This window comes from Cronbergia sp. UHCC 0137, assembly GCF_034932285.1.
Classification (GTDB): Bacteria; Cyanobacteriota; Cyanobacteriia; order Cyanobacteriales; family Nostocaceae; genus Cronbergia.
The window spans coordinates 63,850-105,171 of sequence record NZ_JAYGHC010000019.1; the positions used below are offsets into that span (position 1 = coordinate 63,850).

General features: G+C 38.0%; 42 protein-coding genes and 1 pseudogene. 19 read left to right on the forward strand and 24 right to left on the reverse strand.

All coding sequences use genetic code 11. The annotated features are described in order from the left end of the window. Positions 1-340 precede the first annotated feature (340 nt). Both menD and VB711_RS11835 read left to right on the forward strand, forming a co-directional pair. Positions 341-2,071, forward strand: coding sequence for a 2-succinyl-5-enolpyruvyl-6-hydroxy-3-cyclohexene-1-carboxylic-acid synthase (gene menD, locus VB711_RS11830; protein ID WP_323286213.1), 1,731 nt, complete (start codon positions 341-343; stop codon positions 2,069-2,071). A 54-nt stretch (positions 2,072-2,125) separates the two neighbouring features. Next, positions 2,126-2,602: a DUF1499 domain-containing protein gene (locus VB711_RS11835; RefSeq protein ID WP_323286214.1), complete on the forward strand. Its 477-nt coding sequence runs from the start codon at positions 2,126-2,128 to the stop codon at positions 2,600-2,602. A 31-nt stretch (positions 2,603-2,633) separates the two neighbouring features. Here VB711_RS11835 and VB711_RS11840 read toward each other — a convergent pair whose 3' ends face one another. Further along, positions 2,634-3,089: a hypothetical protein gene (locus VB711_RS11840; RefSeq protein WP_323286215.1), complete on the reverse strand. Its 456-nt coding sequence runs from the start codon at positions 3,087-3,089 to the stop codon at positions 2,634-2,636. A gap of 31 nt (positions 3,090-3,120) precedes the next feature. Between VB711_RS11840 and VB711_RS11845 the strand changes: the two genes are divergently transcribed. The 3 genes from VB711_RS11845 (at position 3,121) to VB711_RS11855 (ending at position 7,922) form a co-directional block, all read left to right on the forward strand. Further along, positions 3,121-3,321 (forward strand): hypothetical protein, encoded by a 201-nt coding sequence (locus VB711_RS11845; protein WP_323286216.1) that lies wholly within the window; start codon positions 3,121-3,123, stop codon positions 3,319-3,321. Between the two features lie 126 nt (positions 3,322-3,447). Further along, the gene (gene gcvP, locus VB711_RS11850; protein ID WP_323286217.1) at positions 3,448-6,342 is read left to right on the forward strand and encodes an aminomethyl-transferring glycine dehydrogenase; all 2,895 of its coding nucleotides are present in this window, start codon (positions 3,448-3,450) and stop codon (positions 6,340-6,342) included. A gap of 140 nt (positions 6,343-6,482) precedes the next feature. Further along, positions 6,483-7,922 carry a hypothetical protein gene (locus tag VB711_RS11855; RefSeq protein WP_323286218.1) on the forward strand — a complete coding sequence of 480 codons (1,440 nt, stop codon included), beginning with the start codon at positions 6,483-6,485 and terminating at the stop codon, positions 7,920-7,922. Between the two features lie 298 nt (positions 7,923-8,220). Here the strand turns inward: VB711_RS11855 and VB711_RS11860 are convergent, their stop codons facing one another. From VB711_RS11860 to VB711_RS11875, 4 genes are all read right to left on the reverse strand, one after another. Further along, positions 8,221-8,688, reverse strand: coding sequence for a type II toxin-antitoxin system YhaV family toxin (locus VB711_RS11860; protein WP_323286220.1), 468 nt, complete (start codon positions 8,686-8,688; stop codon positions 8,221-8,223). Beyond that, a complete protein-coding gene (locus VB711_RS11865; protein ID WP_323286222.1) occupies positions 8,681-9,001 on the reverse strand; it encodes a hypothetical protein in 321 nt (106 codons plus the stop codon). The genes VB711_RS11860 and VB711_RS11865 overlap by 8 nt, the downstream gene beginning before the upstream one ends. Before the next feature lie 226 nt (positions 9,002-9,227). Next, positions 9,228-9,926 carry a hypothetical protein gene (locus VB711_RS11870; RefSeq protein ID WP_323286223.1) on the reverse strand — a complete coding sequence of 233 codons (699 nt, stop codon included), beginning with the start codon at positions 9,924-9,926 and terminating at the stop codon, positions 9,228-9,230. A gap of 596 nt (positions 9,927-10,522) precedes the next feature. Beyond that, positions 10,523-10,924, reverse strand: a complete 402-nt coding sequence (locus VB711_RS11875; RefSeq protein ID WP_323286225.1) for a GxxExxY protein — start codon at positions 10,922-10,924, stop codon at positions 10,523-10,525. A 489-nt stretch (positions 10,925-11,413) separates the two neighbouring features. Between VB711_RS11875 and secD the strand changes: the two genes are divergently transcribed. From secD to VB711_RS11890, 3 genes are all read left to right on the forward strand, one after another. Continuing rightward, a complete protein-coding gene (gene secD / locus VB711_RS11880) occupies positions 11,414-12,826 on the forward strand; it encodes a protein translocase subunit SecD (protein ID WP_323286274.1) in 1,413 nt (470 codons plus the stop codon). Further along, positions 12,823-13,800, forward strand: a complete 978-nt coding sequence (gene secF / locus VB711_RS11885; RefSeq protein ID WP_323286227.1) for a protein translocase subunit SecF — start codon at positions 12,823-12,825, stop codon at positions 13,798-13,800. The genes secD and secF overlap by 4 nt, the downstream gene beginning before the upstream one ends. Positions 13,801-14,106: 306 nt before the next feature. Continuing rightward, positions 14,107-14,481 carry a hypothetical protein gene (locus VB711_RS11890; RefSeq protein WP_323286228.1) on the forward strand — a complete coding sequence of 125 codons (375 nt, stop codon included), beginning with the start codon at positions 14,107-14,109 and terminating at the stop codon, positions 14,479-14,481. Between the two features lie 36 nt (positions 14,482-14,517). On the opposite strand, the gene VB711_RS11895 is transcribed toward VB711_RS11890, so the two are convergent. From VB711_RS11895 to bchB, 13 genes are all read right to left on the reverse strand, one after another. Beyond that, positions 14,518-15,021, reverse strand: a complete 504-nt coding sequence (locus tag VB711_RS11895; RefSeq protein ID WP_323286229.1) for a DUF2085 domain-containing protein — start codon at positions 15,019-15,021, stop codon at positions 14,518-14,520. A 125-nt stretch (positions 15,022-15,146) separates the two neighbouring features. After that, positions 15,147-15,611: a hypothetical protein gene (locus tag VB711_RS11900; protein WP_323286230.1), complete on the reverse strand. Its 465-nt coding sequence runs from the start codon at positions 15,609-15,611 to the stop codon at positions 15,147-15,149. 229 nt (positions 15,612-15,840) lie between these two features. Next, complete coding sequence (locus VB711_RS11905) at positions 15,841-16,206, reverse strand: hypothetical protein (protein ID WP_323286231.1); 366 nt, start codon at positions 16,204-16,206, stop codon at positions 15,841-15,843. Further along, positions 16,196-16,459: a Fis family transcriptional regulator gene (locus tag VB711_RS11910; protein ID WP_323286233.1), complete on the reverse strand. Its 264-nt coding sequence runs from the start codon at positions 16,457-16,459 to the stop codon at positions 16,196-16,198. The genes VB711_RS11905 and VB711_RS11910 overlap by 11 nt, the downstream gene beginning before the upstream one ends. Before the next feature lie 22 nt (positions 16,460-16,481). Then, positions 16,482-17,198, reverse strand: coding sequence for a PIN domain-containing protein (locus VB711_RS11915; RefSeq protein ID WP_323286234.1), 717 nt, complete (start codon positions 17,196-17,198; stop codon positions 16,482-16,484). Between the two features lie 3 nt (positions 17,199-17,201). Next, the gene (locus VB711_RS11920; protein ID WP_323286236.1) at positions 17,202-17,837 is read right to left on the reverse strand and encodes a hypothetical protein; all 636 of its coding nucleotides are present in this window, start codon (positions 17,835-17,837) and stop codon (positions 17,202-17,204) included. Between the two features lie 150 nt (positions 17,838-17,987). Further along, complete coding sequence (locus VB711_RS11925) at positions 17,988-18,185, reverse strand: type II toxin-antitoxin system Phd/YefM family antitoxin (protein ID WP_323286238.1); 198 nt, start codon at positions 18,183-18,185, stop codon at positions 17,988-17,990. A 133-nt stretch (positions 18,186-18,318) separates the two neighbouring features. Further along, entirely contained in the window at positions 18,319-18,684 is a 366-nt protein-coding gene (locus VB711_RS11930; protein WP_323286239.1) for a hypothetical protein, read from the reverse strand. Then, entirely contained in the window at positions 18,674-18,967 is a 294-nt protein-coding gene (locus VB711_RS11935) for a helix-turn-helix transcriptional regulator (RefSeq protein WP_323286240.1), read from the reverse strand. The genes VB711_RS11930 and VB711_RS11935 overlap by 11 nt, the downstream gene beginning before the upstream one ends. A gap of 2 nt (positions 18,968-18,969) precedes the next feature. Then, on the reverse strand, positions 18,970-19,314 hold the full coding sequence (locus tag VB711_RS11940; protein WP_323286241.1) for a type II toxin-antitoxin system RelE/ParE family toxin: 345 nt from the start codon (positions 19,312-19,314) through the stop codon (positions 18,970-18,972). Between the two features lie 128 nt (positions 19,315-19,442). Next, positions 19,443-19,724, reverse strand: a complete 282-nt coding sequence (locus VB711_RS11945; protein WP_323286242.1) for a type II toxin-antitoxin system prevent-host-death family antitoxin — start codon at positions 19,722-19,724, stop codon at positions 19,443-19,445. 126 nt (positions 19,725-19,850) lie between these two features. After that, complete coding sequence (locus tag VB711_RS11950) at positions 19,851-20,102, reverse strand: DUF4926 domain-containing protein (protein ID WP_323286243.1); 252 nt, start codon at positions 20,100-20,102, stop codon at positions 19,851-19,853. Positions 20,103-20,723: 621 nt separating this feature from the next. After that, on the reverse strand, positions 20,724-22,250 hold the full coding sequence (gene bchB, locus VB711_RS11955; RefSeq protein ID WP_323286244.1) for a ferredoxin:protochlorophyllide reductase (ATP-dependent) subunit B: 1,527 nt from the start codon (positions 22,248-22,250) through the stop codon (positions 20,724-20,726). Positions 22,251-22,633: 383 nt separating this feature from the next. Between bchB and VB711_RS11960 the strand changes: the two genes are divergently transcribed. Beyond that, a complete protein-coding gene (locus VB711_RS11960; protein ID WP_323286245.1) occupies positions 22,634-23,941 on the forward strand; it encodes an aminopeptidase P N-terminal domain-containing protein in 1,308 nt (435 codons plus the stop codon). A gap of 401 nt (positions 23,942-24,342) precedes the next feature. Here VB711_RS11960 and VB711_RS11965 read toward each other — a convergent pair whose 3' ends face one another. Together VB711_RS11965 and VB711_RS11970 are read right to left on the reverse strand one after the other, a co-directional pair. Continuing rightward, the gene (locus VB711_RS11965) at positions 24,343-25,260 is read right to left on the reverse strand and encodes a 1-aminocyclopropane-1-carboxylate deaminase/D-cysteine desulfhydrase (RefSeq protein WP_323286246.1); all 918 of its coding nucleotides are present in this window, start codon (positions 25,258-25,260) and stop codon (positions 24,343-24,345) included. Between the two features lie 140 nt (positions 25,261-25,400). After that, positions 25,401-28,028 (reverse strand): DNA polymerase III subunit alpha, encoded by a 2,628-nt coding sequence (locus VB711_RS11970; protein ID WP_323286248.1) that lies wholly within the window; start codon positions 28,026-28,028, stop codon positions 25,401-25,403. 1,121 nt (positions 28,029-29,149) lie between these two features. Here VB711_RS11970 and VB711_RS11975 point away from each other — a divergent pair. The 6 genes and pseudogenes from VB711_RS11975 (at position 29,150) to VB711_RS12000 (ending at position 35,543) form a co-directional block, all read left to right on the forward strand. After that, positions 29,150-32,542, forward strand: a complete 3,393-nt coding sequence (locus VB711_RS11975; protein ID WP_323286250.1) for a phycobilisome rod-core linker polypeptide — start codon at positions 29,150-29,152, stop codon at positions 32,540-32,542. 347 nt (positions 32,543-32,889) lie between these two features. Beyond that, on the forward strand, positions 32,890-33,375 hold the full coding sequence (gene apcA / locus VB711_RS11980) for an allophycocyanin subunit alpha (protein ID WP_323286252.1): 486 nt from the start codon (positions 32,890-32,892) through the stop codon (positions 33,373-33,375). A gap of 51 nt (positions 33,376-33,426) precedes the next feature. Next, positions 33,427-33,912: an allophycocyanin subunit beta gene (gene apcB, locus VB711_RS11985; protein ID WP_323286253.1), complete on the forward strand. Its 486-nt coding sequence runs from the start codon at positions 33,427-33,429 to the stop codon at positions 33,910-33,912. Between the two features lie 211 nt (positions 33,913-34,123). Next, positions 34,124-34,330: a phycobilisome linker polypeptide gene (locus VB711_RS11990; protein WP_323286254.1), complete on the forward strand. Its 207-nt coding sequence runs from the start codon at positions 34,124-34,126 to the stop codon at positions 34,328-34,330. A 107-nt stretch (positions 34,331-34,437) separates the two neighbouring features. After that, a pseudogene (locus tag VB711_RS11995) lies at positions 34,438-34,569 on the forward strand (Uma2 family endonuclease); the annotation flags it as partial. A 392-nt stretch (positions 34,570-34,961) separates the two neighbouring features. Then, the gene (locus tag VB711_RS12000; protein ID WP_323286255.1) at positions 34,962-35,543 is read left to right on the forward strand and encodes a Uma2 family endonuclease; all 582 of its coding nucleotides are present in this window, start codon (positions 34,962-34,964) and stop codon (positions 35,541-35,543) included. A gap of 241 nt (positions 35,544-35,784) precedes the next feature. Here VB711_RS12000 and VB711_RS12005 read toward each other — a convergent pair whose 3' ends face one another. Together VB711_RS12005 and VB711_RS12010 are read right to left on the reverse strand one after the other, a co-directional pair. Further along, positions 35,785-36,099 carry a HigA family addiction module antitoxin gene (locus tag VB711_RS12005; protein ID WP_323286257.1) on the reverse strand — a complete coding sequence of 105 codons (315 nt, stop codon included), beginning with the start codon at positions 36,097-36,099 and terminating at the stop codon, positions 35,785-35,787. A gap of 14 nt (positions 36,100-36,113) precedes the next feature. Continuing rightward, entirely contained in the window at positions 36,114-36,398 is a 285-nt protein-coding gene (locus VB711_RS12010) for a type II toxin-antitoxin system RelE/ParE family toxin (protein ID WP_323286276.1), read from the reverse strand. A 752-nt stretch (positions 36,399-37,150) separates the two neighbouring features. Here VB711_RS12010 and VB711_RS12015 point away from each other — a divergent pair. Both VB711_RS12015 and VB711_RS12020 read left to right on the forward strand, forming a co-directional pair. Continuing rightward, positions 37,151-37,504, forward strand: coding sequence for a DUF433 domain-containing protein (locus VB711_RS12015; RefSeq protein ID WP_323286278.1), 354 nt, complete (start codon positions 37,151-37,153; stop codon positions 37,502-37,504). Continuing rightward, the gene (locus tag VB711_RS12020; RefSeq protein WP_323286258.1) at positions 37,479-37,841 is read left to right on the forward strand and encodes a DUF5615 family PIN-like protein; all 363 of its coding nucleotides are present in this window, start codon (positions 37,479-37,481) and stop codon (positions 37,839-37,841) included. The genes VB711_RS12015 and VB711_RS12020 overlap by 26 nt, the downstream gene beginning before the upstream one ends. 105 nt (positions 37,842-37,946) lie before the next feature. Here VB711_RS12020 and VB711_RS12025 read toward each other — a convergent pair whose 3' ends face one another. Continuing rightward, complete coding sequence (locus VB711_RS12025; RefSeq protein WP_323286259.1) at positions 37,947-38,204, reverse strand: hypothetical protein; 258 nt, start codon at positions 38,202-38,204, stop codon at positions 37,947-37,949. Continuing rightward, positions 38,197-38,346, reverse strand: coding sequence for a hypothetical protein (locus VB711_RS12030; RefSeq protein WP_323286260.1), 150 nt, complete (start codon positions 38,344-38,346; stop codon positions 38,197-38,199). The genes VB711_RS12025 and VB711_RS12030 overlap by 8 nt, the downstream gene beginning before the upstream one ends. Before the next feature lie 1,015 nt (positions 38,347-39,361). Between VB711_RS12030 and VB711_RS12035 the strand changes: the two genes are divergently transcribed. Together VB711_RS12035 and VB711_RS12040 are read left to right on the forward strand one after the other, a co-directional pair. Continuing rightward, complete coding sequence (locus tag VB711_RS12035; RefSeq protein ID WP_323286261.1) at positions 39,362-40,357, forward strand: PDDEXK nuclease domain-containing protein; 996 nt, start codon at positions 39,362-39,364, stop codon at positions 40,355-40,357. A gap of 374 nt (positions 40,358-40,731) precedes the next feature. Then, positions 40,732-40,953, forward strand: a complete 222-nt coding sequence (locus VB711_RS12040; protein ID WP_323286262.1) for a DUF433 domain-containing protein — start codon at positions 40,732-40,734, stop codon at positions 40,951-40,953. The last annotated feature ends 369 nt before the right edge of the window (positions 40,954-41,322 follow it).

Below are 41,322 nucleotides of genomic sequence, written 5' to 3' on the forward strand. Positions count from 1 at the left end.
TTTCAACCCTTATTCCTTGCACCTGATTCACCTTTTCAACCTTCAAACTCTTGATATATCTCAGTTTTAGGTTTATTAAGCAAGCCCTAACTATGATCACGGTTTTAAAGGATTAAGAGGATTAATTTAGGACTTTCTACGGTGCGTCAGACCCAATAATTTCACCATCATTAGCCATATTTTTCCATCTGACGCACCCTACTAATTATGATCATGGATTTAGAGGATTAATTCACGACTTACGCAAAATATCTCTCAAAACCTCATTTCTCTGTGAACTCTGTGCCTCTGTGGTTCGTTTTTGACTCCTAATTTCTGTAATATTACAAATATTCTATAAATGCAAGTTAATTTTAATAATCTTAATCAACTTTGGTCTTATGTGTTAACCGAAACCCTCAAGCGTCTGGGTTTAAAGACTGCTGTTATTTGTCCCGGTTCTCGTTCTACTCCTCTGACCCTGGCTTTTGTCCAGCAAGCACCGGATATTGAAGCGATTCCTATTTTAGATGAACGTTCGGCCGCTTTTTTTGCTTTGGGACAAGGGAAAGCGACGGGACGGCCTGCGGTGTTGGTCTGTACTTCTGGGACAGCAGGAGCAAATTTTTATCCAGCAGTAATCGAAGCTAAGGAAAGTCGAGTTCCTTTGTTAATTTTAACTAGCGATAGACCAGCAGAAATGCGCGAGTGTCATTCTGGACAAACAATCGACCAGATAAAACTCTACGGTAATTATCCTAACTGGCAGTCAGAGCTAGCTTTACCATCGGCAGACATAGGTATGCTATCTTATCTCAGACAAATCATAATCCATAGTTGGGAAAGTTGTCAATATCCTACAGGAGGAATAGTACATTTAAATGTTCCTTTTCGTGATCCTTTGACACCTATTGATGATGGCACAGATTTGATATTAGATGTTGAAGATTTTTTCGCGGGAATAGATTACACCCAATCACCAACTACATATTTTCCATTACCTAAAATATGGGAATCATGTCAACGCGGTTTGATTATTGCAGGTGTAGCCCAACCTAAACAACCTGAAGAATATTGTAGAGCGATCGCGCTTCTTTCTCAATCTCTCCAATGGCCTGTTTTAGCTGAGGGACTTTCCCCTGTGAGGAATTATTCAGACTTAAATCCCTATTTAATTTCTACCTACGATATCATTTTACGCAATCACCAATTAGCTAAAGAGTTAACTCCAGAGATGGTAATTCAAATTGGTGAAATGCCTACCAGTAAAGAATTGCGTAATTGGTTAATTAGTACAAAATCTCAAAGATGGATAATTGATCATTCTGGGCGAAATCTAGATCCTTTACATGGGAAAACCATACATTTTAGGACATCTATAGAAAATTTGATTTATGGGGAAGAAAAACAATTTTGTTCTAGAAATAAAATAACATCTGAATATTTGAAAAACTGGTGTAATGCGGAAAATACAATCAGAAAAAAAATTGATGGGAATTTTGAAGAATTAGATGAATTAATTGAAAGTAAAGCGGCTTGGTTAATTTCTCAAACTCTACCACCAGGGACACCATTATTTATTTCTAATAGTATGCCGGTGCGGGATGTGGAATTTTTCTGGAAACCAAATTATTTAGGAATAAAATCTTATTTTAACCGTGGCGCAAATGGAATTGATGGAACTTTATCGACTGCTTTAGGAATAGCACATCATCAACAAAGTGCAGTTTTATTAACAGGTGATTTGGCTCTTTTGCATGATACGAATGGGTTTTTAATTAGAAATAAATTTATTGGACATTTAACAATTATTTTAATAAATAACAACGGTGGAGGAATTTTTGAGATGTTACCTATTGCCAAATTTGATCCACCTTTTGAAGAATTTTTTGCCACACCTCAAGATATTGATTTTGGTCAGCTATGTGCTACTTATAGTGTACAGCATGAATTGATTAGTTCTTGGAAAGAATTATCAGAAAAATTGAATATTTTACCAAATACAGGAATTAGGGTTTTAGAAATCAGAACAAATCGCAAATTTGATGCTAGGTGGAGAAAGGAAAACTTAGAGAAATTTAGCCAAATATAATGCTGTTTAATGGTAGAATGTTTCTAGCGATCGCACTACCTACTCAAACACATTATGTATCTTCTAGCAACAGCATTTTTAGCTCGGTTTCGGGTTATTATTTTAGCATTGTTTCTAACAGTGTCCGTTAATCTAACATTTCCCGCTTCTACTTGGGCTTTGGGACTTGAATCAGGAAATCTTGCACCTTGTCCAGCTTCCCCTAACTGTGTTGTTAGTCAAAATGCTGATTCTGAACACGCTATTGAGCCAATTTTTTATCATTTAGACCGTGATACAGTACGGAAAACTTTACTAAAAGTTCTCACTGTTGTTCCCCGCACAGAAGTGATAGTACAAACAGATAATTACATTCATGCTATTTCTAAAAGCCGCATCTTTAAATTTATAGATGATGTTGAATTTTATCTCCCTGCTGATAAATCAGTAATCCATATTCGTTCTGCTTCTCGCGTTGGAGATTCAGATTTTGGTGTTAATCGTAGACGGTTAGAACAAATTCGTCTGGCTCTAAGCGAATTAAATATATGATATGAATTAGATTCACCCAGAGGTTAACATCTTATTCAGAAATATCTTGATTAGCTTTGGGTATGGGAAAGGTGAGAGTCCAATTCTGTTTATCATTGAGACGAGAATATAACCCTTGGAGAATTAGCTGGATAGCACTTCGACTTTTGACGTAATATCTCACCAAATGGGTTCCCGGTTCAGCAAAAACATCATCATAATTTTCGCTGTAACCAAATGGAGTAGAACAGTATTGGCGATTACCTGGAACTGAAAGTACAAAAAAAGGAGTTTGTTTATAAACATCGGGAATCATGAAAATTCCATATACATGATGTTCACCTAGCCACGGTTTAACAACAACCTCAGTTGCTTGTACTTGAAAATTTTTATTTTTTACTTTCACCAACTGGACAAGACTACAATTAGAATCATTTACAGGCCACCAAATAGTTATAATTAGCAAAGAAAGTAACAAAATTGAACCATAAGTTAATCGACGACGCATATTAAAAAATGTGGGTGGTTTGGGACAATGTATGGCAGAAATGTACGCAGCTAGGTTATTTAATGAACGGGAAGGAAACAGAATTACAGAAATTTATGGAGTGGTGACTACGGGAGAAATTTGGAAATTTTTAAAGTTATCTGGTGAAAGAGTGCAGGTTGATTTGGTAGAGTATTTTTTAAATAATGTAGACAAGATTCTGGGAATATTGGCAAGTGGCGTAAGTATTTAAACTTGCAATTTTACACAAACCTGTACTTAAATAGTAGCGATCGCTAATTTAGATCCTAGAAAAAACCGTAAAATATTAAAGTAGTCATTACAATATATTAATCTAGTAACCTTTGGAGAACAATTTGTGGTAGCTAATCTATCCCGCACAGAACCTAGTGATAACAAAATTGTGGCTAACAATAGTCAGAAATTGAGTAACTTTACACAAAGGCACATCGGTGTTAACGTTGATGATCTTCAGCAAATGCTTGATGTTTTAGGATTTTCTAGCCTAGATGCCTTAATTGATCAAACAGTACCACAGACAATTCGCTTTAACCAAGAGCTAAAATTACCAGCAGCACAAAGCGAATATACAGCACTGGCAAAATTAAAACAAATAGCCAACAAAAATCAAGTTTATCGCTCATTTATTGGCATGGGCTATTATGATTGTATTACCCCGGCAGTCATTCAACGCAACATCTTAGAAAATCCTGGTTGGTACACAGCATATACCCCTTATCAGCCAGAAATTGCTCAAGGACGTTTGGAAGCATTGCTAAATTTCCAAACCATGATCATTGATTTAACGGGTTTAGAAATTGCTAACGCTTCTTTGTTAGACGAAGCAACAGCAGCAGCAGAAGCCATGAGTATGAGTTATGGAGTCTGCAAAAATAAAGCCAACAGCTATTTTGTATCCCGTGAATGTCATCCCCAAACCATTGATGTATTGCAAACTAGAGCTAAACCTCTGGGAATAAATATCATTATCGGTGATCATCAAACTTATGATTTTGCAGAACCGATTTTTGGTGCAATTCTCCAATATCCTGCCAGTGATGGTACAATTTACGACTACCGTAATGTAATAGAAAAGTCTCATGCTCAGGGTGCATTGGTGACTGTAGCCGCAGATCCTCTCAGTTTAACATTACTTACACCCCCCGGTGAATTTGGGGCTGATATTGCCGTAGGCAGCACCCAACGCTTCGGTATTCCCTTGGGCTTTGGGGGACCACACGCTGCTTATTTTGCCACGAAGGAAGAGTATAAACGGCTAGTTCCAGGGCGAATTGTTGGTGTATCAAAAGACGTGAATGGCAAACCTGCATTACGTCTAGCTTTGCAGACCCGTGAACAGCATATCCGCAGAGATAAAGCTACGAGTAATATTTGTACAGCGCAGGTATTATTGGCCGTGATGGCTAGTATGTACGCAGTGTATCATGGACCGGATGGACTGAGAGCGATCGCTCAAAATATCCACCAGTTAACCGCAACTTTAGCCGCAGGATTGAAAAAGCTAGGATACAAAATTAGTTCTGAAAACTTCTTTGATACATTGCGGGTAGAATTAGGAAATATCAGATTAGATGCAATTCTTGACGCTGCAAACGAGAGAAATATTAACTTACGCGTCTTTGATAATTCAAATGTTGGTATTTCTTTAGATGAAACTACCACACCAGAAGATTTAATTGACATTTGGCAGATTTTCGCTTTTACAGATAATCTACCTTTCACTGGAGAAGAATTAAATACTCTTCCCAATTATCAATTATTACGTGAAAGCAAATATCTTACACACCCAGTTTTCAACCGTTATCATTCAGAAACCGAGTTATTACGTTATCTACATCAGCTAGAAACTAAGGATTTATCATTAACTACATCAATGATTCCCTTGGGTTCCTGCACAATGAAGTTAAATGCAACTTCGGAAATGATCCCTGTAACATGGGCAGAATTTGGTAAAATACATCCTTTTGCACCAATTTCGCAAACAAGAGGTTATCAAATTCTTTTCCAGCAATTAGAAGCATGGTTAGGAGAAATTACTGGTTTTGCCGGAATTTCGCTTCAACCAAATGCAGGTTCTCAAGGTGAATATAGCGGACTTTTGGTAATTCATGAATATCATCAAAGTCGTGGAGAAGGACACCGGAATGTTTGTTTAATTCCTCAGTCTGCACACGGAACAAATCCGGCAAGTGCGGTAATGTGTGGAATGAAAGTTGTAGGAATTGCTTGTGATGATCAAGGTAATATTGACATTGAAGATTTAAAGGCCAAAGCAGAAAAATACAGTCATGAACTTGCGGCTTTAATGGTGACATATCCTTCAACTCATGGTGTATTTGAAGAAGCAATTCAAGATATCTGTGCTATTGTTCATGATCACGGTGGACAGGTTTACATGGACGGGGCTAATATGAATGCCCAAGTGGGAATTTGTCGTCCTGGTGATATTGGTGCAGATGTCTGTCACTTGAATTTACACAAAACCTTCTGTATTCCTCATGGTGGTGGTGGTCCCGGTATGGGTCCCATTGGTGTCGCTTCCCATCTTGTACCGTTTTTACCTGGACATTCTGTGGTAAAAATGGGTGGTAAATTGGGTGCTATTTCTGCTGCACCTTGGGGTAGTGCGAGTATTTTGGTTATTTCTTGGATGTATATTATCATGATGGGTGCAGATGGGTTGACACAAGCAACCAAAATCGCCATTCTTAATGCTAATTACATCGCTAAGAGATTAGAGTCATATTATCCTGTTTTGTATCAGGGAAAAAATGGTTTGGTGGCACATGAATGTATTTTAGATTTGCGAAGTTTGAAGAAATCAGCGCATATCGAAATTGATGATGTTGCGAAGCGTTTAATGGATTATGGTTTCCATGCACCGACTGTTTCCTGGCCTGTAGCTGGGACGATTATGGTTGAACCAACGGAAAGTGAATCTAAACAAGAATTAGATCGTTTTTGTGATGCTTTGATTGCGATTCGTGAGGAAGTTGCGGCAATTGAATCTGGTAAAATGGATATTCAAGATAATGTCTTGAAGAATGCACCTCACACTGCGGAAAGTTTGATTATTGGTGAATGGAATCATTGCTATTCGCGTGAACAAGCTGCTTATCCTGCAAGTTGGACTAAGGAATATAAGTTCTGGCCAAGTGTGGGGAGAATAGATGCTGCTTTTGGGGATAGGAATTTTGTTTGTTCTTGTTTACCTATGGAGGCTTATAGTTAATTAATTGTAGGGTGCGTTAATGAAATGTAACGCACCGTTTTGATTGTGAATAAGGTGCGTTATGCTGACGCTAACGCACTCTAATTTTCTGTATGATGTAAAAATAAAGTTTAATTTATTTAATTAAACAGGAGTTTTATATGGTTAGATATGCTTTAAATAAGGATGATATTCTCATTGATGCTCAATTCGGATCATATAAAAAAAGTGATATTTTTAAATGTATATTCTGTAACTGTCAACTTTTCTATAAAAAAGCACATCATAAAACACGCAAAGAAAAACCATTCTGGGTTTCTGCACATTTTTCTCATAATGCCAATATAGAAGACAATAAAGAAAATGAAATAGATTGTATAAGCAATAAATTTGTTAGCAGTAAAGGTGAAAGTTCAACCCATAGAGAAGCCAAAAATGAAGCAACACTTCTACTTAAATCAACTACTCAAATATACTTTAAACAAGATAAATTCCAACCTATTCAAGAATATCAATACCCAGGAAGAAGGGCAGATATTGCGGTAGTTAATAAAAATGGGATAGGTTTTCTTAATTACGAAATACAGACTTCACCTACAGGATTTGACTCTATCAAACAAAGAATAGATAAGGATAGAAGTAATTATGTAGGACAAACAATTTATGCAATTGGAGAAATAGACAGAAAAGGAGACTGGGGCAAAGGTGTTGGCGGTTTAGGTGCTACTCAAAGTACACTTTTAGATTCATGTATACGTCAATATGGAATAGCCCAAGATATTCAAACAGTTGTCACTCAGATTGAGCGCATAACTTTTCTAGACAAGAGAACTGGATTTACTTATACAGACGACAAAAATTTAGAACAATACATTCAATTTAATCAATACAATGAAAAACATGGACATAAGAAAATTAGTAATGTTACTACAGATACAACCGCAGAAGTTATACACGAATCAATTCTAGAACATGAAAAACTTATGAAAAATCCCATAATAATTGATATGGGTTCAACAAATAACTCTTCTGTTTTTCCTATAGATGATATATCTGATGAATTTAATGATGATGACGACGATACAGATAAATATGAAACACCTATATCAGAATTAAGTTCCAAATCACTTAGTAATCTCAAGCTAGTCTGTAAAACAAATCAAGGACATATAGGTGCGGCAATAGAATTTAATATTCACATCCAAAAAGCAAAAACTGTCTTGTTAGGAGAAAGAGTAGATTCTTATCAGTGGATAGATTTTGAATATTTGTATATATCAAAAGCAGATTTTACTTCAACTACAAACTCATATCAAAAAACTGACTTAGAAGAACAACAAGAAAATTCTTCATATTTAGAAATTATTAACAGAGAAATAATTACTATTGATAAACTCAACGCAATCAAAGATTTTAATCAGGAAATTGCAAGTAAAGTACAGAGAGTTAAAATTGGTGACAGATGCACTTGTATTAATGCACCTAATTGGTTTAATCCTCATGGAGAGAGAATAAAGGATATTAAAGATGGAAAAGTCGTTTTTGACTATTATAAATCTATTCCTATAGAGGAAGTGATTCGCATTGAATCTGTGGAATAGAATAAAGGCTTATCTTCTAGTGCGATCGCTCATTTTGTAGGTTGGGTTGAGGAACGAAACCCAACATTTTCACCTAAATATGATGATCAATTTGTTGGGTTTCACTGCGTTCTACCCAACCTACAGTTTGTAAGGTGGGTTGGTAATTTGTAGGTTATTGGTGGGATGCTAGTGTGTTAATTTTGTATGCTTTGGAGCGATAGCTACGCTCGCCGCAGGCATCGCCTCGAAAATTATTGATGTTACCGTAGTTAATTAATTGTAGGGTGCGTTACATTTCATTAACGCACCCTACGGACTACTCCGAGTTGTCCATATTTACCTCACAATCTCCTAATAACTCATCCAAACTATCTGGAAAAGTCCCTCTTGTTACCATTTTAGTAAACACCTGATAACAGTCATCCTTAGCACCCTCTTTACGCAGAAACCCCAACCACAAAATCACAATTGCTTTTAATTCTGGGGTATCAAACACCCGAAAAAATAGCCGATACCGTTCTGGTAAACCCATTTTTTTGACTCGACTATAGCGTTTTAATGCAGCCGTTAATGCAAAATGACTAGCAAAAGGATCAGCAGGAATTTTAGTTTCAATTGCTATCGTAATTGCTGCAAAAAGTTTTACAGTTGCATGAGTTTTAAACTCAGCTTCTGGTAATTGTTCACGCAAATTAGCAACGCGATTTGATAATGCTTGATATTGAGTACCAAATAGTTGAGGATGGAAATAAATCTCCCAATTGTTACTAACAAATTTACTCATCCTCTAATTGCACACCTTCAATTAGTTTATGAGCAGTTTCAGACATTTCTGTTGTATAAGGTTGCAGTGTATTATTTTTCAAGGCTTCTGTGGTAGCAAAATCAAGAAACAGCCGCATTAATAGAGAGTCTTCTGCATCTTCATCATCATGCAATTGAGGAACAATTCGCACAATTGCTGTATCGGGTGATAAAACTTCAATCCAACCATCTGCATTAGCAAATTGGGGATGTTCACGATAAAAATCAGCAGGAAGTCTAAACCCTGCACTGTTACCAATCTTGGTGCTACGAATATTGTAAGAGTTGCTCATTTGTTGTGTATGTACATGATGTAATTACATTATAACAATACTCACATCTTGCACGAATAAATCCTTGATGTATTTTGCTTACACAGTTATGAATTAGCTAGTAGGTTGGGTTGACGCAAGGAAACCCAACATAATGAAAATATCTGATTCATATTTTTTGTCAGAATCAGGATACCCAGGATTTGAGGATTTTCAGGATTGTTATATGATTATTTATGTATCTTAATTAAAGAGGATTATTATTCATAAATCTTCGTACTTCTACAAGTAAATTTTTCTTAACCTGACGCTTCATTTCTACCACTTTTGATTCAGCACTTTCTACTGCTTGTTCAACATTTTTTTCGTTTTTATTCAGGGAAATCATTTCAATAATACTGGCAATTATAAACACAACTATACCAAGAATAATACCCACAACAGCATATTGTCCCATACTTGCTGTACCAAACAAAGCAAATATTAAAAATAGGCAACCAAAACCACCACATCCAGTATATGCCTTATTTTCAGCTTCTTTTTTTGCTTTTGTAACTAGTTCCTCACCTTTCTTATCTGTCTCTCCAACTATCTCTAAATAAGGAACTATAGTGGATACAAAATTATTCATATATAAACGATCACGTTGTCTAGCTAAATTAAGTTTTGCACCTGTATATTTCTCAATAACTTGCAAAATATTATATAAATCTTGAGCTTTCCAAGATGTTCCACAGTCTAAACAAGCATTAACGTTTCTATCTTCACCTGTAACAGCACCAACTGCACCACCAACAATACCGAATAGAGCATACCCAGCAATCGCACGTCCCCAACTTACATCAGTTTCTTGTTTAATTTGGATGTGACTAGAACCACAGTTAGGACAGTTAGCCATATTTACCTCATTTATACTGCTTAATATGCTTACAGTATTATTACTCATTGCGTTAATTTTTGCAACTTTTGATGATGACAAATTTTTTGAGTTTCACTGCGTTCTACCCAACCTACAGTTTTTATGGTGGGTTAGTAATTTGTAAGTTATTGGTGGGATGCTAAAATTTTAATTGTCTGAATCAGGATGTCCAGGATTTTAGGATTTACAGGATTGTGATTTGTAGGTTGTTGGTGGGATGCTGAAATTTTGATTGTCTGAATCAGGATGTCCAGGATTTTAGGATTTACAGGATTGTGATTTGTAAGTTGTAGGTGAGATGCTGAAATTTTAATTGTCTGAATCAGGATGTCCAGGATTTTAGGATTTACAGGATTGTTATTGATGAATTATCTGTGAAGATTGGAATACTATAAAATACAGTTACAGCAATAGTCAAGAAGTAACAGCAAACAATTTAACAAATAATTTATCAATCATCCTAAAATCTATATTTTTCACAGACAATCAAACAATCACATCCTGAAAATCCTCTAATCCTGGTTATCCTGATTCAGACAAAAAAAATGCTCAAAAGTCCCTACTTAAAATCAACGATCACATCCTGAAAATCCTAAAATCCTGAAAATCCTGATTCAGACAAATTAAACCTGATATCTAGGATTAAAAACCTTCTTATATTCCAACTTTAACGCACCAAAATTAATCAATAAACCCACAGGAAAATCATAAGCTAACAAATAGTTTTTCGCTTGTGCTAAATGAACATCATCTAAAGAAATAATCGCTTTCAACTCTACTACAACCTGATCTTCAACTATAAAATCTGCTCTTCGTGTTCCTACTTCAATTCCCTCATAATAAATTGCTTGTTCTACCTCTCTTCCAAAACTTAAACCTGATTTTCTGAGTTCGATTTCCATACATCTTTGATAAATAACTTCCTGAAAACCATTTCCTAAAGTTCGATGTATTTTCATTGCACAGCCATTAATTATATATGTAATTTCGTCTAATTTTAGATTTTGAGTATTAGATGTTTTCATGAATTTTCAGAATGATGATTTGTAAGTTGTTGGTGGGATGCTGAAATTGTAATTGTCTGAATCAGGATGTCCAGGATTTTAGGATTTTCAGGATTATTATTTGTAAGGTGTTGGTGAGTTGCTGAAATTGTAATTGTCTGAATCAGGATATCCAGGATTTTAGGATTTTCAGGATTGTGATTTGTAAGTTGTTGGTGGGATGCTGGAATTTTAATTGTCTGAATCAGGATGTCCAGGATTTTAGGATTTACAGGATTGTTATTGATGAATTATCTGTGAAGATTGGAATACTATAAAATACAGTTACAGTAATAGTCAATAAGTAACATCGAACAAAAAAATCAAACTCATGGCTGATGGCAGATACTGATAAAGTTGGTAACATCGATCCAGCAAGATTGCTCCTGAGCCAAGAAACCATTAAGCAGAAGGACAAGAATTTACCCTGCAAGACTGCTATCATAAGCTTTGTCAGAGATGAGTTATGGTATGCAAAAACAGCGATCGCTATTAGCGTTGATTGTAGTATTGGTTATTGCCGCCATTGCGGTAATTGCCACGATCCCCGTACCACTGGGACTAGACTTGCGGGGGGGTTCACAATTAACAATTCAGGTGAAACCGACAGCAGAAATTAAGGAAATCACCGAACGAGAATTAGAAGCAGTTAAAAAAGTCGTAGAAGGACGGATTAATGGTTTAGGGGTTTCTGAACCGGTGATCCAAACCGTGGGTACAGATAAAATCCTCGTCCAACTACCAGGGGTAAATGACCCAGAACAAGCAGAACGGGTATTAGGTGGTGTAGCGCAGTTAGAATTTCGTCTCCAAAAACCGAATACAGAAACTCAATTATTTGCAATTCGAGTCTCCCAAAGAGAACTAGAAAACAAACAGCAAGAATTGAGAATTAGCAAAGATGAAGCCGCAATTGCTAAAAATCAGGAAGATTTGCTCAAAAATAATCAAGAGATCATTAACTTATTTGAAAGTACAGATCCACCACTCACAGGTAAATACCTGAAAAATGCTCAAGGACAACCAACCCAAGGTAACAACTGGGATGTTCTGATCGAGTTTGATGTCAAAGGTGGTGAATTATTTGCCGAAATCACCAAAAAACTAGCCGGAACTGGACGTAGCATCGGCATTTTTCTAGATAATGAATTGATTAGTTCCCCCACAGTGGGTCCAGAATTTGCCGCTACGGGGATTACTGGTGGTAATGCCGTAATTACAGGGCGATTTCAGGCAGAAGAAGCGAACGATTTAGGTGTACAATTACGTGGGGGTGCATTACCCGTACCAGTAGAAATTGCAGAGAGACGAACAGTAGGGGCAACTTTGGGTAAAGATAGTATTAAAAGCAGTATTTATGCTGGAATTGGTGGTCTAATTTTAGTATTGATATTTATGATATTTTACTATCGACTACCAGGAGCGATCGCCGATGTTTCACTCTTAATTTACTCCTTGTTCACCTGGGCTGCCTTTGCGCTGTTAGGTGTCACCCTAACTTTACCAGGAATTGCCGGTTTTATTCTTAGTATTGGTATGGCCGTTGATGCCAACGTGCTAATTTTTGAACGGACAAGGGAAGAAATACAAGCTGGTAAATCTTTGTATCGTTCCGTCGAATCTGGTTTTTACCGCGCCTTTTCTAGTATTTTAGATAGTAACGTTACAACCTGGATTGCTTGTGCAGCCTTATTTTGGCTGGGTTCTGGGTTAGTAAAAGGATTTGCTTTGACCTTGGCTTTAGGGGTGGCCATGAGTATGTTTACCGCAGTTACCTGTAGTCGGACATTAATGTTTTTGGCTATTTCCATTCCTGCTTGGCGGAAAATGGAGCTTTACACTCCTAACGCACCAACAGCAAAGAAAGCAGAGGTGGGATCATGAGACTAAGTATAAACAAATCGCGATCGCTCTGGTGGTCTATTTCCGCAGCCATCATTCTCAGTGGCCTCATCTCGATGGTGATTTCATCCCTAAATCCCAATATCAAAGCCCCCCTCCGTCCCAGTTTAGACTTTATCGGCGGGTCACGTTTACAGTTCGTTCGTGACTGTAGCAAACCCGGAAACTGCGACCAACCAATAGATATCAACATCGTCCGGGAGGTAGCAAAATCCCAAGGTTTAGGAGATAGTAGCATTCAATTAATCTCCGAAAATGGTGCAGAAAATGGGATCACCATTCGCAGCAAAACCCTGGAAACCGAACAGCGTGTCAAATTACAAAACGCGTTAAGTGAAAAAATTGGCACCTTTGACCCCCAAAAAAATCAAATTGACTCCGTAGGACCCACACTAGGAGCAGAATTATTTCGGTCTGGAGTCTTAGCACTGGTAGTTTCCTTTGTGCTGATTACCATTTACATGAGCTTCCGGTTTAAATTAGATTATGCCGTGTTTGCGATCGTTGCTCTACTTCACGATGTTTTAGTCACCGTAGGGGTGTTTTCAATATTGGGTTTGGTTGCAGGGATTGAAGTAGATAGTCTCTTTATCGTAGCCTTGTTGACCATTACAGGCTTCTCAGTTAACGATACCGTCGTAATTTACGATCGCATTCGAGAAACCCTCCAAACCGATACCCAACGTCCAATCGCTGACATTGTTGATGATGCAGTTAATCAAACTTTAACCAGGTCAATTAACACTTCATTCACTACATTGCTCACCTTATTTTCTATCTTCCTCTTTGGTGGTGAAACATTGCGGAATTTTTCTCTAGCCTTAATTGTTGGCTTTACAATGGGAGCATATTCCAGTATTTTTGTTGCTAGTACACTATTAACTTGGTGGAGAGAACGCAGTGAAGATTTATCATTAAAAACTGTTGAAACAACAGCTAGTTCTCAAGATAGTTAAATGCAAGTCAAGGAATAGGGAATGAATTTTTTTCACCTTATTCCTGTAAACCTTTACCTAATACCAAATTTATAGAAACTTGCACCCCATAAAAAGCGCGGAATCGAGATATAATAAGGTATTATTAATGATCTGAAAACCGCTATACTGTTAATATCAGGACTTACGCAAAATACCGCTCAAATCCTTATTCCTCTGTGTTCTCTGCGTCTCTGTGGTTCGTTATTCCGTAACCCTTGCGTAACTCCTAAATATAATCAGCCGATATTTTTAAAACACCATCAAACAGTAATTTGGAATAGAAAATTGGAAAATTCTGACACCACTTTTACTCAACAAGTACAAAAGTTACACCAGCTAACTGTATATGGAAGGTGGCTATTTGTTAGTTGTTTATGGCTGACTATTGGTTCTGTTTCTTTGTGGGATATACGCGAAGAAATTGCTTTGTGGAAACAATACTTTACTTGGTCAGCCTTGCGATATGGTCTTTATTTCCATCCTTTGGCTACTTTTGGGTTATCTTTTTGTATTGGTATGACTGCTTCAGTTTTGATTTGGCAAAGTCGAAACATTCTTATTGGTTTACCACCCCAAGAAAAAGAACGTTTAGAAAAACAAGTTTGTCAAATCCGTAAACAAGGAAAAACGCATCCTTTGTGGAAATGGATTTGTGAATAAATAAGACATTTAGGGCTGATTATTGATCAATAAAAATTATAATGTTTTCCGAGAATGTAGAATAGGCATAGTAAATAAACCCCAAGCCAAACCTGTAATCAAACCAAAAGGTGTAACAATATAATTATTAAAATCCCATAAATCGAAAACCTGCGCGGCTAACTCCAAAGGATAAGCCATCATTAACACAGTAGCAAATACCGCACCATTCCAACCATATTGATTTAACCAAAAAACACCTTTTCCATTAGTTAAACTATACAAAATTCGAGTAATTAACAAACCCGTCACCGTTCCATAACAGCGCATACATACCGCCATAATAAACGGTGGTGCTAACTCCAAACCCAAAGTAGGTTGGGGACATACATGATTACCCATAAAGTAAATAATGTCCGCAATACCCGGAAGCAAAAACACACCCGACGCAGCCAAAAAAGGAGCAAGAGGGGGACCGAAAACCATTCCTGCTAACAAGAAATCAGCCAAAAAACTCACCAAATTAACTTGTACATCCCTTGATAAAACTACTTTTTGCATTTTCTATTCCTTTTTGTGAAACTTTTTTTGACCATCCTTTTTCAATTAAGGACATACTTAATAAATTAGGATCTAATTTTACGTCTTTGGAATTTACAGATAATATGAAATCAAACCATTTTTTTCTACCTATCAGGATGGGAGGTAACGGTAAATTTTTTTGCATAAACAGCAAATTGATTTAATAATGCTGCTGCATCATTACCAATCAGATTTTCAATAAATTCTTGATTGTTTGTTAATTCTGTTGTTACAGGAGTATTTTCAATGGCAGGTTGTACAATTTTTTGAAAGAAATCTACTAAAATTTGATTGTATTCATCAATAGATAATTGACCTTTTTCTGTTGGTACAATATTAGATACAAACCAAGTATTTGGATTTTTCTGGAAAAGTATTAAACCAGCAGGTTCTAAACCATCTCCTGTGATGTGTTCAAAACAGTAGGCTTTTTCTTCTAAGAGAACTCCGTTTTTTTCGCGTTCGTAAGCTCTTGACCAATTGTTTGTACAATTATGGGTTAAATGTTTGATTAATTGGTCAATATCATAGCTATTGAGGTATATATATAAGTCTCGAAATTTTTTCATAGTGATTGTAATATCTAACAATTACTAAAAATAGAATAGCATAATTTTTGTTGATTTAGCTGTCTTCTTCTTTGTCAATTCCCAACTCCTGACGTAATTCGTTGATACTTTGATGATCTAACCCCTTTATTCCCAGTTTTTACAGGGCTGTTAGGAACATCTTGTTTTAGTTCTACCCATGGGAATAAGGTAGCTGTTGTCATGATTTATTTTGTTCGTTGACTATCAGTTAAGCATAGATAACACGCAAAGAGTCTAATTCATTCATGTCAGTAACAACTTTACGTAAAGTTTCACTGAAATAGAAAACTTCATAGTTAGGTGCAAGTTCTTTTTGCAGTTGCTTCCACAAACTAATACCTTCTTTTTCAAAAGCCACTTTTTCTTCTGCACTGAAACCAGGAGAATTACCAGGATCTTCCCAGTTCAATTTTGCATCATAAATATCTGCCCATTTTTCCAAACGGGTAATAGTTTCTTGACTCAGTGGTAATGTTTCTGGGTCAATATTGCCAACTTTATCAGGACTTACCCACCATAAAGGGTAACATTCATAATCAGTCATGAGTTTGATTTTTTCTATTTTAAACAGCATCTACCAATTCAAAACGAATTTTTTTACCAACAACTCTAGCAGCTTTATCAATCGTCTCTAAGGTAACAGAATGATTATCAGGAGATAAAAGTCTATCAACAGATGATCTACTTGTTTTCATTTCCTCAGCCATTGCTGTTTGAATCTGCCAAGCAATAACTCTTTTAATAGCTATTAAATTGATTTCGTCTAATGTTCCATCTTCTTCTAAAAACGCATCAAGAGAAGAACCAATATAAGGATTTTGTGTCATATTTAAGCCTCCATTTTCATAATTATACTCTACCTTCAATAATAGCCAAACCCCATTCCAATTTATTTAAGTATTTGGCATTAATACTAATAAGTTCTTGCTCAAGAGGTAATTTAGGAGCATTGGGTTTTCCATAATCTTGATAATTTGTAGTGATAAAGTAAATATTTTTCTGGAAATTTTTATTTCTCAATTGCTTACCAATGTCTAAAAAAGCCGCAAATATCTGACAGTCTTTAGCTGAATCTTTACCTCTTTGAGCAGGAGCATCACATTTATTAATTCTCTTCATTGCTTCTACATAATGAGAATCATCTATTGCTATTTTCTCACATTTATCTAGGAGACTTTTGGAAAGATTTCCCAGATGTTCAGGGAGATTTAGAGTTTTGATTATTTGTCCAAAATCATGGTTATAATTAAAGATAATATTTGCAGCATTAACCATTTTTTCTCTTTTTAGTTCTGCCCTTTTTATTTCTTCTGTAAGTTCGATTTTGACGGTTTCTATATTTTGTTTCCATTCCGTATAGACTATTTCATTTGTCACTAACCACACACTATGATTATTTAGTTGTGCTTTACTAATTAATTCTAAAGATGCTGATATTTCGTTAGTAGATATATTATCTCGAAATGGAGAACGGATAATATCTAAAATTATGCAAGTGTCTAAAAATAAAACTGGTGCAGGTGCAGAGATAATAATTTCACTTAGCTCTGTCGAACTAATAAACATTCATCATTGTCCTTTTGTATAGTTCAATAAAGCATCTGCAAATTCGTATTCTGTGACTAATTTATCTACTGCTTCTTGTGACCATCCTTTTTCAATTAAGGACATACTTAATAAATTAGAATCTAATTTTACGCCTTTAGAATTTACAGATAATATGAAATCAAACCATTTTTTTCTATCTACAGGATGTGAGGTAACGGTAAATTTATTTGCATAAACAGCAAATTGATTTAATAATGCTGCTGCATCATTACCAATAAGATTTTCAATAAATTCTTGATCGTTTGTTAATTCTGTTGTTACAGGAGTATTTTCAATGGCAGGTTGTACAATTTTTTGAAAGAAATCTACTAAAATTTGATTGTATTCATCAACAGATAATTGACCTTTTTCTGCTGGTACAATATTAGATACAAACCAAGTATTTGGATCTTTCTGGAAAAGTATTAAACCAGCAGGTTCTAAACCATCTCCTGTGATATGTTGAAAACAGTATGCTTTTTCTTCTAAGAGAACTGCGTTTTTTTCGCGTTCGTAAGCTCTTGACCAATTGTTTGTACAATTATCGGTTAAATGTTTGATTAATTGGTCAATATCATAGCTATTTAGGTATATATATAAGTCTCGAAATTTTTTCATAGTGATTGTAATATCTAACAATTACTAAAAATAGAATAGCATAATTTTTGTTGATTTAGCTGTGTTCTTCTTTGTCAATTCCCAACTCCTGATGTAGTTCGTTGATACTTTGCGGTTTTAAGGTTCTGGTTTTTGCTCTTTCTAAAGCAGTTAAAAGACGCGCTGCATTTTTAGGGAGCGCAATAAATGAGTTGTTTCTAATAAACTTTCTAATTCGTCAGCAGCAATAAGGGCGACGTTTTCACCGTCAGGTTGGGTAATAATCATTACTTCTCTATCTGCAACTACTTGAGCGCAGATGTCAGCTAGGTTATTACGAGCATCAGTTAAGTTTGTTTGGTTGGACATGGTGGGATTTTTTCTCATGCTGTAGCTGATATTTTTTAATGTTATCAGTTAGCTTTCTAAACCGTCTGGGAATTAATTTCCAGTCTAATAGCCGAAGTCCGTTAAAACGGACTCAATGATTATTAACTATCAGTTAAGCATAGATAACACGGAAAGAGTCTAATTCATTCATGTCAGTAACAACTTTACCTAATAACTCACTGAAATAAACAACTTCATAATTAGGTGCAAGTTCTTTTTGTAGTTGTTTCCATAAACTAATACCTTCTTCCTCAAAAGCTGCTTCTTCTTCTGGACTCAAATCTGGAGAGTTAGCAGGATCTTCCCAATTCAAACTTGCATTATAGCTTTCTTCCCATTTTTCTAAACGGGTAATAGTTTCTTGACTCAGTGGTAATGTTTCTGGGTCAATATTGCCAACTTTATCAGGACTTACCCACCATAATGGGTAACATCCATAATCAGCCATGAGTTTGATCTTTTCTATTTTAAACAGCATCTACCAATTCAAAACAAATTTTTTTACCAACAACTCTAGCAGCTTTATCAATCGTCTCTAAGGTAACAGAATGATTATCGGGAGATAAAAGTCTATCAACAGATGATCTACTGGTTTTCATTTTCTCAGCCATTGCTGTTTTAGTAATATTTTTCTCTGTCATTGCTGTTTGAATTTGCCAAGCAATAACTCTTTTAATAGCTATTAGATTGATTTCATCTAATGTTCCTTCTTCTTCTAAAAACGCATCAAGAGAAGAACCAATATAAGGATTTTCTGTCATTTTTACGCCTCCAATGTGTGTTTGCGTTCCAAGGCTAAATCTAATTGCTGTTTTGGAGTTTTTTGACTTTTCTTAATAAAGCCATGCAGCAATATCATTTTACCTTCATAGAAACAAAATAATACACGAGCAATTTTATTTTGTGGTAAATTTGTTCTGACTTCAAATAATCCATCACCCATTGGCCGACAGGTTGGCATTCCAATTGGCCAACCAAATTCAACTGTTTTGATATCAGCACCAATCAAAAATCTTTCCTCTTTAGATAAACTTTTTAACCAATCACGAACTGGCTCAGTGCCATTTTCATTTCTATAAAATTCAGCCGGAACTCTTTTATCTGTCATACATCAAACCTAATTAAATGTAGAAGTAGGTATTAGGTATTTTGCATCCTTTTATCTAACAACTACATACGTTTGACTTGATGTTATACTATATTGTACCTTTTTTAGTACATAAAGTCAATAACCATTTATAAGTCAATTCCCGATTCTTGACGTAATTCGTTGATACTTTGCGGTTTTAAAGTTCTGGTTTTTGCTCTTTCTAAAGCAGTTAAAAGACGCGCTGCATTTTTAGGCGATCGCAATAAATGAGTTGTTTCTAATAAACTTTCTAATTCGTCAGCAGCAATAAGGGCGACGTTTTCACCGTCAGGTTGGGTAATAATCATTACTTCTCTATCTGCAACTACTTGAGCGCAGATCTCAGCTAGGTTATTACGAGCATCAGTTAAGTTTGTTTGGTTGGACATAGTGGGATTTTTCCTCATGCTGTAGCTGATATTTTTCAATATTATCAGTTAGCTTTCTCACCCGTCTGGGAATTAATTAAGAGTCTAATAGCCGAAGTCCGTTTTAACGGACTTAATGATTACACTTTAAGTTGTCTGTTTAGTATCATTTTCAATATTTCCCCAACATTCAAGAAGAGGATTAACCCAGGAAATAGGAACATAAACGACATCTAGCGTTTCACCGTCTTCAAAGACTTCTAGAATATATCCTTCTTCTGGCTGAGTTTTGGTAGGATTGAGATGATCTAAGATAACCCCCTTATTACCAGCTTTTACAGGGCTGTTAGGAACATCTTGTTTTAGTTCTACCCATTGGAATAAGGTGGCTGTTGTCATTGTTTAATTCTCACCTGATTTATTAATTAAGGATAGTTTAAAGCCCCCTTAGTGAACTAAGGAGGCTTTGACTATATTAGGGTTTAAAAATTTTTTGTTTAAGTTTTGAGTTTTTTTGTTTAAGTTTTGAGTTTTTTTGTTTAAGTTTAAAGTTTTTTTGTTTAAGTTTTGAGTTTTTTTGTTTAAGTTTTGAGTTTTTTTGTTTTTTCCCTAATACAGTTTTTTTAGAAAAACTTTTCAGAGACTATGTGAGATTTTGACATCTCAGTCTAGATTTTTTTTGTTTTTCTTTTGTTTTTCCTGCCAATTGATAACAATGTTACCCGGACAGGGTGGCGGAATAATTTTACTTCCTTCTGGATGTTTATAATTCAGAAAAAGGCAGATTATTCCTGGTATCAAGCATACTGGTATGCTAACTTTCATAGCTTACTCCTTTCAAAACGAAGTTTACCAGCAAAAAACCCTGGTAAATAGGTTGATTTTTGAAGGAGATACTATGCTCTCAGACATACCGTACTAATATAGTATAGACTTACATAGAGTGTCAATAGCAAAAAAGCAAGTAGTGAAGAACAAATTACCCTTCACCACTCACTCTTATCATCTAACCCCGCAAACCTACGCCCCTACAGACTCCTTGGCTGCATACAAGACTTCAGCCGAGATATCTTTAAAACCGCGATCGCGAGCAAATTTTTCGGTATTTCGCTTCACTTTCCCGCGCACAAAACCAGGAATTTTATTCAATTCTGCTTGTCCATCCTTTGTCCAATTCAAACCAGATTCTGCTGAAATTCCTTTGGTAATTACTTCCTTTGTATCGTGTCCACCAAAGATTTCTAATAGGTGATCTTCCATTCCTAAAGTGAAGGAATTGTAGATTAAATCTGTGATTTGATTTGTTCCTTCATAACCCATAAATGGTTTGTAACCAATGGGAAAATTCTGAACGTGAATAGGTGCAGCTATCACACCACAGGGAGTATCCAACCGCTTACCTACGTGGCGTTCCATTTGTGTTCCAAAAATGGCAGAGGGTTCAACGCGAGCGATCGCATCCCCAATTTCACCATGATCATCTGTAATTAATACTTCATCGCAATATTCACTCACCTGTTCTCTAAACCAGTCAGCATCATATTTACAGTAAGTACCAGCCCATACTACATGAATCCCCATTTCCCTTGATAAAATCTTAGTCAAAGCCGCAGCATGAGTATTGTCACCAAATACTACAGCTTTCTTGCCAGTCAAGTTTTGACAGTCAATAGAACGGGAAAACCAAGCAGCTTGGGATACATGGAGGGTTTGTTCATTGATGTATCCTTCGTAATCAACATTAGCGCCTTGAGCGTTAAGTACCTGCTGAATCTTGCGAATACAACGAGCAGTTTCCACTACACCCATCGGCGTGATATCTATGTAAGGTGTACCAAACTGTTCTTCTAGATATTGAACAGTCATTGGTCCCAATTCCCGATAAGGAGCTAGGTTAAACCACGCGCTGGGCATTTTCTTCAATTCATGAACGGAAGCACCTTCAGGAATAATAGTATTGATTTCAATTCCCAAATCAGCCATTAACCGTTTTAGTTCGGTGCAGTCGTGGTTGTTATGGAAACCCAGAGTAGATATACCAATGATGTTAACCGAAGGCTTTTCAGTTTTACCTGTGGGTAATTCGCCCCGCTTACGGGCTTTTTCGATGTAGTATTGAACGATTTGGTGTAGAGTCCGGTCTGCGGCTTGTAGTTCGTTGTAGCGGTAGTGATTTACATCCGCCAGCATTACGTCCCCTTTTGCTTCCAACTGCGCCCGTTCGACAAAGTTGTGTAGGTCTTCTTGTAAAATACTGGAGGTGCAAGTGGGAGTTAATACAATCAAATCTGGGTGTTCTTCAGCGTCTTTGCGGGTGATGTTGTCTACCACCTTTTCTTGAGAACCACGGGCTAAAACGTTGCGGTCAACCACACTGGTTGTAACTGGGGTGAAATCACGTTCCCGCGATAGCATGGAGCGCATAACGTTAAAGTAATCATCTCCCAAGGGTGCGTGCATGATTGCATGAACGTTTTTAAATGAACTCGCAACCCGCAATGTGCCAATGTGGGCGGGTCCTGCATACATCCAGTAAGCTAATTTCATTCGGTCTTCTCCCTTTGCAACTTAAATAAAAATAAGTGCTTGATTATTAAATCGCTTTTAATTGTCTCAAAACTGGGAGCTAGGAAGAAATAGGACTTTTTGCTGATTTATTTGGTGATCAATAGCTGAAACCCTTTTAATGATTGGGGTCTAGCCTCTTACTTAAACAATATTCATGTTGTTTAATTAAATAACTCTTAATGATTCGACAAATATTTTTATTAACAGGACTTACGCAAAATACCGCTCAAATCCTTATTCCTCTGTGTCCTCTGCGTCTCTGTGGTTCGTTATAATTTTTGATTATATGTTGTTAGTTAGGGAACTTAGGCAAATATTTAGCTAAAATAATCTAAATTAGACTTTGGGTAATAAATTTAGCTATGCTTCAGGAATATCGGCAGCGTCGTGAGCAGTTAATGGCAAAAATTGGCAATGGTACAGCGATTTTCCGCAGTGCGCCAACAGCAGTGATGCACAACGATGTCGAATATGTTTATCGTCAAGATAGTGATTTCTTTTATTTAACAGGCTTTAACGAGACGCAAGCGGTAGCTGTATTAGCACCTCATCATGCAGAACATCGTTTTGTGTTGTTTGTGCAACCCAAGGATTTAGAAAAGGAAGTTTGGAGTGGTTATCGTTGTGGGGTGGATGCAGCGAAGGCAATTTATGGGGCTGATGAGGCTTATTCTATCGCTGATTTAGAGGAAAAGTTACCCCAGTATTTAGAAAAGGCTGACCGGATTTATTATCATTTCGGGCGCGATCGCTCTTTTAATGATACCATCATCCAACATTACCAATCTCTACTCAGAACCTATCCCAAGCGGGGTACGGGTCCGGTGGCTATTGAAGATACTGGGCTTGTGATGGGCAGCATGAGAATGGTAAAAAGTCAAGCTGAATTAGAATTAATGCGAAAAGCGGTAGAAATCGCTGTTGAAGCCCACGAACACGCTTTCAAAATTACCGCCCCCGGACGTTATGAGTACGAAATCCAAGCAGAGATAGAACATATTTTCCGGTTACGGGGAGGAATGGGACCAGCTTATCCTTCAATTGTGGCGGCGGGGAAAAATGCTTGTGTATTACATTACATTGAGAATAATTGCCAGATGCAAGAAAATGACCTGCTGTTAATTGATGCGGGTTGTTCCTACAATTACTATAATTCTGATATCACCAGGACTTTTCCGGTGAATGGGAAATTTACACCAGAACAAAAAACGCTGTATGAACTGGTTTTAGAAGCACAAAAACAAGCGATCGCTCAAGTACAGCCAGGTAACAATTTCAAAGATCCCCATGATAAAGCTGTGCGTATTCTCACTGAAGGGTTAGTTGAACTGGGATTACTCAAAGGTGAAATAGACAAATTAATTGAAGAAGAAAAATACAAAGCCTTTTATATGCACCGTACCAGTCATTGGTTAGGTTTGGATGTTCACGATTCAGGTATTTATCAACTTGGTGAAAATCCGCAGATTTTACAACCAGGTCAAGTATTAACCATAGAACCAGGACTTTATATAGTACCTGAAACCAAACCCGCAGAAGATCAACCAGAAATTGATCCCCGTTGGTTAGGAATTGGGATTCGTATTGAAGATGATGTGTTAGTTACCACAGATGGTCATGAAGTTTTAACTGCGGGAGTCCCCAAAGAAATAGAGAAAATGGAAAGGTGAAAACAGACAGATCTTTAAATTAGGATATATAAAGTTATTTCAAAAACAAAATATGTCCCTTTTAATTTAAAAAAAAGGTTTGGTTCACGACCAAACCTCTATAATTGCTGTGCTTAACAACGTACTAAATTAATTTAGTCCTAGTCTGCTTACAGATCATCTTCCTAGAGGATGTGTACAAATACTCATAAACATGATAAAGCATTAATTATTCATCAGATTAAATTGGCTTTTAAATAACATGATAAAAGTCAGCATGAAAAAGACTTGACTTTAAGCCAAGCCTTTGTATATACCAGGTGTTTACCATATCTAGTTAATTTAAACTCTCTTGAATTAGATATCATCTCTCTATAAGATGTGTACAAAATATCTAAAAACTGCTAGTGGTTGATGTTGATTTATTTTTGTAAACCGAGATTTCCTTGCAAGCCACCAGTGTGTATTAATAGAATTTGAGAACAGCGATCGCTATTTTGAAAAAATCCCTTTTTGATTAAATCCATCACCCCATAAAACATTTTACCCGTATAGACGTAATCTAGGGGAATATTGTATTTATCTAAGAAACTTTGGCAAAATAGCCGTAATTCTTCATTAACCTGTGCGTAACCTCCAAAGTGGTAATCACACACCAAATCCCAAGCAGCAGGAGAATCAACACTTGCGGGTAAGTCGGAAGCAAAATAATCTTGTAACAAACTATTGATATCTTTATACAAAAATTCCCCACCCTTCAAGACAGGAAAACCAATCACCCTTTGCTGTGGATGTAGTGAAAGTATCATACCTGCTAATGTAGTACCAGTTCCACAAGCTAAACAGATAGTATCAAATTGCCTCAAGCTTTGAGCTATTTCCGTACAACCCCGTATACCATTTAGATTACAACCACCTTCAGGAATAATAAAAACCTGACCGTAGCGTTGTTTCAGACTTTCCTGTAATTCTCTAGTATTTCGTTGTCGATATGTAGTACGATCTAAATATACAAGCTGCATTCCCTGTTTTCGTGCAAAATCCAAAGTCGGATTAAGAGGTAAAGTTTCTTCACCACGAATCACCCCAATAGTATTAAAGCCAAATAACTTACCTGCTGCGGCCGTAGCAAAAATGTGATTAGAAAAAGCACCTCCAAAAGTAAGAATCGTGGAAAAATCTCTCTCTTTCGCTTCTAAAAGATTATATTTCAACTTAAACCACTTATTCCCATTTACCCAAGAGTGCATCAAATCAAGACGTAAAACATATACTTCAACACCATCTTCATTGTAAATTTGCTGAATAGGTGGAGGAAAGAAGACAGAAGTTTCAATCATTGCTGTCTTTACATCCCCTTTTTGAATTGTTAAAATACCTGGGACATTCTTGGGATTTTGTTCCTTGCATTTACTGTGACATATACTCTACAATATATCCAGCATAGCAAAATTGACAACCTAATTCCAAATCAAGTATATCAGCAATAGATATCAATTTTTAATAAATCCAAGCCTTGGACAAATATTTGATCAATGGGTAACATTTCTCCTTGAGTCGTCATAAACTTATGATCTTTTGTAGCGCGGATTGTTGAACCATCATCTAAACAATATTCAAATAATTCTTGTTTTCCTCGATTATGCCATTGGGCTATCAATTGAGTATAAACATTACCATTTTCATCAACACTAAACACACTATATTCAATATTTTTCTCGACAATTTCCCCAATAGCTAAAAGCCCATATTCCACAGTTAACACTTTGGTTTCATAACTTAAACAGTACTCTGCAAACTTCAACATATCCGCAAATAGTTTTTCTGCTACTTGCGTTTTTACACCGTTTTTAGTTGCACCATCAATAAATTTCTCCTTTTGTTTCTCCATTTCTGAAACTTTCTTTTTACCCATAGCCCGACGCAATAGGTCAGCTTGTCCTAAAGAATAACCAGCCATATCTTGAGCAATTTTCATAATTTGCTCTTGATAAACCATAATTCCATAGGTTTCATTTAATATCGGTTCTAAAATCGGGGTTTCATAATCAATATTTTCTCGTCCATGCTTACGATTAATGAACTTAGGAATCAAACCCGCATCTAATGGTCCTGGTCGATAAAGTGCCAAAATAGAAGAGATATCTTCAATATTAGAAGGTTTTAAATCTCTGACTATTTGTTTCATCCCTGATGATTCTAATTGGAAAATACCTTCTAATTCACCAGATTCTAAGAGTGCATAGGCTTTAGTTACATCTTTTGGTAAGGTGTTATGTTCACCTTTCGCTAATATTTTCTGTGCTTTTCTTTCTTGACCTGTAATTTCATCAGGGTCAATTACATAGCCGTTGGTTTGTTCAATTAAATCAATGGTTTTCTGAATTAAAGTTAGGTTTCTCAAACCTAAAAAATCCATTTTTAATAACCCCATTGATTCTAAGTCTTCCATAAAATACTGGGTAATAACTGAACCATCATTATTCCTTTGTAGGGGGACAATTTCATCAAGAGGATCAGCCGAAATAACTACACCAGCAGCATGAACACCAAAGGTTTTATTAGTTCCTTCAATTCGCATGGCCATATCTAACCAATGACGCACATGAGGCTCATTATCATATTTATCTTTAAATTCTTGGGCTGGTGTTTCATTAGAAACCATAACTTTAAGTTTAGTTGGTTTTCCCCGCACGACAGGAATTAATTTTGCCATTTTATCGGCTTCACCGTAGGGAATATTTAACACTCTAGCGACATCTTTTAAAACTGCTTTGGAGGTCAAACGGTTAAAGGTAATAATTTGAGCAACTCTATCTGCACCGTATTTTTCTGTTACATATTCAATGACTTTATCCCGTTTTTCAATGCAGAAATCCGTATCAATATCAGGCATAGATTTTCGTTCTGGGTTCAAAAACCGCTCAAATAGTAAGCCATGATGCACTGGATCAATGTTGGTGATTTTCATGGCATAAGCAACTAAAGAACCTGCGGCTGAACCTCTTCCTGGTCCTACGGGAATATTATTATCTCTGGCAAATTTGATGTAGTCCCACACTACTAAAAAATATGTGCAGAAACCCATTTTTTGCAGCATTTTTAATTCATATTCTAATCTTTCTTTATAAACTTGATCTACTTCGCTGCGAGATTTACGATTTAATCTTTCTAAAAGTCCTTGCCAAGCTATCTCTTCGGTGTAAGTATCAGGAGTATGACCAGAAGGAATTGGAGGAGTAGGAATTTTCGGGTCATCCATGATATGATATGGCTCGACTTTATCAGCTACTTCTTCGGTTGTGGCTATGGATTCGTCAATTATTTCATCAGTTAAATGATCACGAAATAGCACTTTCATCTCTTCGGCAGATTTGAGATACTCTGTACCGCTATAACGCATTCTTTTATCTTCACTAATTAGTTGTCCTGTTTGAATACAGAGTAATGCGTCGTGCGCTTCTACGTCAAAACAAGATATATAATGGGAGTCATTAGTTGCAATAAATTTAATTCCTAATTCCCGGGCAATTTTAACAATTTCAACGTTGACAATTCGGTCTTCTTGTGAACCGTGATCTTGAATTTCTAAATAAAAATCTTCACCAAATACTTCTTTATACCATTTTGCAACTTTTCGGGCTGCATCTGGTCTATTACTAAGTATGGCTTGGGGTATTTCTCCTCCTAAACAAGCACTGGTGACTATTAAGCCTTCATGATATTGTTTAAGTAAATCTTTATTAATACAAGGACGGGAAAAAATGCCTTTACCTTGGACACCTTGAAGGTGAGATATTGTGGTTAGTTTAACTAGGTTTTTATAGCCTTTTGTATTTTTAGCTAATACGACTTGATGATATTTGGGACGACGTTCTTGTTTTTCTATATCACCGTTAATAATATACATTTCGTTGCCAATAATTGGCTTGACATTTTTACTACGACAGATTTTTAACAGTTCAACTGCTCCATACATGACACCATGATCGGTCAGAGCGATCGCTTTCATCCCCAATGCGATCGCTCTATCCACTAACTCCGGTAACTGACTCGCTCCATCTAGTAAACTATAATCGCTGTGTATATGCAACGGCACAAAGGACATACGCTTCTACTCCATTTTGTCAACCAACGGGATACTAGAATAGCAGCTTTTCTCGGAAATTACTCCCGGCCGTTAGCCCTCTTTTTCCTCACGCAGAGGCGCGGAGGCGCGGAGAGTTATATTGAGATATACACGGAGTTTGGTTATACTAAAATTGTCGATATTCGTTCTTATTAAATTCTTTGGTCCAACATCGTTCTAAAAGTTGCACTCTCCATATATTTGCAAAAGTTTTTGGGTTCAAGATAAATTTAGTATTACGACTAAATAAGGGCTGATTCAAATATTGCCACACAGGAAAATTAATTTTTGTGTCTTTGGGTATCATGGGAGTAAAAATATACTATAGGCTGATCGAGATTGTACCTGTCATTTTAGAGAATAAATGTCAACTACTAATACTCTTATAGTTAAATATTAAACTAGCATTTTGTCGTTGTGTTGGTGGAAATTGTAGAATGTAAGAAAATTTTACTTAAAAAAAACAGGGTAAGAACATCTCAATTAGGCTTGACATAAGGGAACAGAAGAATAAAATAGGAATTTGGCGATCGCCTAAAAATGCAGCACGTCTTTTAACTGCTTGAGAAAGAGCAAAAGCAAGAACTTTAAAACCGCAAAATATTAACGAACTACGATATTTTTGGCATACTTAGTTAATATCTAAGTAGGTGCGGGCAAATAAACATAACTATGTGAAGAAAAATTAACGAGCCTAAAACCCCCTTCCCTCCTCCTTCCCCTACCTCCCCTACCTCCCCTACCTCCCCTGCTTCCCCTGCCTCCTGCCTCCTGCCTCCTGCCTCCTGCCTCTCCTGCCTCCCCTGCCTCCTGCCTCCTAACTTTTGTTACAAAATGTAAATAGAATCAATCCTAGCAAAAATACACAAAACCGAGAGTAAGCGATTCTTCAAGCTCCTAACTTTAGATTACAGCTTCTACACACTTCTTAATAAATCAACAGCGTAAACGCAAAACGTTCTAATCTAAAAACTAACTGGGTTAATTCTCTGGCAGTTGTGGGGATGAAACTCTGAGACGCATATCTACATGGATGTGTCAACTCCGAAACAACCCAGATTTAAAAGATAAATAATTATGATGGGAGTTTTAGAAATCCGATGAGTGTAAAGGCAAGTGGAGGAAGCTCAGTTGCGCGTCCGCAGCTATATCAAACCCTACCAGTGGCAACAATTTCCCAAGCGGAACAACAAGACCGCTTTTTGGGAAACGGTGAACTAAGTGAACTGGGTAGCTATTTTGCATCTGGAGCAAAACGGTTAGAAATTGCCCAGATCCTCACAGAAAATGCCGAAATTATCGTATCTAGGGCTGCCAACCGGATCTTCGTCGGTGGTTCACCCATGGCCTTTTTAGAAAAACCCCAAGAACGGGAACTGGCTATGGTTGGTGCTGGTGCTATGGATGTCCAAGAGGGCATGAAATTAGGAACAGTCACCTACGTTGAAAGTCGTGGTGGTTTTTTAGAAAACTTGCGCTCAATCTTTAACACCTCCGCAGGTGGACCCACACCCGCAGGTTTTAGACCAATTAACGTTGCTCGTTATGGTCCGAGTAATATGGCCAAGAGTTTACGGGATTTATCCTGGTTCTTGCGTTATGCTACTTATGCGATCGTTGCTGGCGACCCCAACATCATCTCTGTGAATACCAGAGGTTTACGGGAAATTATTGAAAACGCCTGTTCTGGTGAAGCGACCTTAGTGGCTTTACAGGAAATCAAATCAGCATCCCTTTCTTATTTCCGCAAAGATGCCGTAGCCACAGAAATTGTGACTCAGTACATGGATGTGTTGCTGACAGAATTCCAAGCACCCACACCTTCAACAAAAGTTCGTCAACGTCCTTCGGGCGACCAACAAGGCTTACAACTGCCCCAAATTTATTTTAACGCGGCAGAACGTCGTCCCAAGTACGCAATGAAGCCCGGTTTGTCTTCTAGCGAAAAAACGGAAGTAATCAAAGCGGCTTATCGTCAAGTGTTTGAGCGCGACATTACCCGTGCTTACAGCTTGTCTATTTCTGACCTAGAATCGAAAGTGAAGAATGGCGACATCTCCATGAAGGAGTTTATTCGCCGTTTAGCCAAATCTCCTCTTTATCAAAAACAGTTCTACCAGCCTTTTATTAACAGTCGGGTAATCGAATTGGCTTTCCGTCACATTTTAGGACGGGGACCCAGTAGCCGTGAAGAAGTTCAAAAATACTTCTCGATTGTTTCTAAAGGGGGTTTACCAGCTTTAGTTAATGCTTTGGTAGATTCTGACGAATACGCCGATTACTTTGGCGAAGAAACAGTACCCTACATCCGGGGTCTGGGTCAAGAAGCCCAAGAATGTCGCAACTGGGGTCCACAACAAGACCTGTTTAACTACAGTGCGCCTTTCCGTAAAGTACCTCAGTTCATTACCACCTTTGCTGCTTACGAACAGCCATTACCCGACCAACATCCCTACGGTTCTGGTAATGACCCCTTGGAAATTCAGTTTGGGGCAATTTTCCCGAAAGAAACTCGCAACCCCAGCAGCAGTCCTGCACCTTTTGGTAAAGATACCCGCCGGATCTTAATTCACCAAGGTCCTGGGATTAATAACCAACTGAGTAATCCTAAAGCACGGAGTGTAGCTCCTGGTACTTTGGGCGCTAAGGTGTTCAAGTTAGACCAACTTCCTGGAACTATTGGCAAAAAAGCTGCCAAGGGTGCAAGTGTTAAGTTCTCAGAAAGTTCTACCCAAGCGGTAATTAAAGCAGCATACTTGCAAGTTTTCGGTCGTGATGTTTACGAAGGTCAACGGCTGAAGGTGGCAGAAATTAAGCTGGAAAACGGCGAAATTACTGTCCGTGAGTTTGTGCGGATGTTAGCTAAGTCGGATTTATTCCGTAAGCTGTACTGGACTTCTTTATATGTATGTAAGTCCATTGAATATATCCACCGTCGTTTGCTAGGTCGTCCTACCTACGGTCGTCAAGAGAACAATAAGTATTTTGACCTTGCAGCTAAGAAGGGCTTCTATGCTGTTGTTGATGCCATCATTGACAGTGTTGAATACAGTGAAGCTTTCAATGAAGATACTGTTCCTTACGAGCGCTATCTAACTCCTGCGGGTGTGTCTTTGCGTCAATTGCGCGTGGGTACAATTCGTGAAGATTTGGCGAATGTTGAGAAACAAGAAACACCCCGCTTTGTGGAATTGGGTGCAGTCACAGAAATGCGGACTGAACCAGATATTGAGTTCCGCATCAACCAAGGTGTTACTAAGCAGCGTGAGCAAACCAAGGTCTTTAAGCTGACAGCAGTTAGCAATGACAAGGTTGCTATTGAAACTGTGATTAGCGGTGCTTATCGTCAGATTTTCGAGCGGGATATTGCTCCTTACATTTCTAAGAATGAGTTTACAGTTCTAGAAAGTAAGTTGGTAAATGGTGAAATTAGCGTTAAGGAATTTATTCAAGGTTTGGGTTATTCTAACCTGTACTTGAAGGAGTTCTATACACCTTACCCCAATACGAAAGTAATTGAGTTGGGTACTAAGCATTTCTTAGGTCGCGCACCTATTGACCAGGCGGAAATTCGCAAATACAACCAAATTTTAGCTACTCAAGGTATTCGTGCCTTTATTAGCGAGATGGTGGATAGTGCAGAATATCGTCAAGTGTTTGGTGAAGATACTGTTCCTTATCGTCGCTTCCCCACCTTACCTGCGGCTAACTTCCCGAATACCGAGAAGCTTTACAACCAGTTAACTAAGCAGAACGATGATTTGGTTGTTCCTAGCTTTAAAACTGTGAAGCCCCGGATTAAAACCGAGAATACACCGATTTTAGCGAAGGCGATCGCAGATTTGGCAGCCAAAGCCAAGCAAATGGACAAAACTAAACCCTTGTTCCTTGAATTGGGTCGTTCTTTCAACGATGGTCGTGGTCAGTCTGTAGAAGTTGGTGTGGGTACAACTCGCCGCAAGCCAGCCCGGATTTACCGCGCTACCACTGGCACAAATTCCCCGGAAACCAACCAGGTGATTAATGCTATCTATGTCCAAGTGATGGATGTATTTAGCGGACAAGTTCCTGAGTATTTCCGTCGTTCAGATTTAGATAGCAAATTGCGTAACGGCGAAATCAGCGTTCGGGAGTTTGTCTTAACGTTGGCTAGTTCCGATGTTTATCGCAAGCGTTTCTACACTCCCTACCCCAACACCAAGGTAATTGAGTTCCTATTCCGTCACCTATTGGGTCGCGCACCAGCCACTCAAGGGGAAATCCGTCAATATAACAAGTTATTGGCTGATAGCGGTTTAAAGGCTGCTGTGGAAGCGATCGTCAATAGCCCAGAATATGCTCAATACTTTGGTGAAGATGTAGTTCCTTACAACCGTTACCCATCACTACCCGCAGGTAACTATCTGGGTAGTGTACAAGCGGCTGCGGATTTGGTGAAACAATCATGGTCTAGTCTGTCTCCCTCAGTGTTAACAGGTCGTTCTGTCCGCTAAGACTAGTAGACATATCCGATCAAGAATCTAGAGACGTTCCATGGAACGTCTCTACAAAAAGAAAAAACTTCCTATTTTACCCCCTTTTCCACTGCTCATCCGGCTTTCAGACTGCTGATAACAACGCAAATCTGAAAATAAATATTACAAAGTATTAAGAGCAGTCATAAATGCTCAACATAATGCCGGAAAATGTTTTGCGAAAGGTATTTGAGTTTAGAAGTTTGTGAACTTGGATTAATTCCAGTAAATTCACAAAAAATTAAACCCCCATTTGCCTTGAACCTGCTTTAGTTGCACCAGTTTAATCAAATTCTGGTTTCATTAGTTCTGGAGGAATCCGTTAAATGAGTATCGTCACGAAGTCCATCGTGAATGCTGATGCAGAAGCTCGCTACCTCAGCCCCGGCGAATTAGATCGGATCAAAAGCTTTGTTTCCGGTGGCGATCGCCGTCTCCGCATTGCTCAAGTTTTGACCGAAAACCGCGAGCGCATTGTTAAGCAAGCTGGCGACCAATTGTTCCAAAAACGTCCTGACGTTGTTTCCCCCGGTGGTAACGCTTACGGTCAAGAAATGACAGCTACCTGCTTGCGTGACTTAGACTACTACCTCCGTCTCGTTACCTACGGAATCGTTTCTGGCGATGTTACCCCCATCGAAGAAATCGGTATCGTTGGTGTACGTGAAATGTACAAATCCCTCGGCACACCTATTGATGCTGTTGCTGGTGGCGTTACCGCGATGAAGAATGTTGCTGCTGGCTTATTGTCTGCTGAAGACTCTGCTGAAGCTGGTTCTTACTTCGACTACGTTGTTGGTGCAATGCAGTAGTCTGCAACTTAAACTATTGCAATCAGGTTGGAAATAAGGAAAAAAACAACAATGCAAGACGCAATTACCTCGGTTATTAATTCTTCAGACGTTCAAGGTAAGTACCTTGACACCTCCGCTCTAGAAAAGCTAAAAGGCTACTTTGCTACTGGTGAACTACGTGTTCGTGCTGCCAGCACAATCAGTGCAAACGCTGCTGCGATCGTTAAAGAAGCTGTAGCTAAGTCTTTGTTGTACTCTGATATCACCCGTCCCGGTGGTAATATGTACACCACCCGTCGTTACGCAGCTTGTATCCGCGATTTGGATTACTACTTGCGTTACTCTACCTACGCTATGTTAGCTGGAGATCCTTCCATCTTAGACGAGCGTGTATTGAATGGTTTGAAAGAAACCTACAACTCCTTGGGAGTACCCGTAGGCGCTACCGTTCAAGCTATCCAAGCTATGAAGGAAGTAACCGCTAGTTTGGTTGGTCCTGACGCTGGTAAAGAAATGGGCGTTTACTTCGACTATATCTCCTCTGGCTTGAGCTAGAAGTGGGTTAGCACTTAATAATTTAGGTGCGACTTGATTAAGGGTCTGGGAATCAATTGTGAGTGCTAGGACGTTCTATTGCTTATTAATTGTGAGTATTAGCGGTCTGGTATTGATGGTTGATTTCCAGCCTTTGAGAATAATTAAAGATTTGCACTCAAGATTTTGACATAAAAAAGATTAGTCAAACAGCACTGGAGATTGGAAAAATATGTCCCGCTTGTTTAAAATTACTGCGTGTGTTCCCAGCTTAACTCGTACTCGCACCCAACGCGAACTACAAAATACTTATTTCACCAAGCTAGTTCCTTATGAAAACTGGTTCCGTGAACAACAACGGATTCAGAAAATGGGCGGTAAAATCGTTAAAGTAGAATTGGCAACTGGTAAGCAAGGTACTAATGCTGGTTTGTCTTAATTCTTATAAACCAAACATTATTTTACTAATTTGTCAAGGGGTCAATGATGACCTCTTTTTTTGACTACAGTTATTCTTAATTTTTCTGAATTTTCAATTAGGCGGTCTGGCAAAATGATTATCGGAGTAAAGTCGAAGACTATGCAATTTTAGGTATTCCTGAATATTGGATTGTGGATTATGGGGATCTAGGTGGGACTCGACATATTGAGAAACCGAAACAACCCACCCTTTCTATTTAATAAAGAAGACTCAATGGAATAATTCCTCTGAAGACTCGTTATACAGCGATCGCCAATAAATGAATACGTTAATACAGTCGGAAAGGCGATCATTTATGACAATATTGTGATATTTTCGTTTTGAATTGGGGGCGATCGCATACCGCAAACCCTTCAAAAGATAGACAATTGAGGTAATCGCCTAAGACTCACGAATCACAAGAATAGCGATCGCCGATAGCCTTGTTCTTTGTCATAATGAAAGTAAGCTAATCGAAGGCATACGCCCATTGTAAACATCATTTGTCACAATGATATAAGAATCCGAAAAATTCAAAAAAGGCTTGCTGCAAAAAATGTTTGTGTAAACCGTCAAATAGTACCAAAACTAACCCAAGAGTGATTTCTCCATGACCCTAGTTAAAGAAAACTTTCCCCAACTTACCCCAGAAGAATACTTTGCTTGGGAAGAAAAGCAACTAGAAAAACACGAACTGATTAACGGTCAAGTTTACGCTATGAGCGGCGGCAGCGTTAATCATAGCCGCATTGCAATTCGATTTGCGACTATGGTTGATACCCATTTAGACGCTAGTAACTGCATAACAGGTAACTCAGACCTGAAAGTTAAAATTGTTGGCACAAATAACTACACCTATCCAGATGTCAGCGTCACCTGCGACAATCACGATAAAACTACAGACCAATACATTACATACCCTTGCCTCATCGTTGAAGTTCTTTCACCTAGCACTGAAACCTACGATCGTGGTGGCAAATTTAGACTGTACCGCAAAAATCCAGTTTTACAGGATTATTTATTAGTGAGTTCCACCAGCATCGAAATGGATTTGTATCACAAAAACGAAGCAGGTGATTGGTTAATTATTAACTATCAAGCAGGTGACATCGTGGAACTCAAAAGCATTAATTTAAGCTTTCCCATTGAGCAAATCTATCGCAACCTCAATCTCACACCAGAGACTGATTAAAAACTATCGCTTCTAGCGATCGCATACCGCAAACCCTTCAAAAGATAGACAATTGACGCGATTCCTACGGAGCGCTTCGCTATCGCCTAAAACTCACAACTCACAGGAATAGCGATCGCATACCGCAAACCCTTCAAAAGATAGACAATTGAGGCGATCGCCTAATAATCAAAACTCACAGGAATAGCGATCGCTAGGTCGCGGTTCGCGATCGCATTCCCGATCCTCAAAATTTATTTATCTAAACTTGAAATAACGGCTGATTATTTATAGATGAACGAGGTTGAATCGTTTTTTTAATTTCTTCTCCCGCTAACTCTTCGGCTAGGCGTAACTCATAAGCTTTTTGCAAATTAAGCCATAGTTCTGCACCAGTTCCAAACCATCGTCCTAGACGTAATGCCGTGTCAGCCGTGATACCTCTTTGCCCTTTGAGAATTTGCGTAATCCGATTTGTGGGTATATGGAGCGATCGCGCTAGTTCTGATGCGCTAATCCCAAGCTCTTTTAGTTCATCGGATAAGATTTCGCCAGCGTGAATTGCAGGTCGTGCCATAGTTATTTTTTCCTTTAGTGATAATCAACAATTTCGATATTAAATGGCCGATTTTCTGTTTCTGTCCACTCAAAACAAATACGCCATTTGTCATTTATACGAATGCTGTACTGCCCTTTTCTATCTCCGCTCAGTGCCTCAAAATGGTTACTTGGCAAAGCCATTAAGGATTCTTTATTAGGTGCGGCTTCTAGAATTTCTAGACGTTTGTATGCTTGTCTTTCAAATGCCTGAAATTCTTTGATACGATCGCCCGCAGCAAATTCGGCCGTGCGTTTGTCTTTATATTTTTGAGGCATAGGCAAGCGTTATGTGTTACGTTAAGCATAACATTTATATCGCAATTTCGCAAAAAATCAACCAGGGATCGCATACCGCAAAACCTTTAACAGATAGACAATTGAGGCGATTCCTACGGAGCGCTTCGCTATCGCCTAAAACTCACGAATCACGGGAATAGCGATCGCCTAGAACTCAAAACTGGCAATATTAGCGAGGGACTTTACTCCATAGAATGTTATATAGAAAACCTATATTTAATACCCTAAAGAGGGGAAACTACACAGAAAAATTTTGGATAACAGCAGGGGATATGTGGAAAATTTTTGTATAAGTTGACAGGATTTGCCTGTGACTTTTACTATGGAGTTATATATGAAAATCATGGCTATATCACTGATCAACCACAAGCAAAGATCACCATTCACGGTCACTATCTGTCGGCTGCTGCCTAACAATTTATTCAAACGTTAGACCCAACCAGCGTTTTCTAGTTTTATTTAAGTAGATACTGTAGAGTGCGTTAATAAAATGTAACGCACCTTATTTTTGCTTGAACAAAGGCAATTTTTTTGGAGTAACTTCTGGTCAGCTATAATGCCAGATAAGCTAATGATCAAGAAAAAGTCAAAATTATGCCAGTTCGTCAACCCCGCTATAGCAAAGAAGAGTTTACCAAACTCAAATAAGTCCATAAATTGAGGCAGGTAATCATGGCAAGATTATGACGATGATTTTTTGGTTTAGTTCTAATATTCTGGAGACATCAACTATGCAACTAGAAGATTACTTTATCTTTCTCACTGCCAATGACATTCGCCTAAAAGACACACGCATTGGCATTGAAACAGTTTTATATGACTACATTTATCGCAGTCGAACACCTGAAGAAATTGCTAAAACCTACCTATCATTAAGCTTGGAGCAGGTTTATGCCACAGTTCTCTACTATCTTCATAACAAAGAACAGATCAGTGAGTACCTCACAAATTGGCTAGAGTGGGGAAACAAAATGAGAGAAGAGCAAAAACTTAATCCGCCGCCAATCTCCGAAAAACTGCGTCAACTTCGAGTCGAACGACTAACATTAGGAAAATCCTATGCGAATCAAGTATTTGATGGATGAAAATCTCAACCCAATTTATCAAATACAGCTACGCCGCAAAGAACCTGATTTAGTAGTTTGGTCAATTGGCGACCCCAACACACCACCAAAAGGTACTTTAGATCCTGATATCCTGCTTTGGTGTGAAAGATATGACTTTATTCTTGTAACAAATAATCGGAGTTCTATGCCTGTCCATCTAATCGATCATCTTGCTCAGGGGCATCACGTTCCTGGAATCTTCCAAATCAATCCAAGTATGAGTTTAGGCGAGACAATTGAGGAATTAGTATTGGCCGCTCTTGCTTCTCTGGATAACGAGTACAGTGATCGAATTTCATATCTGCCATTGCCATAGCATTTCCCATTTTCAGTCAAGAAGTGCGATCGCCGATCTTGTAGTTTGGGTTGACGAAAGGAAACCCAACATTTCCACACAAACAATATTCCCCTCCAAAATTAATTAACATCGTTCTCGCTTAACTTGTTGGGTTGCGTTCCTTAACCCAACTACAGTTACTACAGTTACTACAGTTACTACAGAAATGTATCGGTCAAATTTGGAACGAAATATCACACTTTCGCACTCCGCAAAAGTTTCAACTGAAATCAATAAAATGCCAGTGTCAAGAGCTTTTTGGTAAACTAGATTAGCAGTAGAACCAGGAGATAAAACAGCACTAACTAAGACATTAGCATCCAAAACATAGCGATTAAGCATCACTATTAAGTATCTCTTTTAACAGTTCTAAGGTTAGTCCATTTGCCTGAGCTTCTGCCCCTAAATCCGCCGATATATTTTTTAAACGCAGATTTTTAATATTTACCAAATCCTCATAATCATTCATCGAAATAATAGCCACATAATTGTGGTCATGTTCCTTAACAAGAACGGGTTATTGTTGAGCACTATCCATAATGTAAGCAAAATCTTCCTTTACTTCTGAAACTGAAACTTGTCTCATTAAATTTTGTTTGAGAAATAACTCTGGTTATTGTAACATTCCCCATAGCCCAATAGCGTACCCTACGGGAAGCAAGCTACGCAAAGCGTCCCGGAGGGAACTAGCACTCCGCAGGAATCGCCAAGATAAATATACTAGCGATCGCTTATCCTTCGGAACGCTACGCGAACGAGACGCTATCGCCCTCTCGTCTTATTATCAAATAGTGCGATCGCTTAAACAGTCAGGCTCTTGCTAGTGTGTTAATTCTGAATCCCTTATCCCATAAGACTTCATGCACATTTTGTGCCGCTATATTTTTATGAGAAAGTGCCTGAAACAGATGTTTTCAGTGTAAACTACGGTAACACCAACAGTTTTCAGGAGAATCCATCCAAAAATACACAGAATTAACATACTAGAATACTGCTAAATATCGGTTAAAGCTGCTGGTATAAGGCATCAAAAATTACTAGCGGCTATTGAATCGTATTAATTCAACTTGTTGGAGTTCAAACGTGAATCCGTTAAAAGCAGGAATCATCATCTTTATCTTGATATGCGCTCTAGTCGCATGGTGGAAAGCTGGCTTCAAATGTCCTATTTACATTCACGTAATTGCAAGCTTGGCAACTGGTTTAGGGGTTATCGTTGCTAATAACATTGAGCCGAGTACACCTGTCAACTAATGGTGATTGCTAGGCAAATGGTGGATTCCTCTGATCATGCCAGCCTTTGTTTACTGCGGATTTATAGTTTATGGAGGAGGCATCTACTCTAAAAAAGATTGATGCTTTGACAATTTTCCCTGTCAGGATCTTCTAAATATTGATCGCCTCATAGGATGCGTTCCAAGCATCCTCTTTTTTAGCGTTTTTTGAAGTATTCTTGATTAGAAGAAGTTACAGTACTGGAGTTTTCAGTAAATCACTTAATGTCAGATTCTTTACAGCCTCAATTTGCTGAAGTCCTCACCCTCATCAAAACTGCCCAGCAAAAGGTCATTGCTACCGCCAACCAAGAACTGATCAAATTATACTGGAGCGTTGGTAGGTACATCAGCGATCGCCTAGCTACAAGTGAATGGGGACAAAAAACAATCGAGCAGCTTGCAGCCTTTATCGAAAACCAAGAACCTGGACTGAAAGGATTTGAAAAGCGCAATCTCGAAAGAATGCGACAGTTTTACGAAACCTATCCAGATTCGCAAATTACGACCGCACTGCGGACGCAATTGAGTTGGACTCACCATCGGATCATCATGTCACGCTGTAAGACTGAAGCTGAGCGGCTTTTCTACCTTGATCTCGCTGCCACCGAACGCTACAGTACCCGTGAACTTGATCGCCAAATCAATAGTGGTATCTTCGAGCGTACCCGTCTTGCCGATGCCAAACTTTTACAAACGAAACTCCCTAAACCCCTTGCTGGAATTTTTCGAGATAGTTACGTCCTCGATTTTCTCAACCTACCTTCCAACCACTCCGAAAACGATCTAAAAAAAGCACTGGTCTCTTGCCTTAAAGGGTTTATCCTAGAACTTGGTCGAGACTTTACTTTTCTTGGAGAAGAATATCGCCTCCAAGTTGGTAATAGTGACTTTTTCATCGACCTCCTTTTCTACCACCGTGAACTCCAGAGCCTCGTTGCCTTTGAACTCAAAATCGATAAATTTAGACCCGAATATCTTGGACAACTTGAATTCTATCTCGAAGCTCTTGATCGTGATATCAAAAAAATTCATGAAAATCCTAGTGTCGGCGTTCTACTCTGCCGAGACAAAGATGATGAAGTTGTCGAATATGCTCTCAGCCGATCAATCAGTCCTACAGTTGTTGCGGAATACGAAATCAAACTCATCCCGAAAGACCTTTTGAGAAGAAAACTGAATGAGTTTTATGAATTACTTGCAAGCAAAGATGAGCAATAATACTGAGGAGGTCTAACACTGTGTTGGAGCCGACTCATCAAGAGTGATCTTAAAAAGCATAGTTTGTCCATAGCGGCTCAACTAGACCTTTATACCGAAACCGATAGCGCCGTTAAAGTTGTCTGTTTTCAGCCAAGACTAGGCACTCAAAAATGAATTGCTTAGTTGTTGAGTTTGGAGAAATTATCGGCGATTGCCAAACATAAGTAATTATAGAGCGATCGCTTATCCTTCGGAACGCTACGCGAACGAGACGCTATCGCCCTCTCCTCTTATTATCAAATAGTGCGATCGCTTAAACAGTCAGGCTCTTGCTTTAAAATTAGTTTACAATCAAGCTATTGGGCTTGTTTTTACTTACGGAGGTATAGTACATGAGGCATTGGGAAAATCTAGATGCGATCGAAAGAGAACCATTAAAAATGAGTGGTGCTTGGGTATTTCCGAAGACGCGAGTTCCAGTTGCCGCATTGTTTGAAAACTTACGTGATGGTGCAACAGTAGAAGATTTTTTGGAGTGGTTTCCGCCAGTACAGCGATCGCAAGTCGAGGCTGTGCTGAACTATGAACTTGATATGTTGGCTGTTGCAGCGTAAATTATGAGAATTCTTTTCGACCAGGGAACGCCTGTACCTTTGCAACAATATTTGACGGAACATTCTGTTTCACGGCCAAAAATTCGCACGCAGACCGATAAAGTTTGTAGTGTTATCAATGAAATTAAACTTGGCGATTATACTGAAATTTCCATAATGTAAGTAAAATCTTCCTTTAATTCTGAAACTGAAACTTGTCGCATTACATTTCGTTTGAGAAATAAATTTGTTCATTGTAACATTTCCTATAGGGCGATCGCAAAGCACTCCACAGGAATTACCAAGATAAATAATTAAAAAGCGAAAATGCTAGAGTGATGATATTGATGGGGCTAAGTTGACCTATGACCATTGCAACCAAAATACCAA

What these genes read in the sequence shown, in the direction of transcription:
- menD (WP_323286213.1), top strand. Translation starts at nt 341, where the DNA reads ATGCAAGTTAATTTTAATAATCTTAATCAACTTTGGTCTTATGTGTTA.
- VB711_RS11835 (WP_323286214.1), top strand. Translation starts at nt 2,126, where the DNA reads ATGTATCTTCTAGCAACAGCATTTTTAGCTCGGTTTCGGGTTATTATT.
- VB711_RS11840 (WP_323286215.1), bottom strand. Translation starts at nt 3,089, where the DNA reads ATGCGTCGTCGATTAACTTATGGTTCAATTTTGTTACTTTCTTTGCTA.
- VB711_RS11845 (WP_323286216.1), top strand. Translation starts at nt 3,121, where the DNA reads ATGGCAGAAATGTACGCAGCTAGGTTATTTAATGAACGGGAAGGAAAC.
- VB711_RS11855 (WP_323286218.1), top strand. Translation starts at nt 6,483, where the DNA reads ATGGTTAGATATGCTTTAAATAAGGATGATATTCTCATTGATGCTCAA.
- VB711_RS11860 (WP_323286220.1), bottom strand. Translation starts at nt 8,688, where the DNA reads ATGAGTAAATTTGTTAGTAACAATTGGGAGATTTATTTCCATCCTCAA.
- VB711_RS11865 (WP_323286222.1), bottom strand. Translation starts at nt 9,001, where the DNA reads ATGAGCAACTCTTACAATATTCGTAGCACCAAGATTGGTAACAGTGCA.
- VB711_RS11870 (WP_323286223.1), bottom strand. Translation starts at nt 9,926, where the DNA reads ATGAGTAATAATACTGTAAGCATATTAAGCAGTATAAATGAGGTAAAT.
- VB711_RS11875 (WP_323286225.1), bottom strand. Translation starts at nt 10,924, where the DNA reads ATGAAAACATCTAATACTCAAAATCTAAAATTAGACGAAATTACATAT.
- secD (WP_323286274.1), top strand. Translation starts at nt 11,414, where the DNA reads ATGCAAAAACAGCGATCGCTATTAGCGTTGATTGTAGTATTGGTTATT.
- secF (WP_323286227.1), top strand. Translation starts at nt 12,823, where the DNA reads ATGAGACTAAGTATAAACAAATCGCGATCGCTCTGGTGGTCTATTTCC.
- VB711_RS11895 (WP_323286229.1), bottom strand. Translation starts at nt 15,021, where the DNA reads ATGCAAAAAGTAGTTTTATCAAGGGATGTACAAGTTAATTTGGTGAGT.
- VB711_RS11900 (WP_323286230.1), bottom strand. Translation starts at nt 15,611, where the DNA reads ATGAAAAAATTTCGAGACTTATATATATACCTCAATAGCTATGATATT.
- VB711_RS11905 (WP_323286231.1), bottom strand. Translation starts at nt 16,206, where the DNA reads ATGCTGTTTAAAATAGAAAAAATCAAACTCATGACTGATTATGAATGT.
- VB711_RS11910 (WP_323286233.1), bottom strand. Translation starts at nt 16,459, where the DNA reads ATGACACAAAATCCTTATATTGGTTCTTCTCTTGATGCGTTTTTAGAA.
- VB711_RS11915 (WP_323286234.1), bottom strand. Translation starts at nt 17,198, where the DNA reads ATGTTTATTAGTTCGACAGAGCTAAGTGAAATTATTATCTCTGCACCT.
- VB711_RS11920 (WP_323286236.1), bottom strand. Translation starts at nt 17,837, where the DNA reads ATGAAAAAATTTCGAGACTTATATATATACCTAAATAGCTATGATATT.
- VB711_RS11925 (WP_323286238.1), bottom strand. Translation starts at nt 18,185, where the DNA reads ATGTCCAACCAAACAAACTTAACTGATGCTCGTAATAACCTAGCTGAC.
- VB711_RS11930 (WP_323286239.1), bottom strand. Translation starts at nt 18,684, where the DNA reads ATGCTGTTTAAAATAGAAAAGATCAAACTCATGGCTGATTATGGATGT.
- VB711_RS11935 (WP_323286240.1), bottom strand. Translation starts at nt 18,967, where the DNA reads ATGACAGAAAATCCTTATATTGGTTCTTCTCTTGATGCGTTTTTAGAA.
- VB711_RS11940 (WP_323286241.1), bottom strand. Translation starts at nt 19,314, where the DNA reads ATGACAGATAAAAGAGTTCCGGCTGAATTTTATAGAAATGAAAATGGC.
- VB711_RS11945 (WP_323286242.1), bottom strand. Translation starts at nt 19,724, where the DNA reads ATGTCCAACCAAACAAACTTAACTGATGCTCGTAATAACCTAGCTGAG.
- VB711_RS11950 (WP_323286243.1), bottom strand. Translation starts at nt 20,102, where the DNA reads ATGACAACAGCCACCTTATTCCAATGGGTAGAACTAAAACAAGATGTT.
- bchB (WP_323286244.1), bottom strand. Translation starts at nt 22,250, where the DNA reads ATGAAATTAGCTTACTGGATGTATGCAGGACCCGCCCACATTGGCACA.
- VB711_RS11960 (WP_323286245.1), top strand. Translation starts at nt 22,634, where the DNA reads ATGCTTCAGGAATATCGGCAGCGTCGTGAGCAGTTAATGGCAAAAATT.
- VB711_RS11965 (WP_323286246.1), bottom strand. Translation starts at nt 25,260, where the DNA reads ATGATTGAAACTTCTGTCTTCTTTCCTCCACCTATTCAGCAAATTTAC.
- VB711_RS11970 (WP_323286248.1), bottom strand. Translation starts at nt 28,028, where the DNA reads ATGTCCTTTGTGCCGTTGCATATACACAGCGATTATAGTTTACTAGAT.
- VB711_RS11975 (WP_323286250.1), top strand. Translation starts at nt 29,150, where the DNA reads ATGAGTGTAAAGGCAAGTGGAGGAAGCTCAGTTGCGCGTCCGCAGCTA.
- apcA (WP_323286252.1), top strand. Translation starts at nt 32,890, where the DNA reads ATGAGTATCGTCACGAAGTCCATCGTGAATGCTGATGCAGAAGCTCGC.
- apcB (WP_323286253.1), top strand. Translation starts at nt 33,427, where the DNA reads ATGCAAGACGCAATTACCTCGGTTATTAATTCTTCAGACGTTCAAGGT.
- VB711_RS11990 (WP_323286254.1), top strand. Translation starts at nt 34,124, where the DNA reads ATGTCCCGCTTGTTTAAAATTACTGCGTGTGTTCCCAGCTTAACTCGT.
- VB711_RS12000 (WP_323286255.1), top strand. Translation starts at nt 34,962, where the DNA reads ATGACCCTAGTTAAAGAAAACTTTCCCCAACTTACCCCAGAAGAATAC.
- VB711_RS12005 (WP_323286257.1), bottom strand. Translation starts at nt 36,099, where the DNA reads ATGGCACGACCTGCAATTCACGCTGGCGAAATCTTATCCGATGAACTA.
- VB711_RS12010 (WP_323286276.1), bottom strand. Translation starts at nt 36,398, where the DNA reads ATGCCTCAAAAATATAAAGACAAACGCACGGCCGAATTTGCTGCGGGC.
- VB711_RS12015 (WP_323286278.1), top strand. Translation starts at nt 37,151, where the DNA reads ATGCAACTAGAAGATTACTTTATCTTTCTCACTGCCAATGACATTCGC.
- VB711_RS12020 (WP_323286258.1), top strand. Translation starts at nt 37,479, where the DNA reads ATGCGAATCAAGTATTTGATGGATGAAAATCTCAACCCAATTTATCAA.
- VB711_RS12025 (WP_323286259.1), bottom strand. Translation starts at nt 38,204, where the DNA reads ATGCTTAATCGCTATGTTTTGGATGCTAATGTCTTAGTTAGTGCTGTT.
- VB711_RS12035 (WP_323286261.1), top strand. Translation starts at nt 39,362, where the DNA reads ATGTCAGATTCTTTACAGCCTCAATTTGCTGAAGTCCTCACCCTCATC.
- VB711_RS12040 (WP_323286262.1), top strand. Translation starts at nt 40,732, where the DNA reads ATGAGGCATTGGGAAAATCTAGATGCGATCGAAAGAGAACCATTAAAA.